General features: G+C 43.4%; 54 protein-coding genes and 2 tRNA genes (1 of these 56 running past the window's edge). 34 read left to right on the top strand and 22 right to left on the bottom strand.

The genetic code is table 11. The annotated features are described in order from the left end of the window. The 6 genes from nusG to dnaG all read left to right on the top strand — a co-directional run. A protein-coding gene (gene nusG / locus G500_RS0111620; protein WP_086047890.1) for a transcription termination/antitermination protein NusG crosses the window boundary here: on the top strand, nt 1–502 show its 3' portion. It extends 182 nt beyond the left edge of the window; the window shows 502 of its 684 coding nt (coding positions 183–684); its start codon lies off the left edge, out of view; the stop codon is at nt 500–502. Between the two features lie 238 nt (nt 503–740). Further along, complete coding sequence (gene rplK, locus G500_RS0111615; RefSeq protein WP_027002677.1) at nt 741–1,184, top strand: 50S ribosomal protein L11; 444 nt, start codon at nt 741–743, stop codon at nt 1,182–1,184. Between the two features lie 149 nt (nt 1,185–1,333). After that, complete coding sequence (gene rplA / locus G500_RS0111610) at nt 1,334–2,032, top strand: 50S ribosomal protein L1 (protein ID WP_027002676.1); 699 nt, start codon at nt 1,334–1,336, stop codon at nt 2,030–2,032. Between the two features lie 29 nt (nt 2,033–2,061). Continuing rightward, nucleotides 2,062–2,592, top strand: a complete 531-nt coding sequence (rplJ, locus tag G500_RS0111605) for a 50S ribosomal protein L10 (protein WP_027002675.1) — start codon at nt 2,062–2,064, stop codon at nt 2,590–2,592. 160 nt (nt 2,593–2,752) lie between these two features. Next, entirely contained in the window at nt 2,753–3,130 is a 378-nt protein-coding gene (gene rplL / locus G500_RS0111600; protein WP_027002674.1) for a 50S ribosomal protein L7/L12, read from the top strand. Nucleotides 3,131–3,262: 132 nt separating this feature from the next. Then, complete coding sequence (gene dnaG, locus G500_RS0111595; RefSeq protein WP_027002673.1) at nt 3,263–5,176, top strand: DNA primase; 1,914 nt, start codon at nt 3,263–3,265, stop codon at nt 5,174–5,176. A 42-nt stretch (nt 5,177–5,218) separates the two neighbouring features. On the opposite strand, the gene G500_RS23335 is transcribed toward dnaG, so the two are convergent. The 4 genes from G500_RS23335 to G500_RS0111570 all read right to left on the bottom strand — a co-directional run bounded on the left by G500_RS23335 (nt 5,219) and on the right by G500_RS0111570 (nt 10,430). Continuing rightward, nucleotides 5,219–5,788 (bottom strand): AP2 domain-containing protein, encoded by a 570-nt coding sequence (locus tag G500_RS23335; protein WP_051203494.1) that lies wholly within the window; start codon nt 5,786–5,788, stop codon nt 5,219–5,221. 132 nt (nt 5,789–5,920) lie between these two features. Continuing rightward, nucleotides 5,921–6,445 (bottom strand): rRNA maturation RNase YbeY, encoded by a 525-nt coding sequence (ybeY, locus tag G500_RS0111585; protein ID WP_051203492.1) that lies wholly within the window; start codon nt 6,443–6,445, stop codon nt 5,921–5,923. A 9-nt stretch (nt 6,446–6,454) separates the two neighbouring features. Next, entirely contained in the window at nt 6,455–6,868 is a 414-nt protein-coding gene (locus G500_RS0111580; protein ID WP_027002671.1) for an ATP-binding protein, read from the bottom strand. Nucleotides 6,869–7,004: 136 nt separating this feature from the next. Further along, nucleotides 7,005–10,430 carry a DUF4175 family protein gene (locus tag G500_RS0111570; RefSeq protein WP_027002670.1) on the bottom strand — a complete coding sequence of 1,142 codons (3,426 nt, stop codon included), beginning with the start codon at nt 10,428–10,430 and terminating at the stop codon, nt 7,005–7,007. A gap of 251 nt (nt 10,431–10,681) precedes the next feature. Between G500_RS0111570 and G500_RS23330 the strand changes: the two genes are divergently transcribed. After that, nucleotides 10,682–11,518, top strand: coding sequence for an alpha/beta hydrolase (locus G500_RS23330; protein WP_035757181.1), 837 nt, complete (start codon nt 10,682–10,684; stop codon nt 11,516–11,518). 73 nt (nt 11,519–11,591) lie between these two features. Here the strand turns inward: G500_RS23330 and G500_RS0111555 are convergent, their stop codons facing one another. Further along, the gene (locus G500_RS0111555; protein WP_154657132.1) at nt 11,592–12,149 is read right to left on the bottom strand and encodes a SiaB family protein kinase; all 558 of its coding nucleotides are present in this window, start codon (nt 12,147–12,149) and stop codon (nt 11,592–11,594) included. A gap of 194 nt (nt 12,150–12,343) precedes the next feature. On the opposite strand from G500_RS0111555, the gene G500_RS0111550 reads away from it, so the two are divergent. After that, complete coding sequence (locus tag G500_RS0111550) at nt 12,344–14,407, top strand: M3 family metallopeptidase (RefSeq protein WP_027002668.1); 2,064 nt, start codon at nt 12,344–12,346, stop codon at nt 14,405–14,407. Between the two features lie 88 nt (nt 14,408–14,495). Here the strand turns inward: G500_RS0111550 and G500_RS0111545 are convergent, their stop codons facing one another. Further along, complete coding sequence (locus G500_RS0111545) at nt 14,496–15,911, bottom strand: inorganic phosphate transporter (protein WP_051203542.1); 1,416 nt, start codon at nt 15,909–15,911, stop codon at nt 14,496–14,498. Nucleotides 15,912–16,543: 632 nt separating this feature from the next. On the opposite strand from G500_RS0111545, the gene G500_RS0111530 reads away from it, so the two are divergent. Further along, nucleotides 16,544–16,945 (top strand): HIT family protein, encoded by a 402-nt coding sequence (locus G500_RS0111530; protein ID WP_027002665.1) that lies wholly within the window; start codon nt 16,544–16,546, stop codon nt 16,943–16,945. Between the two features lie 58 nt (nt 16,946–17,003). Then, nucleotides 17,004–17,987 carry a zinc-binding dehydrogenase gene (locus G500_RS0111525; RefSeq protein WP_027002664.1) on the top strand — a complete coding sequence of 328 codons (984 nt, stop codon included), beginning with the start codon at nt 17,004–17,006 and terminating at the stop codon, nt 17,985–17,987. A gap of 162 nt (nt 17,988–18,149) precedes the next feature. On the opposite strand, the gene G500_RS0111515 is transcribed toward G500_RS0111525, so the two are convergent. The 5 genes from G500_RS0111515 to G500_RS0111485 all read right to left on the bottom strand — a co-directional run bounded on the left by G500_RS0111515 (nt 18,150) and on the right by G500_RS0111485 (nt 24,161). After that, nucleotides 18,150–18,223 (bottom strand) — tRNA-Ile (locus G500_RS0111515). Between the two features lie 438 nt (nt 18,224–18,661). Further along, nucleotides 18,662–19,249 carry a hypothetical protein gene (locus G500_RS0111505; protein WP_027002663.1) on the bottom strand — a complete coding sequence of 196 codons (588 nt, stop codon included), beginning with the start codon at nt 19,247–19,249 and terminating at the stop codon, nt 18,662–18,664. 36 nt (nt 19,250–19,285) lie between these two features. Continuing rightward, nucleotides 19,286–19,936: a hypothetical protein gene (locus tag G500_RS25085; RefSeq protein WP_051203490.1), complete on the bottom strand. Its 651-nt coding sequence runs from the start codon at nt 19,934–19,936 to the stop codon at nt 19,286–19,288. 224 nt (nt 19,937–20,160) lie between these two features. Then, a complete protein-coding gene (locus G500_RS0111495) occupies nt 20,161–21,135 on the bottom strand; it encodes an SH3 domain-containing protein (RefSeq protein ID WP_035757179.1) in 975 nt (324 codons plus the stop codon). Nucleotides 21,136–21,626: 491 nt separating this feature from the next. Continuing rightward, the gene (locus tag G500_RS0111485; protein ID WP_027002660.1) at nt 21,627–24,161 is read right to left on the bottom strand and encodes a YfhO family protein; all 2,535 of its coding nucleotides are present in this window, start codon (nt 24,159–24,161) and stop codon (nt 21,627–21,629) included. 192 nt (nt 24,162–24,353) lie between these two features. On the opposite strand from G500_RS0111485, the gene G500_RS25080 reads away from it, so the two are divergent. Further along, nucleotides 24,354–25,394, top strand: coding sequence for an oxygenase MpaB family protein (locus tag G500_RS25080; RefSeq protein ID WP_051203488.1), 1,041 nt, complete (start codon nt 24,354–24,356; stop codon nt 25,392–25,394). A gap of 47 nt (nt 25,395–25,441) precedes the next feature. Here G500_RS25080 and G500_RS0111475 read toward each other — a convergent pair whose 3' ends face one another. Beyond that, the gene (locus tag G500_RS0111475; RefSeq protein WP_245574483.1) at nt 25,442–26,083 is read right to left on the bottom strand and encodes a NeuD/PglB/VioB family sugar acetyltransferase; all 642 of its coding nucleotides are present in this window, start codon (nt 26,081–26,083) and stop codon (nt 25,442–25,444) included. Nucleotides 26,084–26,392: 309 nt separating this feature from the next. Between G500_RS0111475 and G500_RS0111465 the strand changes: the two genes are divergently transcribed. The 7 genes from G500_RS0111465 to G500_RS0111430 all read left to right on the top strand — a co-directional run bounded on the left by G500_RS0111465 (nt 26,393) and on the right by G500_RS0111430 (nt 32,315). Further along, the gene (locus tag G500_RS0111465) at nt 26,393–26,977 is read left to right on the top strand and encodes a hypothetical protein (protein ID WP_027002658.1); all 585 of its coding nucleotides are present in this window, start codon (nt 26,393–26,395) and stop codon (nt 26,975–26,977) included. Nucleotides 26,978–27,017: 40 nt separating this feature from the next. Further along, nucleotides 27,018–28,289, top strand: coding sequence for a hypothetical protein (locus tag G500_RS0111460; protein WP_027002657.1), 1,272 nt, complete (start codon nt 27,018–27,020; stop codon nt 28,287–28,289). Nucleotides 28,290–28,424: 135 nt separating this feature from the next. Beyond that, nucleotides 28,425–29,276, top strand: coding sequence for a flavin reductase family protein (locus G500_RS0111450; protein ID WP_027002656.1), 852 nt, complete (start codon nt 28,425–28,427; stop codon nt 29,274–29,276). A gap of 50 nt (nt 29,277–29,326) precedes the next feature. Continuing rightward, on the top strand, nt 29,327–30,430 hold the full coding sequence (locus tag G500_RS0111445) for a lysylphosphatidylglycerol synthase transmembrane domain-containing protein (protein ID WP_027002655.1): 1,104 nt from the start codon (nt 29,327–29,329) through the stop codon (nt 30,428–30,430). Nucleotides 30,431–30,490: 60 nt separating this feature from the next. Next, nucleotides 30,491–30,781 carry a TIGR03643 family protein gene (locus G500_RS0111440; RefSeq protein WP_027002654.1) on the top strand — a complete coding sequence of 97 codons (291 nt, stop codon included), beginning with the start codon at nt 30,491–30,493 and terminating at the stop codon, nt 30,779–30,781. A 68-nt stretch (nt 30,782–30,849) separates the two neighbouring features. Beyond that, entirely contained in the window at nt 30,850–31,551 is a 702-nt protein-coding gene (locus tag G500_RS23315; RefSeq protein ID WP_051203485.1) for a peptidoglycan DD-metalloendopeptidase family protein, read from the top strand. An 11-nt stretch (nt 31,552–31,562) separates the two neighbouring features. Beyond that, nucleotides 31,563–32,315, top strand: coding sequence for a hypothetical protein (locus G500_RS0111430; RefSeq protein ID WP_027002653.1), 753 nt, complete (start codon nt 31,563–31,565; stop codon nt 32,313–32,315). Between the two features lie 206 nt (nt 32,316–32,521). Here the strand turns inward: G500_RS0111430 and G500_RS0111420 are convergent. Further along, nucleotides 32,522–32,605, bottom strand: a tRNA-Leu gene (locus tag G500_RS0111420). A gap of 106 nt (nt 32,606–32,711) precedes the next feature. Further along, nucleotides 32,712–33,386 carry a phosphatase PAP2 family protein gene (locus G500_RS23310; protein WP_051203483.1) on the bottom strand — a complete coding sequence of 225 codons (675 nt, stop codon included), beginning with the start codon at nt 33,384–33,386 and terminating at the stop codon, nt 32,712–32,714. A gap of 238 nt (nt 33,387–33,624) precedes the next feature. Here G500_RS23310 and G500_RS23305 point away from each other — a divergent pair, with 238 nt between their 5' ends. Together G500_RS23305 and G500_RS0111405 are read left to right on the top strand one after the other, a co-directional pair. Beyond that, a complete protein-coding gene (locus G500_RS23305; protein ID WP_051203538.1) occupies nt 33,625–34,644 on the top strand; it encodes a M20/M25/M40 family metallo-hydrolase in 1,020 nt (339 codons plus the stop codon). 35 nt (nt 34,645–34,679) lie between these two features. Further along, nucleotides 34,680–35,258, top strand: a complete 579-nt coding sequence (locus G500_RS0111405) for a MiaE family protein (protein ID WP_027002652.1) — start codon at nt 34,680–34,682, stop codon at nt 35,256–35,258. Nucleotides 35,259–35,482: 224 nt separating this feature from the next. On the opposite strand, the gene G500_RS23300 is transcribed toward G500_RS0111405, so the two are convergent. Then, nucleotides 35,483–36,376 (bottom strand): ion transporter, encoded by an 894-nt coding sequence (locus G500_RS23300; RefSeq protein WP_086047889.1) that lies wholly within the window; start codon nt 36,374–36,376, stop codon nt 35,483–35,485. Nucleotides 36,377–36,787: 411 nt separating this feature from the next. Between G500_RS23300 and G500_RS0111395 the strand changes: the two genes are divergently transcribed. Together G500_RS0111395 and G500_RS0111390 are read left to right on the top strand one after the other, a co-directional pair. Next, the gene (locus G500_RS0111395; protein ID WP_027002651.1) at nt 36,788–37,114 is read left to right on the top strand and encodes a hypothetical protein; all 327 of its coding nucleotides are present in this window, start codon (nt 36,788–36,790) and stop codon (nt 37,112–37,114) included. A 185-nt stretch (nt 37,115–37,299) separates the two neighbouring features. Beyond that, nucleotides 37,300–37,848 (top strand): hypothetical protein, encoded by a 549-nt coding sequence (locus G500_RS0111390; RefSeq protein ID WP_027002650.1) that lies wholly within the window; start codon nt 37,300–37,302, stop codon nt 37,846–37,848. A gap of 13 nt (nt 37,849–37,861) precedes the next feature. Here G500_RS0111390 and G500_RS0111385 read toward each other — a convergent pair whose 3' ends face one another. Then, nucleotides 37,862–38,467: a DUF1684 domain-containing protein gene (locus tag G500_RS0111385; RefSeq protein WP_154657131.1), complete on the bottom strand. Its 606-nt coding sequence runs from the start codon at nt 38,465–38,467 to the stop codon at nt 37,862–37,864. 308 nt (nt 38,468–38,775) lie between these two features. Between G500_RS0111385 and cutA the strand changes: the two genes are divergently transcribed. After that, complete coding sequence (gene cutA, locus G500_RS0111380; RefSeq protein ID WP_027002648.1) at nt 38,776–39,099, top strand: divalent-cation tolerance protein CutA; 324 nt, start codon at nt 38,776–38,778, stop codon at nt 39,097–39,099. A gap of 20 nt (nt 39,100–39,119) precedes the next feature. On the opposite strand, the gene G500_RS0111375 is transcribed toward cutA, so the two are convergent. Beyond that, nucleotides 39,120–39,584, bottom strand: coding sequence for a DinB family protein (locus G500_RS0111375; RefSeq protein WP_027002647.1), 465 nt, complete (start codon nt 39,582–39,584; stop codon nt 39,120–39,122). A 168-nt stretch (nt 39,585–39,752) separates the two neighbouring features. Beyond that, nucleotides 39,753–40,727 (bottom strand): acetyl-CoA carboxylase carboxyltransferase subunit alpha, encoded by a 975-nt coding sequence (locus tag G500_RS0111370; protein ID WP_027002646.1) that lies wholly within the window; start codon nt 40,725–40,727, stop codon nt 39,753–39,755. A gap of 315 nt (nt 40,728–41,042) precedes the next feature. Here G500_RS0111370 and G500_RS0111360 point away from each other — a divergent pair, with 315 nt between their 5' ends. The 4 genes from G500_RS0111360 (at nt 41,043) to G500_RS0111345 (ending at nt 43,602) form a co-directional block, all read left to right on the top strand. Further along, complete coding sequence (locus G500_RS0111360; protein WP_027002644.1) at nt 41,043–42,137, top strand: Mrp/NBP35 family ATP-binding protein; 1,095 nt, start codon at nt 41,043–41,045, stop codon at nt 42,135–42,137. Between the two features lie 94 nt (nt 42,138–42,231). After that, nucleotides 42,232–42,516, top strand: coding sequence for a NifU family protein (locus G500_RS0111355; protein WP_035757169.1), 285 nt, complete (start codon nt 42,232–42,234; stop codon nt 42,514–42,516). Nucleotides 42,517–42,573: 57 nt separating this feature from the next. Next, complete coding sequence (locus G500_RS0111350; protein ID WP_027002642.1) at nt 42,574–43,086, top strand: hypothetical protein; 513 nt, start codon at nt 42,574–42,576, stop codon at nt 43,084–43,086. A gap of 54 nt (nt 43,087–43,140) precedes the next feature. Further along, nucleotides 43,141–43,602, top strand: coding sequence for a hypothetical protein (locus G500_RS0111345; RefSeq protein ID WP_027002641.1), 462 nt, complete (start codon nt 43,141–43,143; stop codon nt 43,600–43,602). 32 nt (nt 43,603–43,634) lie between these two features. On the opposite strand, the gene G500_RS0111340 is transcribed toward G500_RS0111345, so the two are convergent. The 3 genes from G500_RS0111340 to G500_RS0111330 form a co-directional block, all read right to left on the bottom strand. Continuing rightward, entirely contained in the window at nt 43,635–45,710 is a 2,076-nt protein-coding gene (locus G500_RS0111340) for a GAF domain-containing protein (protein WP_027002640.1), read from the bottom strand. Nucleotides 45,711–46,112: 402 nt separating this feature from the next. Further along, on the bottom strand, nt 46,113–47,024 hold the full coding sequence (locus G500_RS0111335) for a PfkB family carbohydrate kinase (protein ID WP_027002639.1): 912 nt from the start codon (nt 47,022–47,024) through the stop codon (nt 46,113–46,115). Between the two features lie 77 nt (nt 47,025–47,101). After that, entirely contained in the window at nt 47,102–48,376 is a 1,275-nt protein-coding gene (locus tag G500_RS0111330) for a dicarboxylate/amino acid:cation symporter (RefSeq protein ID WP_035757252.1), read from the bottom strand. A gap of 374 nt (nt 48,377–48,750) precedes the next feature. On the opposite strand from G500_RS0111330, the gene G500_RS0111320 reads away from it, so the two are divergent. Both G500_RS0111320 and G500_RS0111315 read left to right on the top strand, forming a co-directional pair. Beyond that, complete coding sequence (locus tag G500_RS0111320; RefSeq protein ID WP_027002637.1) at nt 48,751–49,785, top strand: FecR family protein; 1,035 nt, start codon at nt 48,751–48,753, stop codon at nt 49,783–49,785. 40 nt (nt 49,786–49,825) lie between these two features. Then, complete coding sequence (locus tag G500_RS0111315; protein ID WP_027002636.1) at nt 49,826–51,481, top strand: hypothetical protein; 1,656 nt, start codon at nt 49,826–49,828, stop codon at nt 51,479–51,481. A gap of 116 nt (nt 51,482–51,597) precedes the next feature. Here the strand turns inward: G500_RS0111315 and fbp are convergent, their stop codons facing one another. After that, complete coding sequence (gene fbp, locus G500_RS0111310; RefSeq protein WP_035757166.1) at nt 51,598–52,590, bottom strand: class 1 fructose-bisphosphatase; 993 nt, start codon at nt 52,588–52,590, stop codon at nt 51,598–51,600. A 200-nt stretch (nt 52,591–52,790) separates the two neighbouring features. Here fbp and G500_RS26465 point away from each other — a divergent pair, with 200 nt between their 5' ends. From G500_RS26465 to G500_RS23295, 5 genes are all read left to right on the top strand, one after another. After that, the gene (locus tag G500_RS26465) at nt 52,791–52,919 is read left to right on the top strand and encodes a hypothetical protein (protein WP_281169325.1); all 129 of its coding nucleotides are present in this window, start codon (nt 52,791–52,793) and stop codon (nt 52,917–52,919) included. A gap of 83 nt (nt 52,920–53,002) precedes the next feature. Further along, complete coding sequence (bcp, locus tag G500_RS0111300) at nt 53,003–53,476, top strand: thioredoxin-dependent thiol peroxidase (protein WP_035757163.1); 474 nt, start codon at nt 53,003–53,005, stop codon at nt 53,474–53,476. A gap of 98 nt (nt 53,477–53,574) precedes the next feature. Beyond that, on the top strand, nt 53,575–54,438 hold the full coding sequence (locus tag G500_RS0111295) for an alpha/beta hydrolase family protein (RefSeq protein WP_027002633.1): 864 nt from the start codon (nt 53,575–53,577) through the stop codon (nt 54,436–54,438). 83 nt (nt 54,439–54,521) lie between these two features. Next, the gene (locus G500_RS0111290) at nt 54,522–54,998 is read left to right on the top strand and encodes an amidohydrolase family protein (protein ID WP_027002632.1); all 477 of its coding nucleotides are present in this window, start codon (nt 54,522–54,524) and stop codon (nt 54,996–54,998) included. 366 nt (nt 54,999–55,364) lie between these two features. After that, a complete protein-coding gene (locus G500_RS23295) occupies nt 55,365–56,300 on the top strand; it encodes a hypothetical protein (RefSeq protein WP_051203536.1) in 936 nt (311 codons plus the stop codon). The last annotated feature ends 173 nt before the right edge of the window (nt 56,301–56,473 follow it).

Raw genomic sequence — 56,473 nt, 5'->3', positions numbered from 1 at the left:
GCAGGTGGTAGCTCCTACTGAAAAGACTTTCCAACACCGTAGGCTCAAAGATGGCAAGGTAAAGAAAGTAGTCGTAGAAAAGAATACCCTCCCCGGATATGTCTTAGTTCAGACCAACTTAGGACTCTCTAATGCAGGTGAGCTTATTCACCTTATTACAAACGTACCCGGCGTTATCAATTTTTTGCGTGTAGATGGTGAAGCCATTACCGATATGCCCAAGCCTATGCGCGAAAGCGAAGTTAGGAAAATATTGGGCAGGTTAGAAGCCGCCGAAGAAACTACCGCTACCGCAGACGACCTTCACTTTGTCGTAGGGGAGTCGGTCAAGGTGATGGAAGGTCCTTTTGCCTCTATGAACGGCATTGTAGAAAAGGTCTATGAAGATAAAAAGAAACTCAAAGTGAGCTTCAAAATCTTCGGAAGCCGCCAGCAGCCTATCGAACTAGGCTATTTGCAGGTAGAAAAAGTGAAATTTACAGAAAGCGAAGATACAGAATAAATTTGCTTTTGCGCCCAAACCTTGTGAGATGTGAGGGCATAAAAGCAGCGCGGCTCCTTGATGCGTTCTATACTCTTTGAGCCACGTCGGAAAATTGAGCTATGTTGTGCTTCCCAACCTGATAGCTTCGATTTTGCCTTTTCCCAAGAACGCATTTTTGATACAATAAGACCCTCTTACTCGAATTGTATCGCCTCAAATACCTCTTATCGTTTCTTATACAGTCTTCTATACAGTCATGGCAAAAGAAATCAAAGCATACGTAAAAGTGCAGGCTAAAGGTGGTCAGGCAAACCCTTCGCCGCCGTTAGGTCCCGCACTCGGCTCGAAAGGTATCAACATCATGGAGTTCTGCAAGCAGTTCAACGCTCGCACGCAGGATAGAATGGGACAGCTTCTGCCTGTTATCATTACCCTTTATGCTGATAAATCTTTCGATTTTGTTATCAAAACGCCTCCCGCTCCAAACCTATTGATGGAAGCGGCAAAAATCAAAGGTGGCTCTGCCGTTCCAAATCGCGACAAAGTAGGAAGCGTAACTTGGGAACAAGTGCAGCAGATTGCCGAAATTAAAATGCCTGACTTGAACGCCTTTACCCTCGAATCGGCTATGAAAATGGTAGCAGGTACGGCGCGTAGTATGGGTATCAACGTTACGGGCAAAGCACCTTGGGAAAACTAAGCCTTTCCCTATCCTGAAAAAGTGTAGTTGCACTTTTTCGCTTCTCCATAAAGGCTATCTTGGGGCGTTTGTCTGATACAAAGGCGACCAATAATAGCGCGTAGGAGATTGATTTTCAATCGTTATTACTACAAATCTGAATCCGCATCATGGCAAGATTAACCAAAAAACGCAAAGAAGCGTTAGCAAAATACAACCCTCAACAGGAGTATAGCCTCGAACAGGCTGCCGAAATTGTAAAACAAATCAGCCTGACAAAGTTCGATGCCTCTGTTGATGTGGATGTGCGTTTAGGCGTAGACCCACGCAAAGCCGACCAGATGGTGCGCGGCGTTGTAACCCTCCCACACGGAACAGGTAAGCAAGTGCGCGTATTAGCCCTCGTTACGCCTGATAAAGAAGCAGAGGCGAAAGCAGCAGGCGCAGACCATGTAGGTTTAGACGATTATATCCAAAAAATCGAAGGCGGCTGGACGGATATCGATGTCATCATCACGATGCCTACCGTAATGGCAAAAGTAGGTAAGTTGGGACGTGTCTTAGGTCCGCGCGGCTTGATGCCAAACCCTAAGGCAGGTACAGTAACGATGGACGTAGCCAAAGCCGTTACAGAAGTAAAGGCAGGTAAAATCGACTTCCGCGTTGATAAGACGGGTATCGTACACACCTCCATCGGTAAGTCTTCTTTCAGCCCTGCACAGTTGAAAGAAAACGTAGAGGAGCTATTGCAAACTTTGGTTCGCTTGAAGCCTTCTTCTGCAAAAGGTACTTACTTCAAAAGCATTCACCTTACTACTACCATGAGTCCGTCTGTGAAAGTAGACAAAAACTCTATCAAGGGTCTTTAATTCGCCAAACGCTCTAATCCTCTGAAATCATGACTAAAGAAGAAAAAATACAACTCGTTGATGAGCTGACCGAAAAACTTTCGGGTACTACCTACTTTTATATCACAGACACTGCGGGCTTGAGTGTTGCACAAATCAATGCCTTCCGCCGTCTTTGCTTTGAAAAAGGCATTAGCTATCAGGTAGTAAAAAACTCCCTCATCAAAAAAGCCTTAGAACGCTTAGACGTAGATTACGCACCCGTCTATGACCACTTGAAAGGCTCATCTGGTATCATGTTTGGCTCGGAAGTGGGCAAAGCACCTGCCGAAGTCATCAAGGAGTTCCGCAAGAAATTCAACTCTGAAAAGCCCCTCTTTAAAGCGGCTTCCATCGATTCTTCACTCTTTATCGGAGAGAAGAACTTGGAAACCTTGGCTACCCTCAAATCTCGCGAAGAGCTTATCGGCGAAGTGGTTATGCTTATCCAATCGCCTGCACGTCGCGTAGTGGGAGCTATCAAAAGTGGTGGCGGCAGAGTGGCGGCTATGGTTAAGGGTATTGCTGAAAAAGCAAGCTAAACCGCGCCTTTCCTATTCGTATGCTTTAATGATGGCACTCATTTAAAGCCCACGCCTTCTTTTGCTTCCAATCTGTGCCGCCCCTCCGCTTCGGCTCTGTTACAAGCCAAGCACTTTCTTTTCAAACTCATTTCACGAACTCTCTAAATTTCATATCATAATGGCTGACTTGAATGCTATCGCTGAACAACTTGTAAATCTTACCGTTAAAGAAGCTAACGAACTTGCTGACATCTTGAAAGAACAATACGGCATCGAGCCTGCGGGTGGTGGTGCTATCATGATGGCGGGTCCTGCTGCGGGTGGCGAGGCTGCTGCTGCTGAACAGACCGAGTTCGACGTTATCTTGAAGTCAGGTGGTGCTGCTAAATTGGCAGTTGTAAAACTTGTAAAAGACCTTACTGGTTTGAGCCTCACTGACGCTAAGAAATTAGTTGACGAAGCTCCTAAGCCTATCAAAGAAAAAGTAAGCAAAGCCGAAGCTGAAGACTTAGCGGCTAAGTTGAAAGAAGCTGGTGCAGAAGTAGAAGTGAAGTAATTTTCACCCCATTCTGGCAAAACTTTGCTTGTAAAAAAGCACCTTATTTTTCAAATAGGGTGCTTTTTTTGTACCTTGCCCCAAGATGCTATCGCATTACATTATCATTTACCCTTTCCATCTACACGCCTTATGCGCATCTCCTCCCAAACAGTAGAGCAAATCCGAACCGCCCTCCAAATCGAGGACGTTGTGGGCGATTTTCTGACCCTCAAAAGAAAGGGGCAAAACCTATGGGCGTGCTGTCCTTTCCATCACGAAAAGACTCCTTCTTTTTCTGTTACGCCGCTAAAAGGCATTTTCAAATGTTTTGGTTGTGGAAAAGCAGGTGATGCCATTACTTTTTTGATGGAACTGGAAAATATTAGCTATACTGATGCGCTTGTTTATTTAGCTAAAAAATATAATATTGAAATCATAGAGCGCAAGGTTTCGCAAACAGAAGAGGAACAATTGGCTTTTCAGGAACAGGAAAGTTTGCTTATTGTCATGAATTTTGCAACCCAACATTATCATTCCCTTCTGACAAAAAGTCAGGAAGGGAAAGCCATCGGACTTTCCTATTTCAAAGAACGCGGTTTTAATTTACAAACTATTGAAAAATATCAATTAGGTTATAGTCCGGATAGTTGGGATAATCTGTTGCAAGAGGCTATTAAACAGGGATTTAGCGAGGCGAAGTTGGAAAAAGCAGGGCTATTGGTCATAAAGGAGGAGCAAAAAAAATACGACCGTTTTCGAGGCAGGGTCATGTTTCCTATTCAAAATTTGGTAGGCAAAACCATTGCCTTTGGTGCGCGTACCCTCAAAAAAGATGACAAACCCAAGTATCTCAATTCGCCCGAAACCGAGATTTATCATAAAAGCGAAATTTTATATGGTATTTTTCAAGCAAAAAGTGAAATTAGAAAAAAACAAAACTGTTATTTAGTAGAAGGTTATACCGATGTCCTTTCTTTGGCGCAGGCAGGGATTCAAAATGTAGTCGCCTCCTCTGGCACTTCCCTAACCGAAGGGCAAATCCGTTTGCTCAAAAGGCTCACCTCACAAATTACGGTCTTGTATGATGGCGACGCTGCTGGTATTCGCGCCGCTCTTCGCGGTATAGACCTCATTTTGAGCGAGGGCATGGACGTAAAAGTGGTCTTGCTTCCCGACGGCGAAGACCCCGATAGCTATGTGCGAAAACAAGGCGGACTGGCTTTGGAAAATTTTATAGATAAAAATTCAAAAGATTTTATCCGTTTTAAAACAGAATTTTTCTTGCAAGAAACTGCCCAAGACCCACTAAAAAAGGCGCAGGTTATTACCGAAATCGTAGGTAGTATTGCTAAAATTCCTGATGCAATAAAAAGACAGGTCTTTTATCAAACATGCAGCAATATTTTGGGAATAGAAGAAGAAATTTTAAGACAAGAGGGCAGTAAAATCACACAAAAAGAACAGAATAAACAAAAAATAGATAATTTTCAGCATAAAAAAAATGAACCTTTAAGCCCCACTACCCAAGAAGCGGAATCGAAAAAAGCGCATACGCCTGATAAAAATATTTTAAGACAAGAAGAAATTGTGCGGCTTTTGGTGCGATATGGGCAGATGGAATTGGGCAACTTGCGCGTTTGTGAGTATTTGCTCGAAGAAATGGACGGCATAGATTTTTCAAAGCCTGCCTTTCGTCAGATTGTAGAGGCTTTCAAACACAACACCAAAACAGACGCAGACTTGCTCTTGCAATCGCAAGACCCCGAAGTGCGCTATATCGTGAGCGATTTTTTGATGGAAAAGCATGAATTAAGCCCGAATTGGGAAAAAAAGGCAGATGTTTTTGTCCCCAACGAAGTGGATTTATTGGGCGAGGTCTTGCTCAAAAAAGTTCTCTATGTGAAATTACAAATACTAAGAAATCTTTTTCATCAAAATTTAAACAAAATAAAAGAAACTGAAAGCATAGAAGCACAGATGGAACTTCTTGCAATCCAACAAAAAATAAAAGAAGATGAAATGCAGATTGCCAAATATTTGGGAAATGTAATCGCTAAGATATAACTTCAAAAAACAGTCTTAAAAAACAATCTTGAAATGTTTATGTCAATTTTCTAATAAACTTTTGGCTACTGCCAAGATTGTAAGCGGATTTGGGGCTGCTTCGGTGGGCGTATTTTGGATATGATTCAAACTATTGGTGATGCCAAAACGCCGCAACGACTCTAAATTATAGGCTTGCGCTGCCGCTTCGGGCGTATCGTAGAGTCCTAAGTAAATGCGTTTGCCTTTATCGTATAAAACGGCGCGAAAACGGCTGCCATCTTTGGAAACGCCGCGATAAGTGGTTGTGTTTTGGGTCTGATGCACGTTTTGGTGGCGGCGCAGGTCGGACATGGTCGCCCATTCTAAGTTTTCTATCCTACAATCGAGCTTATTGGAATTGAGCATGCGCACGAAAAGGCGTTGGCTGACAGGGGGCTTTTTTACAAACTCTTTGGCTAAAATTTTATGTAAGTATAAAGTTTCTACTTTGCTATTTTTTACAAATTGCAAGACCGCATAGCCTGCCGAATGTAGTCGCCAGCCTTCAGTAAGTGCCTTTGTTTTAAGAAATAAAAAACCTTCTCTACAAATCTTTACTTTTTGAGTTGAATTAGTGAGGGGCAGGTGCATCGAGGGTTCAGATTTAGAGCGAAATTATACAAAATGGGTAAGGGCGGCGGTTTTATTTTTCGCACCTAAAAATACGTTTTTTTGCTCTATTTCGTTTGGGCAAAAGAAGCGATTTTATTACATACGACAATTTTATTGCCATAAAGAAAGGCAGAAGTCTTCTTCCGCACGCATTTCCGCTTCTTCTTCCTCGCTATGGTCGTCATAGCCTAAAAGGTGCAACAAGCCATGCGCCATGACACGCCGAAGTTCGGTTTCGAAAGATACCCCAAAATCAGCCGCATTTTCGCGCACACGCTCTACACTCACAAAAATATCGCCCTCGATGGCGGCAAAATCGTCTTGCTCAATTTTAACCTTATTGATGTCAATAAGTTCAGTAGTATTAACTATTTCAGTTGCCTCTTTTTCGCTGTTATCAAAGGTAATGATGTCGGTAAGGGTATCGTGTCCCAAATATTGCAGGTTCATTTCATAGAGATATTCGTCGCTGCAAAAGATGTAATTGAGCGTCTTGATGGTGGCACGATAAGAAGCGGCGATTTTAGAAAGCCAGACGCGCGTTTGCATAGGACTTTCTATTTCAAAGTTTGTTTGTTCTTGGAAAAAATCTATTTCACCAACAAAAGAGAGGCTATCAGAGGCAGCATTGGGCATATCAGGCTATTAGTTTTTATCGTGCAGATGAAAGATAAGTTCTATTTTAGTACCTTCGTCGTGAAAATATACTTCGTCGGCTAAATTTTTAATGATGTAGATGCCACGTCCGCCGGGGTTGTAGAGATTTTCGGGAGCTGTGGGGTCGGGCAAATTATCGGGGTTGAAGCCTTTTCCTTGGTCTTTGACGATAAAGCGCAGTTTTTTTTCACCAACGAGTTCCAAAGAAAGCTCCACTAATTTATTCTTGTCGCTTTTATTTCCATGTATAATTGCATTATTGACCAATTCGGTAACTGCTACCAACACATTGGCAAAAATATTTTCATTGATACCATACGCATCACGTGCATTTTCGATATAGCTTTCCACCACGCGCACGTTTTCAGTCAGAGAGGGGATTTTTAATGTAAAAGGCTTCATTTTACCAAAATTTACAAGAGAAAGACTTGGATAAGATTAGGATTGCGCTTAGACGCTCGCAAAGATACGCAAATAAAACAAAACAAAAGCAAGCCATTTGGAAAGCCGCCCTTTCGAGGGCAGGCTTCCCAAACGATTAGAGTTTTTTGAAATACTGATTGACATACTGCTTGTAGTAGGGGTGCAGGGCTGGCGGAATGGTTTTGAGCAACTCTATTTGCTTTTCTTTTTCTTTGAGATAGTCGGAAAAATTGTCGTTGGGCGGCACGCGCTTTTTGGTTTTGGCTTGTTCGGCTTCGCGCTCTTTATCGAGTTCGCGCTCTTTTTGTGCCTTTTCCGATTCCAAAAGGCGCGTCATGATTTCTTTCTGCCTTTCGATAAGCTCTTGTGTGATGCGCTTATTGACCAAATCTTCTTCGGTTTTTTCCATCTGTTCGAGAAGCTCACCCATTGTACCATTGCCTTTTGAGCCACCTTCTTTGTCGTCATTTTCTTCGCCCTCTTCGCCGTCGGGGTTATTGGGGTCGCCTTGATTGCCTTTTTGCTTTCCTCCTGCCTTCATCTGCTCCTGTACGGCGCGTCTGATGGCTTCCTGTTCGGCGGCTAATTTGGAAAGTTCTTCGGAAAGGGCGCGTCCTGATTTGCCACTTTTTTGCAACTGCTGAATCCGCTGGTTGAGCGATTGTTGCATCTGCCCCAAACTGGGCTTATTGCCCGGCATGCTACACATCTGCTGCCCCGGCATGCCCATCGACATCATTTGCTGCATCTGCTCTAATACGTCGGATAGCATCAGGGCTAAGTTGTTGATAGAGGTCATGGTGCGCTGTTGCTTTCCTGCGGCGATGTCTGCTCGGCGGTCTTGTATCGATTTTAAGGACTGCTCGATGTAGTCGTTCATGTCGGTAAGTTCGCGCATCACGAAACTTTCTATTTGGAAAGATTTTTTCGCTAAGGCACGCAAACTGTCTTCTACAATTTTGGCATCATCTACCAATTTGAGCTGCTTTTGGCTCAAAACATTAAATTGGGGGTCGCTGGGCGAAAGGTTGCGGAAGCCTTCCATGATGGCTTCTTGGTCAAAAGAGAGTTTGAGCAAATTTTCTAAGATGGCGCGTAAGTCGCCGTAATCTTGCTGCATGGCTTGCATTTCCATAGATTGTGCCATCTGCTGCATCTCTTGTGCCATTTTTTTCATCTCTTGGGCAGCATTTTTTTGCGATTGGGCGGCTTTCTGCTTGTTTTGTTTGCCCAATTCTTGACTGCTTTTCTGCTGCTCCTGCTCAATTTGCTCCTGATTTTGGTCTAAATCGTCCAAATCGCGCTCATTTTGCAGTTCCTCGTTCATTTCTTTTAGCTCCTCCATTTCCTTTTCGAGTTGCTCAAATTCTTGATTGAGGTTGTCTTGTTTTTCTTTTTGCTCTTGGAAGGCTTGATTTTGCTTGTCTTCCTGTTTGGGGTCGGATTTAGCCGCTTGTTTTTCGTCCAATTTTTTGGTTTCTTCGGCAAGCTGCTCTTGTTTTTGTGCCAAATCTTCCAACTGTTGGGCGATGTCTTCCATCTTTTTATCCATCTGCAACTGCTTGAACATTTCTAAGGCGCGGTCGAGTTCTTTTTCTACATTGAGTTGTTTTTTCTCAATTTGCTCTAAAAGCTCCTTCAAATCTTCCGATTTGGCATTTTCCTGCAAAAGTTCGTTGAGCTTTTCATAGAGTTTTTTGGTTTCCTCGTCCAGCATTTCGTCCATGAGCTTTTGGAGTTGCTCGGCTTTTTCGGCTACGCGCTCATTTTTTTTCTGCCCTGCGCGTTCTTCTTTTTCGTTGAGAAGGTCGTTTTCTTGACTCATTTTGTCAATTTTTTTAGAAAGTTCCTCGTGCTTTTTGAGGAGTTCTTCTAAGGCTTTTTTGTCCTGCCAAGAGAGTTCTTTTTTGCCTTTTAATCTATCTTGCATTTCTTTGAGTTTTTCCTGCAAAATTTCGGCTTCTTTAAGGGCTTCATTCATCTGTGCCTCTGCCTGTGAAGCGGCTTGCTCTGCCTCTTGTTTTAGTTCGCGGCTTGAAGGGAGGGCAAAGCGGAAAGTTGCACTGCGGCTGCTTTTGCTACCTCTGATGCCGTCATTGTCCCAGACTTCGGTGAAATATTCTATCTGCTGCCCTGCTTTGAGTCCTAATTTTTGCAATTCAAGCTGATAGAAATACTGCTGACTAATTGCATTTTTATTGTGTGCAATGGGCAAGGTCTGAAATTTCGCCTGCTGATTGGGTGCGTTGGGGTCGCTGATGCGGTAGTGTAGCGCAATTTTAGAAATGCCATAGTCGTCGGAAACCGCTCCGCCAAGTGCGATATAGTCGTACATGAGGGTATCTTCAAATTCGGTAAGCGAAATTTGTGGATACTCGTCGGGAATAACGTTTAGGAAATATTTAATTTCCTCCTTATTTTGGCTATACTGATTTTTGAGTTTGATGTGATAGGCGGTAGAAGTAAGGGCTTTTTTATCATACTCAAAGACAGCTTCGCCTACCTCTTTTGCTGCTTGTGGCAGCGAATCGCTTTCGAAGACAAACGTAATTTGCTCGGTTTCTTTGGTTTGGAAAAGCCACTTAACGCGCGTGCCTGCGGGTATGAGGGCATTTCCTGTGTTTTCTACTCGCTCGTTTTTCTTACCAATATAGGCAGGATATTCTAAAAGCATCTGAAACTGACTGATATGCGGACGCTCGCGCAATAGAATGGTATAGTTTTTAGAAAGATAGCCTTCGCCTTCTAAGGCAAAGTCTATTTGTTTCTGAATTTTATTAAAAGTATAGGTATAAAGCCCGTCAGCCTGCTTTTCCATCTTGATTTTCCTACCCGAAGGCAAATAGATAAAGACATCTTTGGGCAGTGCCTTGCCTTTTAGGTGCGCTTCAAGCGTAAAATCTTCATTTCGAAAAGCCTCTAAGGTCTGATTTTTTAGCTCAAAAGAAAAGGGAGCTTGGGGAGCGTAGCTTTCATTGTAATTGATAAGCCGCTCGGTGCTAACTTTAAAAAGGTCGATGTCTATTAGCAAAAGCGCACCAACGATAAAAAGAGGAAAGATAAGAAAGCGCACATACTTTCTATTTTTTTTGTAATCTATCGCCCTTGTAAAGGGAATGGGCGCAATTTGAGCGGCTTTCTGATTGACGCTGGCTTGCCAAAGGGCATTTCTATCAAAATCTGCCGACTGCCCATGCAGTTGCAAGACATTGAGCAAGCGGTCGTCTATTTCGGGAAAGTGTGAGCCAATATTTTTGGCTGCTTCTACGTCGCTTAGTTGGCGACGCAAGTCGATGAGCCTATAAATCGGAATCAAGACCCAATAAAGCAGCGAGGTAAGGCTAAGGGCAAGGAAGCCATAAAAAAGGCTGGCGCGTAGGGTAGTAGAAAAATTGCCAAAATATTCCAACATGTTCACCACTGCAAACGCCGTTATCAGGGCGCAGACAGCTAAGATGCTTCCCTTGATGAGCATATTTTTGTAGTATTTCCGCTTGTAGGCTTGCAGATTCGCAAATACATTTTCAATGGGCGTAGGCATAGGAAAAATAGAATAGGCGTGTGTTGAAACAAGAAAGGCAAACAAGGCATAAAGGCTTGCTATCTTAAAAACCAAAAGAGGGACTTAGGGTTTTAGATACGTAAAGATAAAAAGATTTGTTGGTTTTTGCACGTTGCGCCCCCAAAAGAAAGACTTAAAAATTGTTATTGCGCTTTCAAAAAAAATCGCCTACCTTACAAGCGCATTTTCTACTAACAGTTTTTCTTTATTTAAAAAAATAAAAATAATAAATGAAAAAAATACGCCATTCCCTCCTATTTTGGGCAATGACCCTCTGGGCAGGGGCATTTTCCTTGTCGGCACAAAAAGTTACAGAGCCGCTGATTTTGGGGCAGACTTTTCGCCTCGAATCTGAAATATTGCAGCAAGAGCGCGGCATCAATCTCTACCTGCCGCCCGAATATAACGAAAATGATACCTTGCGCTATCCTGTTCTCTATCTTTTAGATGGTTCTTTCAACGAGGACTTTGTGCATGTAGTGGGTTTGGTTCAGTTTCTCAATATGTACCAACTTTTGCCTCCAATGATTGTGGTCGGCATTGCCAATACAGACCGCAAACGCGATTTTACCTATCCTACCACGATTGAAAAGGACAAAAAAGATTTCCCTACCACAGGCGGCTCGGCAGCCTTTATCGCCTTTATAGAAAAAGAATTACAACCCCATATTGCGGCGCAGTATCGCACCAACGGCATCAAGGCACTTGCAGGTCAGTCTTTGGGAGGCTTAGTGGCTACCGAAATTTTATTGAAAAAAACGCAGCTTTTTCAGCATTATTTTATTGTTAGTCCAAGTCTTTGGTGGGATAATCAATCTTTACTCAATTATCTAAACCAAAAAAACAAACCTTCCGATTTTACAACTGTGAAAAGCGTCTTTGTAGCGGTAGGAAAAGAAGGGCGCGTGATGGAGGCTGATGCTAAGAAATTGTATCAAAGTTTGCAAAAAATGAAAATCGCGTCACTCGATTTTGCTTTTCTGCCCCAAGAGAATCACGCCACAGTGCTACATCAAGCCCTGTATCGCGGACTAAGAATTTGGGGTAGTAAGCAGGCAAAAAAATAGGAAACCTGTGAGAAAAAAGATAAAAAACACAAAAAAAGCGTGAAAAGACAGTGCGTGAAAAGATAGAAAAAATCTAATGCGCTCGGTTTTTCTCTAAGGTTACTTCTATGTGGCAATAAAATAAATCAGCCTCTTGGGTAGGAAAGGTCTTGACTTCAAGGGGCTGACTGGCTTTGCGTGCCATTTCGATAAGCCCAATATTGCCGCCCTTTTTACCGTCGGTACGCGGAACTTTTCGCTGCTGACGGTAGTAGCGGCGCAGGTCGTTGGGAGAAAGGGAGCTAATGTGCGCACAACGCTGCAAGATGGTGCTGATGTGTTCTAAGTCGGATAAGTTGTTGGCGTGAATGTGGTATGCCTGCTCGGTTTCGACGATAGCAATTAGCCCAAAGCCGATATTTTTGCGCTCCAAAACCGAAAAGCGTTGGTCTTTGGAATATTTGCTAATGTTTTGCGCCAATTCTATCACTACGGCAAAAAGGCGGTTGCCCAACATAATATCAGTTTCGCAGGCTTGGATTTGAGCCGCAATAAAAGAAAGCATTTCTTGCGACATCACGCCATGGAAAGACATAAGGACGTGCTGTTGTAGTAAGTGAGCGTGCAAATGGTCTAAGGGCGCAACTTTCATGTGGGAAAAACGGTGTAGAAGGTGAAAAATGGGGACGCTAAGGTGTCTTTTTCAAAGATAAAGAATAAGTTTGATTTTTGCAAACTATCCTTATCTTTGTTTGAAGATGCGCGGAAAAGCTACAAAATGCCCTTGCTTTTCCAAATCCTGACTTACTAAAAATTCCGACCTACTGAAAAAATAGATAGCCCAATATGCAAAATCCCATTTTCTACTCGAACAAGGCAGATATTGCCTTTGCGAAAATAGAAGCAAGCCATTTAGTTGCCGCCACCGAACAAATCATTGCCACTACAAAGGCAGGTATAGAGGGGCTTTATAGGCAAACAGATACGACTGCCCAAATTGACACTACTACCCTCGATAAAACTTTTGACAACACCTTTGCTGCCTACGACCGCCTTTTGGCTGCCTTTTCCGATGTCTATGGCATCATCTACCTTTTGGCAAATGTTTCGCCCGAACCTTCGGTCTATCAGCAGGCGAATGAAGCCATCTTGAAATTGGAGGCTTTTGCCAATCAGCTTTCCTTAGATGAAAATTTGTATCAGGCTCTAAAAATGTATAGCCAACTGCCCCAACTGCAAAATTTGGAAGCCCCTCAAAAGAAATTTGTAGAGGATACCATCAAAGATTTCGAGCGAAACGGCTTTGCCTTAGATGCCGCCAAAAGAGAGCAATTAGGAATTTTGAAAAATAAGCATGCTGAAATTTCTAATGCTTTTTTAAAAAATATTGCACAAAGCAAAGGTGAACTTATCATAACAGAAGCCCAAACCGCAGGACTGCCCCAAGATTACAAGGCACGTTATCGCAACCAAGACGGCACTTACACCATCACGCTCGACTATCCTGCCTATCAGCCCTTTATGAAGTATGCGCAAGACGACGATTTACGCAAGCAACTCTATTTCAAATACTTGAATCGTGCTTCCGACCAAAATCCCGCTCTTTTGCAAGAAATGCTTACACTCAAAAAGCAAATTGCGCAACTTTTAGGCTATGAAAACTACGCCGACTACCGTCTGGAAAATAGCATGGCGAAAAAAGCCGCTCTTGTTTGGGAGTTTGAAAATGAGTTAGCACAAACAGTGCGTCAGATTGCAGAAAAAGAATTTGAAAAATTAAATCAAATAAAATTAGCGCATTACGAAAAAAATAACCCCCTTTCCGAAGCCGAAAAGAAGGAGGCACAACAGCCTGTAAAGGCGTGGCAATCGTCTTTCTTCACTGAAAAGTTGCTACAAAGCGAGTATCAAGTCGAATCGCAGCAGGTAAAGCAATATTTCGAGCTTCAAAATGTCATCTATGGCATTTTTTCTATCATAGAACGCCTTTTCGAGGTGCGTTTCGTGGCGCAGCAAAATCCTCACGCCATTTGGCACGAAGACGTACAACTCTTTCACCTGCACACTTGGGCAGGAAGCAAAATCGGCACTTTGTACCTCGATTTGTATCCGCGTCCGAATAAATATAGCCATGCCGCTTGTTTTGGAGTGGTAAAAGGTTATGAAAAGGCAAATGGCGAGCGACACCTGCCTATCACCGCTTTGGTCTGCAATTTCCCCAAACCTACTCAAAATCAGCCCTCTCTACTTTCTCACGACTTGGTAGAAACGCTCTTTCACGAATTTGGACATGGCTTGCACCAGCTTCTTTCTCAAACGCCTTTGCATGCGCAGGCAGGCACAAGCGTGGTGCGCGATTTTGTAGAAGTGCCTTCCCAACTTTTCGAAAATTGGGCGTGGGATTACCAAACCCTTTCGCTTTTTGCCAAACACTACCAAACAGGCGAAGTGCTGCCTTTGTCTTTATTCGAAAAAATGAAAAAAGCCAAAAACGTCAATATCGGTTTGCATACCTTACAGCAAATTTTGTATGGTACGTATGATATGACGCTGCACCATCAATACAATCCCGAAGAAGGAAATGCGACACAATTAGGTGAAATTTTCAAAAAACTACAAGCGCGTATTACCTTTTATCAGCCCCTCGAAGGGACACATTTTGAGGCTGCCTTTGGGCATCTTACCAACTATGCAGCGGCTTATTATGGCTATCTTTGGTCTTTGGTCTTTGCAGACGATGTCTTTTCGGTCTTCGAAAAAGAGGGATTGCTCAATCCCCAAATAGGCAAAAAGTACCAACAGACGCTCCTTTCAAGAGGTGGAAGCCAAGAGGCGGAACTTTTATTAGAAAACTTTTTAGGACGCAAGCCCAACAAAGAGGCGTTTTTAAAGACCCTAAAAAGTTTGTAGCGATTAAAAGAGAACAGACTAAATTTTCTATCAGGTTGCTCTACATAAGAAAATTTAGTCTGTTTAAACTCTGTATAAATGCTATTTTTTAGACCATAATTTTATACAAAATCACAAAAACAGCTGCTGCCAATCCTACTGTTACGGGCAGGGTAAGTATCCAAGCCAAAAGGATATTGCGGATAGTGCCGCGTTGTAGGTTTTGCAAGCCATTTGAAGCGACCATACTACCTGCAATGCCCGAAGAAAGTACGTGTGTGGTACTTACGGGCAGCCCTAAGCCTGTACTTAATCCGATAGTAGTGGCGGCGGTAATCTCTGCGGCTGCGCCTTGTGCATAGGTGAGGTGCGTCTTGCCAATTTTTTCGCCAATGGTAAGCACAATTCTTTTCCAACCAATCATTGTTCCGATACCCAAAGAGAGGGAAATGAGCAGCACTACCCAAAAAGGAGCAAAGTCGGTGAAAGGAGTAAGGTCGGCAAGGGCAGTTTTGAGGGTCTTGCGGTCTTGCTCGTCGCTGATAAGGGTTGCATCTTTTACATATTCGCCTACTTCTTTTTTACGTAAATCCTGCAAACGCTTCCTAACAGAAAACTTCATCTTTTGGTCGGCTGTGGCAATGTTCACTAAGTCAGATTTTATACCTTCTATCTTGGCGACGCTGGCGTTCAAATCAGCAGCTTTGAGGCTATTTTTTTCTGCCTGACGTGTGAGAACCTCTTGGATAGTGGTCAGATTTTGACTTACCTGCGTTGGATTTATTTCAGTATTGATTGCATATTGCATAGGTGCGAAGGTGAGCAAGATAACCATTAGCAAGCCCACGCCTTTCTGTCCGTCGTTTGAGCCGTGTGAATAACTAACGGCGGTGCAGGTTAGGATAAGAATACCTCGAATCCAAACAGGAGGCGGGCTATCGCCTTCGGGTTCTTTAAAAATTTTGATGTCTTTGATAAGAATACGCATCAAAAACATCAATAAAATCACCATAGAAAAGCCAAAGGCAGGCGAAAGAAGCAGCGAAAGTCCGATGTCGCTGGCTTTGCTCCAATTTACCCCTGTGCCGCCATGAATGTATTGAAAGCCTAAGCCGCCGCCGATAAGCGAACCGATAAGCGTATGCGAACTCGAACAAGGTATGCCATAGTACCAAGTGAGCAAGTTCCAAAAAATGGCGGTAAAGAGCATGGCGATAATAATGGCGATATTTTCATAAAGCGGTTTATCCATCAAACCATCTAAGGGCAGCAAATTGATAATGCTCATTGCTACGGCAATTCCGCCTGTGAGAACGCCCAAAAAATTCCAAACGCCCGACCAAACTACGGCAGGCACAGGTTTGAGCGATTTGGTGTAAATGACCGTCGCTACGGCGTTAGCAGTGTCGTGAAAGCCATTGACAAACTCGAAGGCTGCCACTGCCACGATACAAACGATAAAGAGGACGAGTGCCGTCGTGCTAAGGTCTGCCGTAGGCAAGATGTCGGAAAGGAAAGCAAGCATAGAAAAGATTTGATTTTGAAGGTGCAAAAAAAGCCCTTTTCGGCAATTTTTATAGCTTTGGCGGTTAAAAAACTGTTAAGTTATTTCATTTCCTACTTTCGCCCTTGCTGCTAACCCAAATTTTACTCGCTATTTTCTAAAAAAAGCCTATTATTTTTGGCTTTCCTGCTTTTCAATAAAGGAATAGCCCTTAAAAATCCAATTTTTCCAAATGCTGCTGCAAGCCCCTTTTCTGATTGGGTTTTTCTGATTTTTTGCGTATCATTGCCTTACTTATAGCGTTGTTACAACGGTCAGAAGCTCAAAAAACGGATTTTTATGCTTCGCGCAGACCTGCTGAACCCCCACCCTGCCCCAGTAATGTTAAGTTCTGTAAAAAATCTTGTTTTGTCAAATTTGACACGAAATAAAATTTGGGACAAACCTTTTTTTAGGTCTGAAAACCCTTTTTATTTCAATCTCACTTCGGACAAGGCAATGCCTTGTCCCTACATTTGAATCTGATTTTTAGAATTTAACATCACTGGGGTTTGGGGTGGGGTGCATTTAAGGCTTTTATCGTTGTAACAACGCCTTACTTATCGTATCATAACCTCCTCAAATTCTCTTTATTTACCTTTTTTCCAAAGCCCATGACCATCTTTTCTAAAATCATCAAGGGTGAAATTCCCTGCCATAAAATTGCCGAAGATGCGCATTATTTTGCCTTTTTAGACATTCGCCCTTTGCAGCGCGGACACGTTTTGGTTGTGCCAAAGGCAGAGATAGATTATTTATTTGATTTAGATACAACACTTTTATCGGGTATTCTGCCTTTTGCACAAAAAATAGCGAAGGCGATAGAAAAAGTTGTGCCTTGCAAGCGTGTGGGAGTAGCGGTTGTCGGTTTGGAAGTGCCTCATGCGCATGTGCATTTAGTGCCGCTTAATCAAATTTCAGACTTAGACTTTACGGCTTCGCGCCCTACTTTCACCCCCCAAGAGTTTGAGGAAACGGCGCAGGCTATTCGCCAAGCCCTTGCAGATTTGGGCTAAATCTTGTGCTAAATTTTGGATTAAAAATTTTGTCAAAATATTTTAAAATTAAACCTAAATGAAAAGTCTGTATTTAAAAGCCATCGGCGAAGTTGCGCTTGTAGAACGCCCTTTGCCTACCTTGCAGCCCCAACAGGTCTTGGTGCGCCTGCAAGCGGCAGCCTACAATAGGCGCGACCAGTGGATACGTGATGGCATGTATCCTGCCATCGAGCCTGCCATTTTGGGTTCAGATGGTTGTGGTGTAGTAGAAGCCGTAGGAGAAAGTGCAAATGCTTATTGGATAGGAAAAGAAGTTATTATCAATCCTAATAATAATTGGGGTTCAAATCCTTTGCACCAATCCGACGCTTATCACATCTTAGGTATGCCCACTGATGGCACTTTTGCCGAGTATATTGCGGTAAATGAAGACCGTCTTGCGCCTAAGCCTGCCCATTTGAGCGCGGAAGAGGCGGCGGCGTTGCCTTTGGCAGGGCTAACTGCCTATCGTGCCGCCTTTATGCAGGGCGGAATTAGTGCCGAGAGCAAAGTGCTTATTTCGGGTGTAGGCGGCGGAGTGGCACAGTTTGCCTTTCTTTTTGCGCAAAGCGTAGGCGCGGAAGTATGGGTTACGACAGGTAGCGACGAAAAATTAGCCAAAATGAAAGACTTAGGGGCAGCAGGCGGTGTCAATTATCGCGATGAAAATTGGCTCAAAACGCTGCAAAAGTCGGGCAGAGCCTTCGATGTCGTCATCGACAGTGCAGGAGGCGAAACGATGGCTTCGCTTATCAAAATTCTGGGGCGTTCGGGGCGGCTTGTTTTTTATGGTGCTACTTTGGGCTTGCCGCCAAAAATAGACCTCTATCGCATGTTTTTCAATCAAATTCGCTTGCAGGGTAGTACCATGGGCAACGACCAAGAGTTTGCCGATATGGTAGAATTGGTGAGTCAGAAAAAAATTGTGCCGCTTGTAGATGAAATTCTGCCTTTCGAAAATGTCGTAGAAGGGCTTGATAAAATTGCGACTGCTTTTGGAAAGGTTGTGGTCAGATTTTAAAAAACAAAGCCGCCCTTAAAAAGGCGAAAAAGATTGAAAAGGTAAAAAATGAAAACGTTTCGAAACAAAAAAAGCAAGCCCTGAAAAGGGTTGCTTTTTTATTTTATTAAGATAAACCTATTTTGTTTATCAAATCTCAAAGTTCTCAAATTTCAAAAGGAGTGGGCTCACAAGGAATCGAACCTTGGACCCTCTGATTATGAGTCAGATGCTCTAACCGTCTGAGCTATGAGCCCCTTTTAAAACTATGCTGCAAAGGTAGGTCTTTTTTTTGAATCTACCAAATATTTGGCTCTATTTTTTTAATTTTTTATACGCGCCTTATCAAGACCCCATAAAAAAAACAGCCTCCAATGGGGCTGCCCTTTTTCTTCAAGATTTAAATATATCCACCTATAACCTAAGCAACACAAAATAACAGCGAAGGCTGCAACTTTGCGATACTTTGTTATTTCGGTTAAGAAAAGTCAAACAAGATGCCGTTTTTGTAAGTGCTTGATTATGAGCGTTTTGTAAAATTTGGTATTGTGAAAAGTGTCCGCTTTCGTTACACTTGGAAGCCAAAAACGAACAACCCTAAACGAATTGAATCGCTTAGGGTTGTTCAGAATTCTATACAGAACTGTATAAAGTTAGGCAATATTAGACAAAACCACGCTTATTTCTTGTGCGGCTTATTTCTTGCGCGTTTCGCTGACACGCACGTCGCCCAACATTACGTCCCAAAATCCGATAAGATTGCCTGCAATTTGAGTTTGCTTGCGCTCTACATAAACGGTGATGTCCTTTTTGGTTACATCTTGATACACAATTTGGTTATCTTTGTTGCGGGCTTCAAATTTTTGGTAAATGGTAATTACCCCTACATAACGTCCGTCTGGTTGTTTTTCCAAATCAGAGATGTATTCGATGTTATACCATTCAATCGTAACCTTGTCGTAGTTCAAAGCCATCAGGCGTTGGAAGTATTTGCGGACATCATAGTAGCGCACCGCTTTGCTATTGACAGAGGAAACCCCCATTTGCGCACCTTCGGCGAAAAGCTCGACGGCACGGTCTATCACGCGCGTAGCTTCTGAAAAGGGCGTTGCTTTATCGCCCACAATGCTGACATACTTGCTCAAATCGCGCACCTTTTCGAGTGCCAAAGAGTCGATGGCACGCTTACGCGCAGGGCTGATGTTGTCATTGGTCTGTGCAAAGGCAGCAAAACTCACCGCCCAGAGGCATAGGAGAAAGCCTATATTTTTTAAGATTTTCATATTGCAAAGTTTGGATAAGAAATAAAAGAATAGAACTTATTTGCGTAGCTCTAAAAGTTTGATTTTGCCATTGCCGTCCATGCCGATATTGACTACTTTAAGGGCATTTTTCTTTTGGTCTTTGATGTATTCGAGATACTTACGTGCCGTCGTCGGCTCGTCGTAATCTTTTTCACCCCCTTCTTCGGCAATGATAATCAAGACAGGCGCAGCCTCAGAGGTAAAGAGTTTGAGTGCTTCCTCAATTTCTTTGTTGGCAGCGTCAGGCGTAGAAGCGGCAGCAATCGCGTTGAAGTAGTCGTGAATAGACTTGGTCTTGGTTTCGGCTTTTTTACGCTCTTCTTCTTCCCTACGGCGTTCTTCCTCGCGAATACGCTCCAATTCTTTTTTCTGTTTGATGCGCTCCTCTACTTTGGCAATGAGGTCATTGACGGCAGGGTCGTTGAGGTTCATGCCCTTGATGGCATTGAGCTTCTTTTCCATTTCCTCGATGGACATATTGTCGTTGTCGAGCATGGCTTGGAGGTCTTTTTTTGCCATCTCAATTTTCTTGGCTTTTTCGGCGGCAGCTTGTTCGGCAGCAATTTTTTTCTTGCTCTTACAGCCTGTTGTCGTTGTGCCTAAGGCGAAGACCATAGTTCCCATAAGGGCGATATATGCCCAGCGGCGCATGGTTTTGTGTAGCATATTTTTTAAGGATATGAAGGTGAATAAAAAAAGGAAGCCCCTACGGTTTGGCGTTTGACTTCAAAAGCCAAAACCGAGTAGCAGGGTATCTAATAAAAAGGGCAACGAACCGAAGTTCATTGCCCAAAGATAACACTTTTTCTGAAAGTAGGCAAAAGTACGTGCTTTTTTTGCCTTTTATTTAAAACATTTAAGACTTTTTCAAGATAAAACAGGATAAAATCTTACTTTACAAAAGAAGCGCGAATAGACTTGATAAGGGCTTCAATCGTAGTAGCGTCTGCCTCTGAAATGTCATAGGTTACGACATCGCCCGAAGTAACAACGGGACCCGCATCTGTCATTTCGGTCTTGCTTTCGCCTTTGGTCGTGGTTTCTTTCACGTTGCGATACACTTTTTGTACTTCTTTGAGCTGGGCAAGCAAACCTGAAAACTTAGGCTGTGCCTTGTGCGCTTCTAAGGCTTGGAGGAGGCGTTCTAAGACCAATTTCTGCTCTGCTAAACGCTCTTTGAGTTTCGGATTTTTGGTGCGCTTGTAGATTTGAGCCGTCAGATAGGTAGATTCTATCCAACCTCCCGTAACGAAAAGAACGCTCAAATGCTCGCGCTTTTCTTCCTGCAATTTTTCATTGATTTCTTGCAAGTTTTGTGTAGAAACGCGAATGAGTTTTTCCAAATCGTTGCTATTGGTGAGTTCTTTTAGCGTTTCGGCATCAAAAAACTGCCCAATGTTCAGACCATTTGCCAATTCTTTTACGGCAGTGAGGTAGTCTAAAACATCTTGGTTTTTGTTGTAGATGCTGGCGTAGCCTAAATCGGCACTGTAAAGCCCTAAATTGAGGGCGCGGTCGTAGCTATCGGTGTACTTGCTAAAAGCATTGGGATTGCCTAATTCGTCTTTGCGGTATTCCGCGCCCGTGTCCTTGATAAGTGTTGTGAGTTCGAGCGGATTAGGAATCGATTCGATGATGGCTTTGATAAAGTCATCTTGCGGTTTGAGGAGTGCGTGAGCTTTTGGCGTAGGGGCAGTTGTGTGGGCATAAACAGGCTTGCCTACCATGACCAAAAAGAGTGCAACAACAGTTAAATAGGCTTTTATCATAAATTTGAGAGCGTTTAAAAGGCGTGAATGAAAAGATTTAGTTTCTAAGGTATAGTAGAAAGTGAAAGCCAGCGTGTTTCGAGTATAAAACTCCATTTCGAGGCTTTTTATTGCATTTTTTTAGGGACAAAGATAACAAAACAAAGAAAAATAAAGCTTCGGCAGAGCCACGTGGCATTGCTTCTTGGTCGTATCTTTGGTATGTCCGTCGGGATAGGCTTTTGCAGAGCCGTCTGCTTTGGAAAACTCAACCATTTGTGGCTTCCAAGTTGGTACTTGCAGTTGGTCTTGACAAATTTGGGGTTGCTTGCAGGGCTAAAATCATATTTTTTTGGAAAGCGACAAGATACGAAATTATCTTGATTGATAAGACCTACTGTCCCATATTTTTTTAGCCTTCTTTTCTGCTTGCCTCAAAGATTTTCAAAAATATTGCCAATATTTTCGTGAGCCTCGCTTTTTTAAAAATACATCATACCCAACGCCTTCACACAACGATTTAGGAGGGCTATTTTGGGTAGGGACAAAGGTTTCTTTTGTCCCTACTTAGTCAAATTGTTGTGAGGTTTTCAAAGGCAATGCTTTTTTTAGGCAGCTTCTTTTCTAAAAAATTGTACTGCCAAAATTCCGATACTCGATACAAAAAGCGCGAAAACAAGCCAAGAGGAAAGGCGTGTAACCATTTCGCCCTGCTCATACATCTGTGGTTGGAAACGAAACTCTATCGTATTTTTACCCTTAGGCAGTGCTACACCGCGCAATAGGTAGTTGGTTGCTACAATGGGCAACTCCTTTTCGCCTATTTTGGCTACCCAGCCGTGTGGATAGTAAATTTCCGAGAAAACGGCAAAGGCTTCTGCCTGCGTCTGATATTCGTACTTCAAATAATTGGGTTTGTATTCGACAAGACGAATAAAATCGCTGCTATCTTTTTGGAAAGTGGTGGCGGTTATTTTTTCAGTTTGGTCTTCCCTAACGAGGGCTACTTTATCGAGGGGAAATTTGCCCAACGCTTCCATTTCGGCATCTGCCGTCGGGAGGGTTTCTATTTTTTCTACAAGCCAAGCCGCACCAAAAGCCTTCGGATTGCGAATGGCACCATCTTTCGAGGGGTTGATTTGAATGTACTTGGCATTGAGCATATTGAGCGTTGGCGTTTGGGAAAAGTCGGGTAGCTTGCCGCCGCGTAGTTGGTCTTGAATAAATTGGTCTTCGCCATACAAACGCCGCTCGATAAGGTCTTGATAACGGCGCATTTTGGCGGCAAAATAGCCCCCTACGGAACGGTGGTGGTAAAGGGTGCGCGATTCCTGTGCGAAAGAAGCCAAAGGCAGGACGCGAAAGCCAAGTTCGGTGTCGGCTAAAAGCACCTCATCTACGGGGCGTTTGGCGTTGTAGTCTGTTTGCGCTTTTGCAGGTTTGAAGGTATCATAGTTTAGATATTGAAAGCCAATTTGCCAAACATCAAAAACCATCAGCACAAAAACCACTGCCAAAGCAAGGCGAGTCGGTATTTTTCTAAATGCTACCGCTACCAAAGCCGCCGCCGAAAGGAAAATGAAAAAGAAAGAACGCCAAGCACTGCCTTTCATCATTGCCAAACGGTCTTCTTTGAGAAAATCGGCTAACTGTCCGATACGCGCGTCGTTGGGCGAGGCTACCGAAACGAGCGAACTGCCCATAAGGGCAACGGCTAAGGCTATGCCTGCTGTTAGGAAAAAGGCAATCAAAAACTTTTGTTGCAGGGCTTTGTCCCATAAAAGGCTTTCTTTGGTAGGATTGGTTTCTTCTTTTTGGTCTAAATATTTCAAAAAACTTTCTACTCCCAAAACCGCCATCAAGACCATCAGAAGCACCGTTAGGCTAAGTGCCATCGAAACGGAACGAAACTTATTGAAGGCAGGAAAATTATCGAAAAGAAAATAATTGAAGGCTTCAAAATTTTTGCCCCAAGCGAAAAAGACCATCAAGACTGCACCTGCCAAAATCCAATAACGGTAGCGTTTTTCTACCAATAAAAACCCTAAGACGGCTAAAAAACAGACGATTGCGCCTGCATAAATGGGGGCAGCCGTAAAGGGTTGGTCGCCATGATAAAGCGGAAGTGGCAATTCTTCTACCTGCTTGCGGGTGTAGCCTGCCTGTGTGGTCAGGACTTTGAAGGTAGCCGACTTTTCGTCCAAAATTTCATTTGAAGAGCCACCATAAAGCATCGGAATCAGCAGGGTAAAAGTTTCGCCCTTGCCCTGACTCCAATCGAAGGCGTATTTTTTACTCAACCCTTCTGCACCTTGTTTGTCGGCATTGCCTTCGAGCGGACTAAGTTCGGAAATGCCGCGCGTGGAATATTGCGCATATTCGGCTGTGGTGAGCAATTTGCCTGCATTGACGGCAACCCCAAGCCCAACGGCGAGCAGCAAAAGTGCGCCATTGATAAATACCGTTTTGAGTCTGCCTTCGCGAAAGCCGAAATAAAGTTCGCTAAGTCCGTAGAAAAGGCAGACAAAACCCCAGTAGTAGGTAATTTGTACGTGTGCCGCCTTCAATTCCAATGCCATGCCCAGAGCCGTAAGTGCAAATCCGAATAGGCGTTTCTGCCAAGTTTGGCTATCAAAAACTACCTTCATACCTGCCAAAACCAAGCAGCTATACGCAATCGCCCACAATTTGGTAATGTGTCCGACTTCTATCAGAATTAGATTGTAGGTAGTGGCTGCAAAAGCCAATGCCCCTGCCGCCCCTATCAGCGGACGCACCCCAAAAGCCAACATCAGACCATAAAAACAGAGTGCCGTAACGAAAAAAAGGTGCGCTCCGCTCGAAGAAGAAAAGAAGCCAAAGGTTGCCTTTTCAAGCCACTCGATGCCTCCGTAGGAAAAAATAGGGTAGATTTGATAGGCAGGCATGCCGCCGAACATGCGGCTGTTCCACATCGAAACCTCGCCTGTGGCTTTGCGAAACGCTGAATTTTCGGCTACCATTGCCTTGTAATGCTCCATATCGCTCTGAATGAGCGTCTTATCGTCTATAAGTTCGGGTTTGAAGTATAGAAAGGTTGCGACATAAAACAGAAGCACGCCAAGCAAGTGCCAGCCAAATTGAGCCAAAATAGAATTTTTCATGGGTTTGGGTAGAAAATATCAAGAAAAAGAAACAGCCGATTGGTTCTTGCCGCTGCATACGCCTTGCGAATGAACGCGACAAAAATAGAAAAATTATTTGAATGTAAAGCCTAACAGAACCCTATTTCAGGCGGTTGTAAGAAGAAACCCAACAAAAGTCCTAATAAAAACCTCGACCTAAAAATTGCTGCTATGTTTGCACCAAACCTCGACCTTTATAGACAAAAACAAGACCCTTTGGCAGACCAGACCGTCCGTAAGATGCTCGAAGCAGGGCAGGGGCAGCTTTTGCGCCACTTTGTAGCGATAGAACCCCAAGCCAAACAAGGCTCAAATGCCGCCTTTAAAGGGCTGTCGCCACATTTAGACCTCTACATGGCACAACTTTCTACCCTTCCTGCGTGGGTCTGTGCCAAGCGCGTGCAGGCGGGAGCGGCTTTTTTTGCCAAATATGCCTTAGAAATTATGCCGCTTTTGGGGGCTGCCTCTCTGCCCTACTGTTATGCTGCCGCAGACGGGGCGCGAGTTTTGCTTTTTTCGGAACGCCTGCAAAAAGATGCCCAACAAAGGCTTTTAGAAACAGGGCGTTTTGTCTTTGAAGTGATGCAAAAGGGCGCGTTTCAAAATCCTGATAGTCAGGGTTTTATGATGGTACAAAAGGTCAGACTCCTGCACGCGCTCATTAGGCATGGAATTGGAAAGGCGGCGGAAAAAAATCCGCAGTTATGGCAGCCAGCGTGGGGCATGCCTATCAACCAAGAAGATTTGGCAGGTACGAATTTGGCTTTTTCTTACCTCATTGTCAGGGGATTGCGAAAGATGGGTTATCACATCGAACCCCAACAGGCAGATGATTATCTGTACTTATGGGCAGTGGTAAGCCACCTTTTGGGCATAGAAGCCGAACTTTTAGTGCCTAATATGGCGAAAGCACGCCTTTTGGCGCAGGCAATAGAGCGTCGGCAGTTCCGCAGTTCGCCGCAGGGCAGGCAGCTTACCAGCGTCTTAGTGGCGCATTTTCACCAAAACTTACCTCCTTTCCTACCCAAAGGCTACATCGAAACCCTGATGCGCCACCTTTTAGGCGACAAAGTGGCAGATATGATAGCATTGCCCCAAGCAAACTGGACGGCTTTTTTGGTAGAAAAATTAGTAGGCTTCAATGCCCTAAGACAGTTTTTTTTGGCAGAGGATAATTATGAACAAGCCGAAAAGTTGGTCTTTGTCAAATAAAAGCCAAAGGCTCTACTTTGCCTTGTTTTGCTCGCAAAAAAAACATACTAAACTTTTTTGGCAGGGTTTCCGAAAAAAGTTTCACCTTCGCCTACATTTGAAATCACGACGCTACCTGCACCAATTTGGGCGTTTTTTCCAATCTTGATGCCCGCCACTAAGGTCGCTCCTGTGCCGATAAAAGCATTTTCGCCGATACTCACCCCTGCGGCAATCTTAGCCCCTATCCCGATTTGAACAAAATCGCCGATTTGCACCTGATAATCGATAAGGCTACCTGCTTGGATAAGGCTGTGTTTGCCTATTTGCGTTTGCGCTCCCACTATCACGCCTGCATCAAGGAAAGTGCCTGTGCCGATAGTGGCACTTTGCGCAATTTGGCTTTTTGGGTGCGCCAATACAAACAAATTCTGTTTGTATTTTTTGCTAATCAGTTGCGCCAACTTTTTGCGATGCGTGTTATTTTCGATGGCGATAAAGGCTTCGCACTTTTCGCCCAAAAGTTTTAAAAACGACTCGTCTTCGGTATCGCCCAAAACCGCAATGTTTTCTATTTCTTTGCCTTGCAGCTCGGTGTCGTCATCTAAAAGGCAGTAAATCAGGCGATTGTCTGCATGCAGAGCTTCAAGGGCAGCAAGGGCAATCCCCTTTGCACCCAAAACGATAACAGGCGTTTTTTCAATTTGCATAAACCAGAAAAGAAGAATAAAGTGAGAGAAAGTGCAAAACTACAACTTTTTGCGCTAAATTTGCCACCGCACTCTGTTCCAACTGCGGACAAGGCAAAGCCTTTTCCCTACAACGCATTTTAGAACTGACGGCTTTAGCTTTGATTTGGTAAAAAAATAAAACCCAAACCTCGCTGACGGCTTTAGCTTTGATTTGGTAAAAAAATAAAACCCAAACCTCGCTGACGGCTTTAGCTTTGATTTGGTAAAAAAATAAAACCCAAACCTCGCTGACGGCTTTAGCCTCAGCGACGGTTAAAACCTTTAAATATGGAAAAGAAAACCTATCAAAAACTGTATATTGGCTTGGCTTCGGCTGCTGCCCTTACGCTGCTCGTCTTGGGCATACTTTTTCAGATGAATAAAATTGTACCAGACTTGGAATTGGTATCAGAAAGCTATGATTATCAGGTTTTTGGTACGTTGTATGAGGGCAAGTCGCGTTTGGAGTTGGATAAAATCATACAAAAACACCTTCAACTTTTGAAAGAGGAGAAAGCCAAAGGAAAACTTTTTATCTATTACTACCACAATCCTGATACGGCGGCAAGTGCTAAAGTCTTTTCGGGCATTTGGTTAGAAGATGGATTTTACAAGCAAATGGATACGGCTGCTTTCAAGAAGGCTTTACCAGAAAGTTTCCAACCATTTGAATTTCAGACATTTAGCCTGCAAAAAAGGATACGCGCTACGGTAAAGGGGAAGTCTATTTTTCGCCCTTCGCCCCAAACGGTTAGTGAGCATATCCAAGATTTTGCACAAAAAAATAATTTGAAATTAGCTTCTGCCTACCTCGATATTGCCGCTGCCGACCACACAACACAGACCGAACATCTTTTGCAGCAGGAAAAATAAAGTAGGTCTGAAGTCTTTTTATGCTCTAATTCTACGCTTTATGTTTGGTATAAAATATGTATTGAAAGAAAAATCTTGTTTTTTATCTGCCTTTCTGTTTTTTTTAGCATTTCCCCTTTCTACGTATCCACTTTGGGGGCAGGTAGAAAATCATTTTTTTTATGATATTTCCGAATTTGATACGAAAAAAATACAAGATAGCAGTTTGAATACCAAACTACCTGCGGGTATGGATTGGGAATTAGATTATTTAGGGTATAATAGAAATAAAGAATATTTTGAAGCGATTGCAGAAGGTTATACGCTTTTTGGGCATCAAATTTTGATGAAAGTAGGTTTAGAGCCAGCTCGCTTTTCGCCTCAAAATCAGCATTTTCAGAAAAATTCTGACGATAGTCTTGCTTTTGAAAGAGGTAGGGTCAGATGGGAGGGAGGTATTTTTTTCAACCAAGATTTTGGCAATCCTACCCTTAATCAGGTGCAGCCTTTTATTCGTTTTTTATACCAAAAAAAATATTTTAAGTTTATCTTCGGAAATTTGGAAGGGCAGACGGCGCACCGCCTTTTAGAACCCCTGCAAACCTATGAACGCCTGCAAAGTAGGCGGCTCGAAACGGGCTTTCAAGCAAAGTGGGACAACCCCAAGCGCGGACTTTTTGCCGATTTTTGGGTAGATTGGGTCAGAATGATGGTGCGTTTCGATAACAAACAAGAACGCATACAAGGGGGAGCAGTTTTGGAACAGCGTTTTTTTCAAAAAGAGCTTGCTACTTCAAAGTATAGCCTTTCGGCAAGTTTTCAATTTACAGGGCAGCACAGGGGCGGACAAATCGATACCATTCCCGACCCCATCAGCAATCTTTTCAATACCGCTTCGGGTTTGCAATTTTTATACGAAAAAAAGGAAATGCGACATGAGATTTTAAAAAAAGCCTATTTTTCAGCTCATTTTCTGACCTTTATCGACTACTCGCCCCAAAAGCAGTTGGCTTTTACGCAGGGGCAGGGTTGGTATCTAAACGCAGGCGCAAAGACGAAATGGGGCGAACTCATGCTTTCAAATTGGCGTGGTGACGGTTTTTTCGCGCCTATGGGAGATGAACTTTTTAGTTCGATTTCTCAATTAGTTACGGTACAAAATCCCACAGAAAAGAACCGTCATATTTTGATTATTCGTATTTTAAACGATTTTCTATTGTATAAAAAAACATATCTTGTTTTGCGAACCGAACCCTACTATAATTTCAATACAGGGCGTTGGAATTTTAGCACAGGTCTGTATGTGCGCTTCAAAGTGGGCAGTAAGCCCTAAGTGCGTCTTTTCAAAATTGTAGCCTTACTTGTACAGACAAAAAATCTGACAAAAAAATGCTATCTTTGTCGCAGAGCAAAATGCACGTCGCTTGTGCTTTCTCTTGTTTTTTCATTTTACCGTTTGCTAACACGCATGAAGACCTTTATCCCAGAAAACTTGCCTGTTCCCGTACTGCACGGACACCTTCTTTCGGCGATTGCGCCCCGCCCTATTGCTTTTGCCAGCACCGTAGATAAGCAGGGCAATGTAAATTTAAGTCCTTTTAGTTTTTTTAATGTTTTTGGTGCAAATCCGCCTCTTTTGATTTTTTCGCCTGCCCGTCGTGTGCGCGATAATACGCTCAAACACACCTTAGAAAATGTAAAAGAAGTTCCCGAAGTGGTTATCAATGTGGTTAATTATGCGATAGTGGAGCAGATGTCGCTTGCCAGCACCGAATACGAAAAGGGGGTTAATGAGTTTGTCAAGGCAGGTTTTACGCCTTTGGCTTCGGAGGCAGTACGTCCGCCGCGTGTCAAGGAGTCGCCTGTGCAGTTGGAATGTAAAGTAGAACAGATAATAGAAACGGGTACAGAAGGAGGCGCAGGCAATCTTATCATTTGCAGGGTAGTACGCCTGCATATTGCGCCTGAAGTTTTGAATGAGGCGGGCAGAATAGACCCCCATAAAATAGACTTAGTAGCACGCATGGGAGGCGATTTTTACTGTCGTGCCAGCGGTGCAGCCCTTTTTGAAGTAGAAAAACCCTTAGCGAAAAAAGGCATTGGCATCGATGCGCTGCCGCTCGAAATTCGTCAGAGTAGCGTCCTGACGGGAAATAGCCTTGCCAAACTTGCCAACATAGAAACGCTACCTGCGCTTTCTACCCTAACCCCTACCGCCGAAAATCCTACCGCTCTCACAAAGGAGGAACGCCATGCCCTTGCCCAACAATATTTAGAGAAAGGCGATACGATGGCAGCTTGGTATGTATTGCTTGCCTAATAAATGGCTTGTTTTGCTCTGAATGATTCAAAAAAGATTTTACCCCTGCTATGGCTTCAAAATATAATTCTGACCTCGAAACAACTGCCGCCCCCGACGAAAAAAAGGTGCGCAAGACCCTTAATCCCAATAGCATCTACCTGCCTATTTTGTTTGGCTTGGGCGTGAGTTTGTGGCTTTTTATAGACAAAGTAAGTTTGCCCGATTTCCTTCAAAAACTGCAAGAGGCAAATTGGATTTGGTTTTTTGTGGCTTTCCTCGTGCTTTTGATACGCGACGGCGGCTACATCTACCGTATCCGCGCTATCAGCGATGGAGAGCTTAATTGGAAATCAAGTACATTTATCATTCTTTTATGGGAATTTGCTTCCGCCGTAACCCCTTCGGCAGTAGGAGGAACGGCAGTTGCTATTTTCATTATCAGCAGAGAGGGCATCAAATTTGGGAAGTCGCTCGCCTATGTGATGCTAACGGCACTTTTAGACAACCTCTTTTTTGTCATTTTTGCGCCGATTGCGATTCTGACCGCCAACTTTTACGGCTTTCAGGTCTTCCCCAATGTAGAATTAGAATTTTTAGGCAATTTTTTACAACAATACGGACTCAAAACGATTTTCTATATCAGTTACGGACTTATTGCCTTCTACGCACTCTTTTTCGCTTACGGCTTGTTTATCAATCCGCGTGGCTTTAAATGGTTTTTAATGCGCCTAACAGGTTTGCGCTGGCTGCGACGCTTCCGAAAAAGTGCCAATCAGACAGGCGACGAAATGATTTTGGCAGGAAAATCTATGCGTGGCAAGCCGCTCAACTATTGGCTCAAAGCCTCTTTTTCTACCATCTTCATCTGGTTTGCGCGTTATTTGATGCTCAATGCGCTAATTCAAGCCTTTAATCAATTAGGTAGTTTAGACCACCTCTTTGTCCTTTCGCGCCAAATTGTGATGTGGATAGTGATGCTTGTTTCGCCAACGCCTGGGTCGAGTGGGGCTGCCGAAGGGGTCTTTTGTACCTTCTATGGCGAATATCTGGGCGACTCTTTTTGCACCGCCGTAGGTATCATTTGGCGATTGTATTACTATTATCCTTACCTCATTATCGGTGCTTTGATTCTGCCTTACTGGTTGAAACGCTCGGCTAAGGCGAAACCCTAAATTGGCTACTTGCTTTGCTACTACTAAATCTTTCCTTATTTTTTAATAAAAAATAACAAGATGAAAAACAATTCTGACCTTTCTCCCGAATCTATTGACCGAATTATAGAAATGGCTTGGGAAGACCGCACTCCCTTTGATGCCATTGAAGCGCAGTTTGGGCTGCCCGAAAAGGAAGTCATTGCGCTTATGCGGCGTGAAATTTCGCCTCAATCTTGGCGTAGGTGGCGCAAGCGCGTGCAAGGGCGTGCCACTAAGCACCGTCAGAAGCAGCAGTTTGAGATAGAGGAGGCGCGTTTTAGGTGCAGCAGGCAGCGTGGTATCTCGAACAATAAAATTAGCAAGCGTTAGGATTTGCAGGTTTTTGCAAGCCTTCTTTTTGTTTTCAATGCCTTTATCTTCTTTATTTTCTTCAAAAAGTGAAAACACATCTTGATACTTTATCCGATATTTTAGTTAGAAATAAAAAGGCTTTTCAGTCTTTATTGCCCCAAAACTATGCGCAGGGAAAAGCCTTTTTATTAGATTTATCTATTCACAATCCTATTTTAGTAAATCTTTTAGCGCAAAAAGCCAACTTAGCACAGATGGAAGCGCACATTTGGGCGCAAATTAAAGCAGCAGACGCAGATTTCGGAATAGGCGGCTACAACGAAGAGCGCAGCGTTTATCAACAAAGTGCCGTTTTTGATACCCAAGAAGGTTCGCGCTCCATTCATTTGGGGATTGACATTTGGCTGCCTGCCCAAACGCCTATTTTCGCGCCCTTGTCGGGGAAAGTGCATAGTTTTGCCAACAATGCCGCACAAGGCGATTATGGAGGTACAATTATTTTAGAACACGAATTAGAAAATACCACTTTTTATACTTTATACGGACATCTAAGTTTGGCTTCTCTACAAAATCTGTATGAAGGAAAGCCTTTTGAAAAGGGCGAACTTTTGTGTCGTCTGGGCGAACCTGCCGAAAATGGCGGCTGGGTTGCGCATTTGCATTTTCAAATCATAGCGGATATGTTGGGCAAAAAGGGCGATTTTATCGGCGTAGCACCCAAATCGGAGCGCGATTATTATTTGGCACTTTGTCCGAATCCGATGCTTGTTTTTGATTTTGCACGCTAAAAAACGACCGTATGCTCACCACGCACGAGGCAGCACGCTTGCTCCTCAAATCTTTGGTTTCAAATCTTTCGCCTACCGAAAGGCAACTTTTGAGAAATTATGAGGCACAAGAGCCTGATAATCAATCCTTTATTGAAAATTTAGAAGAAAAGTGGTATGCACAATTAGACCTGCCACTGCCTACTTTTTTAGATGCCCTACCCGAAAAGGAAGATATTTGGGAAGATTTCAAACAATTTAAAGCACAAAAAGAAAAACAAAAATATCAGATAGAAAACAAAGAACGCTTTGTAGAGCCTATCGAGGACGCGCCGCGCCCGAAAAAAAGTTGGAATTTTCAGAGTTTTCGCTTTGTTGTGGCGGCACTTGTTTTGGCGTTGTTTGTGGGTTTCGGCGTGCTGCATTTACAACCCAAGACCACTTTTTTTGAAAACAAGCACCCCAAAGTGCAACATTTTCAGACTGCCGACTTTGCCTTTTCCCTTGCCCCACAAAGCAGTTTGGAGGAAGGTTTGAAGGGCGAGTATTTTTTGAAAGGTACGATACAAAACTTTTATTTTACAGGAAAAAAAACAACTTTGATATTATTTTGTGGTGATATAAAACTTTATTTAGACCAAGCAGCAGGCGATTTTTCTTATCTGCCCCAAAAAAATAGGCTTATTCTGACGCTTAAAAAAGGGCAAATCAGGGTAGAAGACCGAAGGAAGCCCAAAGAGGCGCAAATTTTGAAAGCACCCAAGCAGTGGGAGCAGGATTTTTAGTTTCTGCATTTTCAAATTTGACACGAAATAAAATTTGGCTTAACTTTTTTAGTTCAATCTAATTTCGGACAAGGCAGTGCCTTTTCCCTACCAATTCAGCGCAAATTTTCAACCTTTTTTTACAAAACAAAAAAAACCTACAAGAATACTTGCAGGTTTTCGCATTTTTTTTTAACTTAAAACTTTTCTTTATATGAAAAAGTCAGTACCCAGAGCCGGGGTCGAACCGGCACCGCCTTGCGGCGATTGGTGTTTGAGACCAACGCGTCTACCAATTCCGCCATCTGGGCTTTTTATCACAAACGCTTTCAAATCGTTTTCAAAATTGTTCGTGCGAAATGGTGATGCAAAGGTACAAAGATTTTCCGAACCTGCAAGCGTTTGGGCGAAAAAAAATCAATTTTTTTTCAACTTTTGCCTACTTTGTTGAAAATCAAGCCAATAGCTTGTGGCTTTTTGGTACAAAAGATAAATGAGATAGGCAGATAGCAGCCCTACGATTGCGCCGCCTAAGATGTCGGCGGGGTAATGCACGCCTAAATAAATGCGCGTGTATGAAAAAATAGCCGCCCAAAGCAGAAAAAGAGAACCCAACCAAAGATTGGTGTAAGATTTGGAAAGGGCAATGAGCCTATCTGTCGGATTTTTGAAAAGCAAAAAGATAAAGAAAGCAGTACCAAAAGAAGTGGAAGCGTGCGAAGACACAAAGCCATATTTGCCACCTTTGTAGCCTTGATAAAAATAGACAAGTCCCTCTAAATCAGGACTATGACTGGGGCGCAGCCGCTCGAAAAAGGGCTTAAAGAGGCTTGAAGCAATTTGGTCGGCAAGGGCAATGCTTAGGGCAATGCCTATCAGCGGCAGCCAAAATTGGCTTCGATAGCGCAGCCAAAGCATCAGAAGGGAAAGGGCAAAAAGCGGTGTCCAAATTTTGCGGTGCGTCATTTCCCATATCAGCCCTTCGAGGAGGGGCAGCCGCTGGTGGTGTAGCCATAGAAAGAGGTCTTTATCCAAGCGGTCGAGGGTAGGGAATAGCGAAGTGGATAGTTCGAGAAGCAGGTCGTAGGTCATGGAAAGCGGAAATAAAGGACAAAGGGAAAAGATACAAGAGCAAGTTACGAAAAAAAAGTTTTGGCAGTCGCTAAGATTTTTTATCTTTGCGTTTCACTCTTTCTCATACAGAAGCGGTAGGGCGGAGAAAAACGCGCTTAGTGGGATAAAGCGAGGCTTCGCTTCCCATTTGGCGGCTTTATTTTCCCACTTCATTACTTATCCTTTCCCAATCTACTATCACCTTTCCACGTTGCTCATGAGTCAAGTTGCATCGAACCCCTCTTCTTATCCAGACTTCACCCAAGCCGATTCCGACCTTCTCAAAACCCTTTGTGGTGTTTTTGCACCCGCAGGCAATGAGGGCAAGTTGCGCGATTTTATGTTGGCATATATCGAGGCAAATCAGTCAAAATGGAAGGTCAAGCCGCAGGTGTTTTCGGGTTCGGAATTTCAAGATTGTATTGTGATGGTCTTTGGCACGCCTCGCACTGCCGTTTTTGCGCACCTCGATTCTATCGGCTTTATGGTCAGATACGGCAATGAACTTATCAAAGTTGGCTCGCCTCGCGCCAAAAATGGCTATCAGTTGGTAGGGAAAGATTCACAGGGCGATATTTTGTGTCAAATTGTATTGGAAAAAAGTCTAAAAAAATCGCGTAAAGCCAAAAAGAAAATCGCCCAAAATCCGCATGGGCAGAATCGCCTTTACTATAAATTTGAGCGCGAAATAGAGCGCGGCACCGAACTTGTCTTTGCGCAGGATTATCGCGAAACGGCAGAGTATGTACAGTCTTGTTATTTAGACGACCGTTTGGGCTGTTGGAATGTATTAAAATTAGCCGAAAGTTTGGAAAATGGCATTTTGGTTTTTTCTTGTTATGAAGAAGTAAAAGGCGGAACTGTACCTTTCCTTATCAAGTGGATTTATGAAAATTACAAGATTTCGCAGGCTCTCATTTCGGATATTACTTGGGTAACCGAAGGGGTAAAACATGGAAAGGGCGTTGCTATTTCGATGCGCGATAGCACAATTCCGCGCCGCTCTTTTGTAGAAAAAATCATCAAGATTGCCAAAGAAACCGATATTGCTTTTCAGTTGGAGGTAGAAGAAAGTGGCGGCAGTGATGCCAAAGAGTTGCAAAGTTCGCCCTATCCCATTGATTGGTGTTTTGTAGGCGCACCCGAATCGGGCGTGCATAGCCCCGATGAAAAGGTGCATAAGGCGGATATTCAAGCCATGCTCGACTTGTATCGCGTCTTGATGGATAAATTGTAGTTTTTGCGGAGTTTTGACCTGTTTGTTTTTTTATTATGTTACATCTCAAACTTCCTACTGACCCTCGTTGGGTCGATGTCGCCACGATTAGCATTGCCGACATTCTGACTGACCATGCCTATTGTGAGCAGAAGGCGGCTTCTTCCTGCATTTCTTTGATTGTAGAATATGCCCATTTGGAAGACCTTGTCGATACCCTTACGCCTGTGGTTTCAGAAGAATGGTCGCATTTTGAAATGGTCTTGGAGCAACTTCGCAAGCGCAATCTGCCTTTGGGCAAACAGCGCAGAGATGAGTATGTAGTGGCTTTGCAAAAGCAGGTGCGAAAAGGCGATGTCAAGCACAAACTTACCGACCAACTGTTGGTTTGCGCCCTGATAGAGGCGCGTAGTTGTGAGCGGTTCAAATTGCTTTCCCAAGGGGTAGAAGACCAAGAATTGAAAAAGTTTTATTACGATTTGATGGTTTCGGAAGCGCGTCATTATACCAATTTTATCTCTTTGGCGCGAAAGTACCAAGCGCGTGAGATAGTAGATGCCCGTTGGCAGGAATTTTTAAAAATGGAAGCCGAAATTATAAGTCAGCTAACCTACCGCCCCAATCGGATTCATTAGACCTAACGCATTTTTTAGGCGGGCAGGTGTTGTTACAGCGATAAAAGCCTCAAATGCGTCCCAAACCTAATCAGGTCAAGTTCTAAAAGTTAGATGTTATGGTAGGGACAAGATGCTGCCTTGTCCCTACATTTGAATCTGTTTTTTAGAATTTAACATTACTGCCCTTTGGGGGAGGGTAGGATTCGGAAAGTTGTTTCGAAACACAAAATGCCGCTTTTGCGCTAATTCACCGAAAAAGGCTCGATGTTATTGCCTTCTTGGGGCGAAACGAAGGTCTTTTTGTTTTTCTGTGCTTCGGCTTCATCTTTGAGGCGTTGCGTCTTTTGCTCGTCCATGATGATTTGGTAGTTGTTTAGGATAGCCCCTACCAAAAGATTGAGCAAGAGAAAGGCTGCCAAAATAAACCAGGTAACGTGATAAAAGGTAATGACCGTCGGGCTGCTGTGGATAAGCCCTATTTCGTTTGCCTTGATGAGGTTGTAGCGAAGGTCTGTCCAGTCTTCGCCTGTAAGGGCGCGAAAGAGCGTAAAAAACGTTTCGTCTAATGCTCCGTAGGGGTCGGGTGCAATCGTAGGCGCGTTAGGTGCAAGTTGGTAATATTGCGCTAATTGGGCTTTTTGCTCGGCGGTGGCAGTTTCGGGGGTAGGGAGGCGAAAGAGCGTTACGCCTACAATCGCATAGAGGTACATAAAAATTAGGAAAAACGCCGCATTGTAGGTCAAGGCACTAAAAGAGCGCACCAAAACCGCTACAATTAGCTTTATTTCGGGGGCAGTACGGAAAAGGCGCAACACACGAAAAACGCGCAACACGCGAATCCCCGTTACAAGGGCGGCATCTGCAAACAAACTTTCAGGAATCAGACTAATAATAACAATAAACAAATCAAAGATATTCCAACCATCTTGAAAAAAAGACTTGACACTGCTTCGGGCAAACCAGCGTAGCACAATTTCTAAGGTGAAAATTATTACGGCTATTTGTTGAATCCAGCCAATGAGCGTGTTGGTGAAGTAAGTTTCTACACCAATAAGCGTACAATTTACTAAAATAACAAAAATGATAAAGGCTTCAAAGGTCTGTGAATTAGTCAGACGGCGTGCTTGTTCCTGCATACGACAAAAAGAAAATAGAAGTGAGGAATGGGTTAGAAATTGAAGGGGAATGAAATAAAAGACAGAGGGAAATGTTTTGAAAGAGCAGGCAACCTTTTTTTAAAAACAATCTTTTTTTTAAGCAAAATGTGTAGTATGTCGAATTGCTATGCGAAATTACGAAACATCTTTGTTCGTTGGTGCGCAAAGCCTAAAAAAATTTTAAAAAGCCTATGAACGTTTTTTTTCTCTGGCAGCCTTGCGGCTAAAAAGGTAGATTTTAGAAAGATTAACAACTTTTTTTTACGCCAAGATGAACTTTTTGTGAATAAAGTCCGTTATATCTATCCGAAGTAAACGCAGATGAAACCTTTTTGCAATGCTTTGTTCATATTTCGTTCATATTAAATCAAACAAACCCTTTTTACCCACATGAAAAAAACATTTGTATTCGGTGCTACTTTTGGCAAAAAAATCGCCCTTTCAGCCGCCTTTATCGCCCTTGTGTCGTTTTCAAATTTGGCAGAAGCAAGTCAGCCAAAACAGACCAAAGGTTATTGGGTAGTCGAAAGCAATTTGAATCAGAAAGACAAAACAATTATTCGTTTTTACAACCAAGATAATGAGTTTTTACAGGAGCAAATCTTGGAGGGCAAGCACCTCGAACTCGATGCCAACACTGTCAAAATCCTTAATCAATCGTTGGAATTGTATCTAAAAAGCCAAGCCAAGCTCAAAAACTTGTCTGAAAAAGCCTAAAGGCGCGGATTATCTGACCAAACCCCAATTTTATGCAATCCTTACCAAAACCGCCTATTCTGGGCTGCTCATCAAAAGATGGGCAGTCTTTTTTTGTTTTTTTTAACAAAAATCGCTCATCTTAGTTATCGCTTCAAAAGCTATCATTTCAACCCTTTCATTTCAAACCTCTTAATCAAATTGTTATGGCGCAATACATTCCTTTCGATTCAAAAGTGGAAGTTTTAGGCGAGGCGGTTCTCTCTTTTATCAACGGCATGGGGACTTATGCTGATTTGATGCGCAAAATTTTAGCAGAAGAGGGCATTGCCGAGGTTCGCTCACAGAGTTGGTATCCGCAGGCGGCTTGGCTTTCGGCTTTTCATAGGATAGGCGAAAAATTTGGCTCTAATACACTTTTTGCTATCGGAAAAGCCATTCCCGAAAGTGCCATTTTCCCCAAAGAAATCAACGACCTCGAATCGGCACTACATTCTATTGGTATTGCCTATCAGATGAACCATCGAAATGGTGAAATCGGCTACTACAAACTCGCTGCCTACAATGCCGACCTAAAAATTGCGATTATGGAGTGCAAAAACCCCTACCCAAGTGAATTTGATAGGGGCATTATTACAAGCATGGCACGCCGCTTCAAACCCGAAGGCGCGTTTTTGATGAAAGTGGAATTAGACCCCAACTTGCCCTCGCGCTTGCATGGTGCGGAATCCTGCACGTATCGCATTAGTTGGTAGCAATCAAAATGATTTATTTAAACTTCTTTTCGCCTGCCAAAATTTCTATCGGCAGATGATTTTCTTGGGGCGGAATGGGGCAGTCGTAGGTGTCGTTGTAGGCACAATATGGATTGTATGCAAAATTAAAATCAATCACTACTTTTGTGCCTTTCAAAACAGGTTCTAAATAACGCCCTACTTCATAGGTGGTCTTGCCGTTGGTGGGGTCGGTAAAAGGTAAAAAAAGATAATCTTCTTTGGTTTTTTCCTCTACGCCTTTGTATAAAGTAAGCCTACATTTTTGCCCTTTGAGCGTAAAATCGGCGTAGGCGTAGGTGAGAAGTTTGCGCTTTTTGCCTGTGCTGGTAGGCAGTTCTATTACTTGCTCGTCGGCAGGGGCTAAGGTCAGATTCGCCTCTACACGATAACTGCTATCAGGTGCAAAGTAGGCAAGTCCTTGAAAGTTTTTCTTGTCTTCGCTTTTCAAAGGCGAACCGCTGCCCTTCATAAAGCTATCTTGTTCCTGCCTGTGTTTATTGAGTTCTAACTCTGTTTTGGGTACGCAAGAAGCCGCCATGAGCAAGAGCCAAAGCGGAAGCGCGTAACAAGCCATCAAGTAAGGATTTTTTGTTTTCATTTTGTCGCGATAAAATTGTATTAAAGTTTGATAACAAAAATATATTTTCAATTTTTGCTTTCTACCCTTCAAAGAGATAAACGCCTAAGTGCAGAAAAAGTCTTTGAAGGGCATATTTTTTTCGCAAGGTAGCGCGAAAATCGGGACAAAGTTAGCGCAAATTTTAGGATAAAAGTCGTAAAAAGCCTATTTTTGACCCCTCAAAAATGTAGCGCGAAATTCAACGCCACTGTTTGTGTCCCTACAAACTACACAATTTTATTTTTTCTTTTGTTTCACATATTTTTTTATACCACAAAAACTGACCTATGAAATTCTCTTTCATTCTTTTTTATGTCCCTTTTCCCGACTTGCTTTCGGCAGAAAAAGCCATCAGTGCGCTACTAAACTTGCGCCTCATTGCTTGCGCCAACGTCTATCAGGCGCAAAGTTTTTACCATTGGCAGGGCGCAATAGCCAACGAGGGCGAGCAGGTAGCCTATTTAAAGACCCTCCCCGAAAAAGCAGCAGAGGTAGCCACTGTTTTAGAGAAATTGCACCCCTATCAAGTTCCTTGCATTGCACAAACGGAAATGATTTGCAACGAAAGTTATTTTAAATGGCTTTCTAAGCAGGTGAGAAGTGAGATTTAGAAAAAGCCAACATCAAACTTTCAAACCAACGATTTGCGCAAAGCAAGCGCGTAGCCGTAATGTAGTCCCTCGTGTGTATTATTGAAAGTGATAGCCCCCTCGATGCTGCCCAACACAAAACCGAAACTGGTTGTGTAGGTTTGAAAATTCTCAAAGATGCCATTTTGGTAGTCTTGCTCAAAAAGCGCGATGAGCGAAAGGGCTTTTTCCTTTAAAAATGTCACTTCTTCTGCTGTAATGGGAACTTCAGGTTTTGTCCCTTTTCGGAATTTTTCTATCCAAATGGGGTCTAAATGGGGTTTGTTGCCCGTTAGGGAGTAGCAAAGTAGCTGTTGTGTAACGACAAGATGCCCAAAGTTCCAGATAAGGTTATTAGAAAAACCAGCAGGAATTTGGTTTAATTCCTCAATTGTGTGCTTTTCCATTAAAGCCATGAAATTTTGGCGCGTCGTTTTTAAAACAGAAAGAGCAAGTGTGAGATTCATACTTGTTTTTTTAGAAAAATAAAAAAAATGGAACGTTTTGAAAAAACACTTTGAGGGCGGAGATTATAGGCAGAAATTAGGGGTAGGAATCGGGAAGGAATAATCAGACTTTCTACCCCAAAGACAGCCTTTCTCTTGTATGTAAGAAAAAAGAGAAACTAAGGCAATTTAGGAGGGATTTGCCACACGTTCATACACGCCCATCTTACTAAACTTTTCGATGCGTCGGTGCTTCAAAAGTATGGGTTCGAGCTTTTGTAGGGCTTCGGTTTCGGTTAGGATAAAATCCTTTACTTTTTGGATAATTGCCTGCGAATTACGGTGTGCGCCCCCAAGTGGCTCTTCGATGATACCATCAATAAGCCCTGCGGCGAGCATGTCTTGTGCCGTCAGTTTGAGTGCGTCGGCGGCTTGCTCTTTGTAGTCCCAACTGCGCCAAAGGATAGAGGAGCAGGATTCGGGCGAAATAACCGAGTACCAAGTATTTTCCAACATCATCACCTTATCGCCGATAGCAATGCCCAACGCGCCACCACTTGCCCCCTCGCCAATGATAATGCAAATAATAGGCACAGAGAGGCGAAACATCTCTTTGAGGTTGCGTGCAATGGCTTCACCCTGTCCGCGCTCTTCGGCTTCTATTCCGGGAAAGGCACCGGGAGTGTCGATAAAACAGACAATAGGCACGCCAAACTTATCTGCCATCTGCATCAGGCGCAGTGCCTTGCGATAGCCTTCGGGATTGGGCATGCCAAAGTTGCGGAATTGGCGTTCTTTGGTATTCCTGCCCTTTTGATGCCCTAAAAGTAAGAACGATTTGCCCTCGATGCGTGCCAAACCACCGACTAAGGCTTTGTCATCTCTGACTCCTCTATCGCCATGTAGCTCGATAAAATCTTGCGCCATGCCTGCAATGTAGTCAAGCGTGTAAGGGCGTTCGGGGTGGCGTGAAAGCTGGACACGCTGCCAACGCGTTAGGTTTTGAAAGGTCTCTCTTTTGAGGTTATCGATGCGCTCCTCTAAGGCTTGTGCCGCCGAGCTTACATCAATCTGATTTTCAGCAGCCAAGCGTTTCATTTCTGCCAACTTGCTTTCTAATTCGGCGATGGGTTTTTCAAAATCGAGCATGAATTTGGGTAGCATCTAAGGTAGGAAAGGCTTTTTCTAAATGTTTAGACCAAAGAAAAAAAAGCATATTAAGGCTGCAAAGATGCAACTTTTATACACAAACGACAAATCTATGCTTCCTTTTTTGCGAAAAAGCCCCACCGCATTTTGCTTATCTCAAAGGCAGGGACTATCTCAAAAGCAATTTTGTAGGATACTTTTCGTAACTTTGTAAAGCCAAAAGAGTTAGAAAAAAAAGCGTTTGGCTGTATAAGAAGTTGGCTTAATCGCTTGTTCCCTTCAAAAAATAGCCCCAATCGCACTTTCTTTATCTTCATCCACTTCCTTCTGATGCAATTTACAAAAGACGATATACTCAAAGCCCTTTCTACGGTAGAAGACCCCGACTTGAAAAAAGACTTGGTAACGCTCGGTATGATACAGGGTTTGGAAATAGAACCCGACGTAGTGCGCTTCTCCGTAGTCCTGACCACGCCCGCCTGCCCTTTGAAAGAACTTATCCGCAATAATTGTGAAGAGGCGGTTCGCAAGGTCATTGGCGATATGATGCGCCTCGAAATCAAGATGACTTCCAGCGTAACTTCGGTGCGTACAGGTGCGATTCTGCCCAAGGTGAAAAATGTAATTGCCATTGCCTCTGGAAAAGGAGGGGTCGGCAAATCTACCGTCGCTTCAAATTTAGCCGTAACCTTAGCCGAAATGGGCGCGAAAGTTGGGCTTATTGATGCCGACATTTATGGTCCGTCTGTCCCTACTATGTTCAACTGCGAAACGGCGCGTCCGGGCGTAAGGCAGGAAGGCGAAAAATATATCCTCATTCCTTACGAACGCTATGGCGTAAAACTGCTCTCTATTGGCTTTATGGCTCCGCCCGATGAGGCTGTCGTTTGGCGGGGACCTATGGCAAGTTCGGCTTTGCGCCAATTTTTAGCTGATGCCGATTGGGGCGAATTGGACTATTTATTGATAGATTTACCTCCGGGAACGTCCGACATTCACCTTACTTTGGTACAAACCGTACCCGTTACGGGGGCTGTTGTCGTTACGACTCCACAAAAAGTAGCCTTAGCCGATGCCCAGAAAGGACTTATGATGTTCACGCGCAAGCCTATCAATGTTCCAATTTTGGGCATTATAGAAAATATGTCGTACTTTACCCCTGCCGAATTGCCCGAAAACAAATATTATCTTTTCGGCAAAGATGGCGGCAAGGTCTTGGCACAGCGCAACGAAGTTCCCTTTTTGGGCGAAATTCCCTTAGTGCAGCAGATTCGCGAAGGCGGCGATGCGGGAATCCCTGTCGCAATGGAAGAAAGCTCTATTGTATCGGAAGCCTTTAAAAATTTGGCAGAAAAATTGGCACAAAATATCGCCATTCGAAACGCCGAAATTGCGGCGACCAAACGTGTGGAAATTGTAGAATAGTGGCTTCTACAAATCGAAACCCAAAGGGGCTTCAAGACCCTTTGGGTTTGCAATCTTTTCTCTTTACAATTCCTAACCTCAACTTTTAGACAAGATGAACCCACTCGAACAAGGATTTGATGCGGCTCTTTTGCAGCGCATAGAAACCGCCCTCGATACCGTCCGCCCTTATCTTTTGGCAGATGGTGGCAATGTGCAGGTATTGGAACTTACGCCCGAAGGCACTTTACGGCTCGAAATGATAGGGGCTTGTGGCTCTTGCCCTGCCTCTCCCATGACTTTGAAGGCAGGCATCGAGCAGGCTATTTTCAGTGCCGTACCCGAAGTAAAGAAGGTAGAAGCGGTCAATGTGTCCTTCGACCAACTCCTTCAACGTTAGGTTTCTTTTTAAGACTTTATTTTAAATTTTACTAAAATTATTTCGCTTTTGTATAATATGAAAACTATTTTTTATTTTGCTTGCTTAACCTTTGGTCTGGTCTTTTTGTTGTCTTCTTTTGCCAAACCGACGCAGCCCCAAGATGGCGGCAGTTATCGCCTTTCCTTGCAAGATTTGATGCAAATTCATAAAAGCCGCAATCCGCAAAACATAGACGCTCAAATTACGGATAGGAAATGGATTTATATTAGTTCTGAAAAAGAAGGAAAAAATCAGATAGATATGTGGTCGTATGAGGTGTATTATCACCAAGTTCGCGCCATGTTGCTGAATATTTTTAGCTCCGAAAGTGGAATACAAAATAATCAGACCCAACTGCACCTATTCCACAAAGAAGATAGCGAGCAACTTATTTCGGAATTAGAAGGAGCGCAATTCAAGAAAGTGCGCGAAAAAATAGAAAATAATCAAACTTATTTGCGCTATCAAAACGAGGAATTTGTTGTGTTTATTCTGATAGATGCAAGCCAAACGCTCCCTTATCGCTTTACTTTGGCAAGCCTAAAATAGACGTGGCTATTCATTTCTGTTTTCCTATTTTTGTGTCGTTTCAACTCTTTTTCTATGCACGAAGACTTACAATTCTTTTGGCAACGCCTTTTGGAAGACCGCCAATTAGCTTTTTATATGGGCGGACTTACGCTCTGCCTAATTTTGTTATTGGTTTTGTTTGTAAAGGTCTTACTCACCCCTTCGCCCCAAACGCGCAGCGAAAACCTCACCCAAAACTTTTTAGCCACTACTTTAAGTGACGACTTTTTGCGCAACTTAGAAAAAATAACGCATCAGGCACGTACTGCCCTGCAAGATTTGGAAGAAAAAGCCAACGAGCAAAACCAGCTCATAGAAGCACAAACGGAAAAGTTGGAACAACTCCAAGCGGCACTTTTGGCAGAGGGCGCAAGCGAAGCGCAGGTATTGGAAGCGAAAAAGCCTTTCCGCTTTCCTTGGCTTGTCTTTGTTGGCGGAATCGTCTTAGGGGCAGGCTTGGGCGTGGGTGGGGTTCTTTTCTACTTTTATTGGTAAAATTTTATTGGTAAAAAATCGTCCTTCGCTTTTTAGATTTGAGGTGGAATTTGCGCCTTCAAGCGGTTCATCTCCTCTCTGTGTCTTTCTACCAAACGCTCCATCGTGAGTTTTTGCGCCCTAACAAGCTCCTCGGTACGTGTGCGCTGCTCAATTAGCTCTTTGCTTTGCGTAACAAGCATCTCTTCCTGCATTTTATTGAGCGAAATATCAACCATTACAAAGATGTAGCCTTTTAGATTATCGTTCATATCATAAGTAGCCATACCAAAGAGATTGACCCAAATTTCTATCGCGCCCTTTCCTAAAATGGTAGTGGAAGCGTTCCAAAGTTTGCGGTTTTCCATCAAAGCTAACCCTTCCTGCCACTCGATTTCGTTGCTGAAAAGCGGCAGAACAGAACGGTCTAAAAGTTCGCTACTTTCATAGTCTAATTGGGTAAGCAGTAGGGTATTGACAAAGGTGATGCGTTTTTGGTGGTTTGCCTCTAAAATAAAAAATGCCGTTTCGAAGAGTTGATTGCGAAGCTGCAATTCGCGCTGAATACGCATGACCTCCTCTTGGGTAGCGGTAAGCTCTTCCATGTTTTGGCGCATCTCCTCCTCTTGTGCTGTCATTTGTTGCGCCAATTCTTGCGACTCGCGTAGCAACTTTTCGTTTATTTCGTTGTTGCGAATGATGGAAAGCATAGAGGCGATATTTTCACCTGCATTTTGTACAAATTCAATTTCGTAGTCTTCTAACTCTTTGAAAGAAGCAAGTTCAATCATACCATAAGTAACGCCATTGAGTTGCATGGGCATAATCAAGACGGCTCGCGGCAGAGCTTTTCCCAAGCCAGAGGTAATGCGAATGTAGTCTTCGGGTACTTCTTTGAGGTACAAAAAGCCCCCTTCTTTCCATGTCTGCCCCGTAAGACCTTCGCCTTTTTGTAGTTTTTGGGAAATAAATTTCTTTTTTCCCCAAGCATAACAGGCGATAAGTTCTAAAAAATGGTCGTCTTCGGTTGTCATAAAAAGTGCGCCCTGATTGGCGTTCAGATAAGTAACCAGCGTTTGGATAAGCCGCTCTGCCATCTGTGCCAGTGAAAGGTTGTTTTGTTTGAGGATGTCGGCAATGAGAGTTGCACCCTCATTTTTCCAGCTTCGCTCGGCTTCTTTGTGGGCGGCTTCTTGTAGGTTGTGGCGCATTTGCAAAAGGGAATTTCCCAACACATCTTGTTCGCCCAAAGGCTCGAAGTCTATTTCATAGCTGCCCTTTCCGATACTTTCGGCAAAAGTCGAGGTGCGTCTGATGCCCTTTACTAACCGTTGCAAAGCCTCTTCCATTTCCGAAATTTCGTCTTGGTAGTCTATTTTACGCATTTCGGTAAGCAAAATTCCCCTGCTCAAACGCTTGATGTCCTCGCTGATGTATGCCAAACGTTCTGTAATAGATTTTGCCAAAAAGAAAGCCAAAATAAAACCTACTACCAAGCCCACAAGCATCACCAAGACCGATTGATTGCGCAGTTGTGTAACACTTTGCAGGCTCTGTTTCTGAAAGATAAGAAAGGTTTGTGAATTGTTTTCTATCAGAAAATAAAGATTTTTTTCTAAATCGTCGTATAAAACTTGTATCTGACTGATTTGCTGCTGAAATTCGTCTGTTTGGGCATACAAAAGCCGCTCTTGCGCATTGCGCCCCCGCAGGCGTAGCAATAGCGTTTTTTGCAATTCGATAAACCTATCGAAGCGTGCAAAGGCAGAATCGAGCTGGACACTGCCCTGCTCATCACGCCATTCCCATTGGGCGGCTAAGGTTTCGAGATTGGCACGCTGTTGCGGATAATCGCTGCTGTATAGCTCTTGCAGGGTTTGGTAAGATTCCTTGCTAATTTTTTCGTTTTTAAAATAACTATGCTCCAAAGTTAGGCGCAAAGTACGCCCTGCCAATACGCGAAACTCTTTCAGAGCCTCGATGCTGGGTTGGAGAACGTCCTGATTGACCTCCGTAGTAGCCAAATTTTTGTTTAATTGTACCACTACCATAATCCCACTAATGAGGATAAGCAAAATCAAGAGTGCGAAACCGCCGAAAATGCGCTGCCAAATGCCAAGTTTGAGCATATCAAGAGTAATTCTGTATGAAGAAGTGTGTAAGGCGCACCATAGCCCTATCAGGGCTGCCTTTTTGCAAGATTACCGAAAATTTCTCTAAAATAGGTATTTCAGATGATAAACACAAAAAATAAGTCGAGAAATCAGACCAAAAGCCCAATAAAAAAGCCGAGTAGGGACAAATTTGCGCCTGACTCCAAAGGTGAACATTTCTGACCTTCTTCCCATTTTACAAAGTTGCTTGTAAGATTTGGGCAAGGGTGCTACAAAGGGTCTAATAAAACAAGGTGTCTAATAAAAACAAGTTGTCTAACAAAAGGGCTTCGAAACCCTATTAGTGCGCATAAGTTCCTAATAGGGTCAGAAAAGGGGACTTTTCAGAAGCCCAACTTCTCTAAAAAGAGGCTTTTTTTAGTAGGCTTGCACCAATTTTTTAAACTCCCCTTCGCGAGCCGCAATATCTTGGGCTGAAAGATTGATGAGCCTTTCTGTGCCAAATTTTTCTACACAAAAAGAAGCCATTGCCGAACCTTTCAATACTGCCTGCGACATCGTAACAAAATCTACCTTGTCTTGCTGTGCCAAATAGCCAATGAAGCCGCCTGCAAAGGTATCGCCTGCACCTGTGGGGTCAAATACCTCTTCCAAAGGCAGGGCGGGTGCGAAAAAGATTTGCCCTTCGCCGAAAAGCAAAGCCCCATGTTCGCCTTTTTTGATGATAAGATAGCGCGGTCCCATGGCTTGAATCTTACGCGCTGCCTTCACCAAAGAGTATTCGCCTGAAAGCTGTCGCGCCTCTTCGTCGTTGATGGAAAGGACATCTACTAAGGCTAAGGTTTCTTTGAGCGCGTCTAATGCCGTATCCATCCAAAAATTCATCGTATCCATCACGATAAGTTTGGGACGTTTTTTGAGCCGTTCGATGACGGTCTTTTGTACCTGTGGAGCTAAATTTCCCAACATCAAATAGTCGCAGGTTTGGTAGGATTCGGGTAGGATAGGGTCGAAAGAACCCAAAACGTTTAGCTCTGTGATGAGCGTATCGCGGCTATTCATATCATTGTGGTAGCGTCCCTTCCAAAAGAAAGACTTTTCGTCCGCCTTGATTTGTAAGCCTTCGGTATCTACGCCATGCTTGCGCAAAAGCTCGATGTCGGCTTGTGGAAAATCATAACCTACTACTGCCACTAATTGAATGGGCTTGACAAAGTAGGAAGCCGAAAGGCTGATGAAAGTAGCTGCGCCCCCAATGATTTTGTCGGTACTGCCGAAAGGTGTTTCGATAGCATCAAAGGCTACCGACCCTACTACTAATAAACTCATAGAGATGGATTGGTGAATAGTTTTTAAATCGCGAAATTACAAAATTCTATCGACATTTTAGCGACATTTTACTCGTCTTAGCCCTCTTCTGTTTTCTGAATCACTACCGACACGCTGGCATCACCTGTTACATTGACAACGGTACGGCACATATCCAAAATCCTATCTATGGCAAAGATAAGATAAATCCCTTCGGAGGGAATCCCTGCCTGCTCTAAAACGACGATAAGCATTAAAATTCCTGCCCCCGGTACTGCCGCCGCCCCTACCGAAGCAAGTGTGGCTGTGAGTAAGATGCTCAACTGCTGGGCAAGGCTCAAATCCATGTTATAGACCTGTGCAATAAAAATGGCGGCTACGCCCTGATACAAACTTGTGCCGTCCATGTTGATGGTTGCACCCATAGGCAGGACAAAACTGCTCACTTCTTTTGAAACGCCTAAATTCTTATGCACACACTCCATCGTTACGGGCAGCGTAGCAGCACTCGAACTGGTAGAAAATGCCAACATCTGGGCAGGCAAAATGCCTTTGAGCAATATCATAGGCGATTTGCCTGCTAAAAAGAAAACCATCAGCGGATACACTATCACGACCATCATCAGCAAGCCGCCCACTACCACTAAGGCATACGTGCCTACACCCTTCATAATCTCTACGGCTTTTTGCGGCTCGTCCCCTGCAAAATCTACAATCAGATACGCCATCAGCGCAAAAACCCCATAAGGCGCACCGCGCATAATGACTTCCACCATTTTTATCACCACATCATTGAGGGCATCAAAAAGGGCTTTCACAGGGGCTGCCTTTTGGCTGTCAATCATCAGGAGCGCAACGCCAAAAAGAGCGGCAAAAAAGATGACTTGCAACATGTTCCTATTTTCTGTCGCCGCCTTGATGATATTTTCAGGTACGATATCTACCAAAGGCTGCAAGGGGCTACTTTTCTGTGTTTCCTTAGCGGCATCTTGGCGTTTGGCGGTTTCTTGTGCAAATTGGGCGGCAAATTGGGCGCGTCTTTCTTCGGGAAAAGCCTTTCCTGGTTGAAAGACATTTGCCAAGACAAGCCCTATCGAAATGGCGATAACTGTCGTGGCAATATAAAGCCCCAAGGTTTTGAGTCCCATAGAGGAGAGTTTGGCAATGTCGCTAAGGCTGCTAATACCTTGTACCAAAGAGATAAAGACCAGCGGAACGGCGACCACTTTGAGCAAATTGATAAAGACCGTACCGAAAGGTTTTATCCAATCCAAAGCCCAAGCACTAAGGCTTGCATAACTCAAAGATAAACCTACAATCACGCCCAAGACCATGCCTATAATAATTTGCCAATGCATCGGGATTCTGTTCATAATGCGTTTTGTGTTGTGGGTAGAATAAAGAAAAAAACGGCTTTTTAAAGGCTTTTCAAAAGGCAGCAAGAGAGCCAAATCTATGTAAAGTAGCTACTCGAAAAGCACAAAAAAAGATTGAAAAGACTGCAAATTACGAAAAAAAAGCCAGACCCGACCAAAATTTGTCGCTTTTAAAGGCAGCAATTTTTCGTATCCAAAAGGCTAAGCGGCTTCAAACGGCTTAGGCTTTGAAGTCTGTTTTTTAAGTTAGGCTTCGAATTTGAAAATTAGAAAAAAAGACACTTCTTTTGTGGGTAGAATAGGGGAAGCGAAAGGCTTTTGCGTCTTACAACAAAGGCACGTTCAAATCCACCCCTTTATGAAGAAACAATATGCAAGAAGAATTACTATTAGCCCTTTTAGTGCGCTATTTTAAAAATGAAACTACCGAAGCCGAAACCGCCCAACTCTTGGCGTGGCTTGCCGAATCGCCTGACAACGAGCGACTTTTCAAAGCCTATCAAGAAGTTTGGGGGCAGACGGGCAAGCTCTACAATAGTTACACGCCCGACGTAGTACGCGCTTGGCGCAGATTTGAAAATCGAATCGCGCAGCAAGAAGCAGAAGCGCAGGTAGCGCGTCAGAAAACGGTACGCCTTTGGAAACAAATCGCAACTTGGGCGGCAGCCTTATTTATCGGAATAGCCCTCGGACACCTAAGCACACGCCTTTCGCACTCTGATACGCCCCTTGCGCAAGCCGAAATGCAGGTGGTACAAAGTGCAGACAAAGCCCTGATTTTATTGGCTGACGGCACAAAGGTTTGGCTCAATAAAAATTCCAAACTTACCTATCTTTCTGATTTTCAGCATGATAGGAAAGTAACCTTAGAAGGGGAGGCTTTCTTTGAAGTCCAACGCGACGAAAATAGCCCTTTCAGAATCCAGAGTGGCGAGGCACTGACTACCGTTTTGGGAACGTCTTTCAACATTCGCGCCTATCCACAAGAAAAGGAAGTGCGCGTAACGGTAGCCGAAGGCAAGGTAGAGGTCAGAAAAGCGCGTGGTTTTGATACCCAAACGAAGCCACAGACGCTAACGGCAAATCAAGTCGCGATTGTTTCGCCAAGTGCAGACGCGCCAGTGGTACAATTAGAAAACAAAAACCTCAATTATCTTTCGTGGAAGCATAAAAAATTAGTGTTCGAAAATCGCCCTGTGGGTGAAATCATAGACTTGCTTTCCGAAATTTATCAGATACAAGTAATGGTGAGCAATCCCGAAATTCGCAACTGCCAATTTACAGGCACTTTTGAAGAAAGCCAACCTTATGAAATGTTGGAAGTCATTGCTTATTCTTTGAATTTAGACCTCAAAGAAAAAGGTAAAAAATATTGGATTACGGGCAGCGGCTGTCCTGCCCTCTAAGTCTTTTAAAAAAACTGAAACTTTAATCAAAAACAAAACTATGAAGCTATCAAAAATAGCCCTGCTACTCCTATGCCTTTATGCAAGCCTTTTTAGCCCTTTGGCGGCGCAGCAAAGCGATTTGCTAAATCAAACCCTGACCCTGCCTTTTGCCGAAGCAAGTTTGAAAGATTTTTTACAATTTTTGCAAAAAGAGCATCAAGTCAAGATTTCTTATAGCGATTCTTATTTGCCTTTGCAGGCTAAAATTCGCTTCGAACCCCAAAAAGCCACCCTCGAAAACTTCTTCGAGCAAATCAGCACCCAAACGGGCATCGAGTATAAATGGCTCAATAAACAAATCGTTTTGAAGACAACCCCCGAAAGCCGAAAAAGGCAGCAAGATTTGGAGCAAAAAAAGCAATCCGACCAAAAGCCAACGCTACAAGAATCAAAAGCAAAGGCGAAAAATAGGTCTGAAACGGCTTCTGCAAGCCAAAAAATAGAAATGGAGGCTGCACTTGAAAAGGAGCAAAGAGCCGATAATCAAGCTGATACAGAAGCTAATACGCAGGTGCAGCCTTTGGATACGCTTACTGCAACAACAGAAAATAAGCAGCAAGAAAGCGAAAGCAACGCTTTGGATACTTTGCAAGAGGCAGCAAATCAAAACGCGCTCGATTCGCTTCCCACAACTGCACAAACTTCTGCAAAAGAACGCCCTTTTCAGTTTTCTTTTTTCTATCCTTTGGCTACCAATGGCGTAGAAAGTCCGCAATACACCAATCGCTTTTCTTTGAATTTGCTCTATGGCAGAAATGGGGGCGTAAAAGGTTTCGAGGCAGGTGCTTTCGTCAATACTTTGCGCGATAGCTTGCAGGGTTTTCAGGCTGCTAGCTTTACCAATGTCGTTTCAGGCAGCAGCAAGGCTTTTCAAGCGGCAGGCTTTCTAAATGTGGTAAAGGGTTCGCAAAATGGTTTCCAAGCGGCAGGTTTTGCCAATATCGTAGGTCAGAATGTCAAGGGACTGCAAGCGGCAGGTTTTCTAAATATAGCTGGCGGCGATAGTTTGCAAGGTTTTCAGGCGGCAGGTTTTATGAACAAAGCCAAATATGTGCGTGGCGTGCAGGCTTCGGGTTTTATCAATATCGCCAAAAAGGTAAAGGGTAGTCAAATTGGTTTTATCAATATTGCCGATAGCGTTTCGGGCGTAGCGATAGGTTTTATCAACATCATCAAAAATGGCTACACGCGCTTTGAGGTTTCTACGGGCGACATTTGGCACACCCAAATTTCATACAAGGCAGGTGTGCGAAAATTCTACACCTTCGCGACGGCAGCGATTCGCTTCGACGACCAAATCAGTTGGGCAGTAGGGGCAGGCTTGGGTTCGCAGGCGCGTCTGATGCCCCATCTTTATTTAGGGGGCGAACTTTTGGCAATGCAGGTAAATGAAAGACGCGCGTGGTCGGACGGTTTGAATACTTGGCTACAATTTCGCCCTTCGCTGACCTATGAATTTGGGAAACGTTTTAGTGTTTTTGCAGCCCCTACCCTGAATTTGATGCTTTCTAACCGTTATGACAACGAAACGGGCAAATATGGTTCTTCGCTGCCCAAAAATCCATTTTTTGAGAAAAATTATGAAATAGATAGTTGGTATGAAGAACTCAATATGAAGGCTTGGGTAGGATTTTCTGTGGGTATTTTGTTGTAGTTTTTTGTAAAATGTCTTACATTTAATCCGTTTCAAACAGTCAAATCCGTAAAATCTGTGTTCTAAAACTATTCGGGCGCGGATTTTACGGATTTAACGAATGTTCGCGGATTTTTTTATTTACTTTGTAGCAAATCCATTACATTTCTAACCATATTAGGAGAACCAATATAATAAGGCGTGCGCTGGTGCAAAGCTATGGGCTGAATGTCTAAGATGCGATTTTTGCCGTCGGTAGCCAAGCCGCCCGCTTGTTCGGCAATAAAAGCTAAGGGATTACATTCGTACAAAAGACGCAATTTGCCTTGTGGCGATTTGGGAGTGGCAGGATATAAAAAGATGCCGCCTTTGAGTAGGTTTCTATGAAAATCAGCAACCAAAGAACCGATATAACGTCCCTTAAATTGCTGCGTTTTGCAGTGATTGAGGTAGTTTTTTACACCCTCTTCGAAATCGTGGTAGCTACCTTCATTACAAGAGAAAATCTTGCCCTCTGCTTTGGTCTGAATAAGGGGATTGGAAAGTAGAAATTCGTCAGCTTTGAGGTCGTAAGTAAAGGCTTGTACGCCTTCGCCTGTGGTAAGGACAAGGAGCGTGGAAGTGCCATACAAAACATAGCCCCCTGCTACTTGCTCTGTCCCTGCCTGCAATAAATCGGACAAAGTAGGGGTCTGATTGGTAGGCGTTTTGCGCCTATAAATAGAAAAAATTGTACCGATAGACACATTGACATCAATATTCGACGAGCCATCGAGCGGGTCCATTGCCACCACATACTCTGCACCATCATTGCCTGTCAGGATAATGCCTTCGTTTTCTTCCGAACCAATAAGGGCAATCAGTCCGCTTTTGGTAAAAGCCTCGATAAAGCGATTGTTCGCAATGACATCTAACTTTTGTTGCTCTTCACCTTGCACATTTTCTGTACCAATAGCTCCTAAGATGCCTGCTAATTCTGCCCTATTGACATCCACATGCACGAGCTTGGCAGCCTGCGTGAGCGCATCAAGGATAAGTGAGAGGTCGGAAGCCTGCGGTTGTGTTTTTTTGTAGAAAAATTCACCCACCGAAAGGGGCGAGGAAGCCGTAATAAGCATAATATTTTGCATTTGAAGGTAAAATGGACATCGTCAAAGCACGTACTCCGAAAGGAAAACTTCTGTTCGAGGCGAAGCGAACAGGCTTTTGTGTAATACTTACAAAAACTTTGCAAAGTTACGTCTTTTGCCGCATTTCTATCCTCATTTTCAGAAAGAAGTTGTCGCTTTTCATTTTTGTAGCATAGAATAGGTGAAACAAAACAATAGATTTGACCAAAAACAAAGAAAGGGCAACGCAGTTTTTGATGGTAGGAATGAATGGCGAATTTGGGAAACAAGATAAAATTGGGTATGTTTGGAGAGGTGAAATGCGTTTTGCAAATTTTATCTCAAAATAAGACAGTTATTTATTTTCAGAGTTCAATCTTATTGACTCAAATTTCCGATTATATCGTTCTTTTAAAATTCAAAATCTAAAACAATGCCCGCTATTACTTCACTTACGGCACAAACGCCTGCCCCCGATTTTGAGGGCAAAGACCAAAATGGCAATTTGATTAAATTAGCCGACTACAAAGGGAAAAAAGTGGTGCTCTACTTCTATCCCAAAGATGACACTTCGGGCTGCACTGCCCAAGCCTGCGATTTGCGCGATAATTTTGAAGCCTTTGTTGAAGCAGGCTATCAAATTATTGGGGTAAGCCCTGATGATGAAAAATCTCATCAAAAGTTTATTCAAAAATACAACTTACCTTTTCCGCTTATCGCTGATACGGATAAGACCATTCACAATCTCTACGACGTTTGGCACGAGAAAAGTATGTATGGGAGGAAATACATGGGAACGGCACGCACTACTTTTGTGATAGACGAAAAGGGCGTGATTGAAGAGGTCATTACCAAAGTCAATACAAAGGCGCATGCTGCCCAAATTTTACCCAAGACAAAGTCTTAACATTGTGCCTGCAAATCTCTTTTACGGTCTTATGCCCTAAAAGAGATTTGCTTTTTTATTATTTTTCAAATATTATCTTTTCAAAATCAAAGCTGAAAATGATACAAAAAAAAGAATTTATCCTAACAAACAAAACAAGCCAACGCCCTTTTGCCTTCGACCTGACCTTTTCGGATTCGCTTTCTACACAACCCTTGCTTATCTTTTTACATGGCTTCAAGGGCTTTAAAGATTGGGGCGATTTTTCGCTTTTGAGCGATTTATGGGCGCAGGCTGGCTTTTTTACGCTCAAAATCAATTTTTCTCATAATGGCACTACCCCCGAAACGCCTCTTGATTTCACCGATTTAGAAGCCTTCCGAAAGAATACATTTGCCAAAGAAATTGAAGATATAAAAACGGTTTTAGATTTTATTTTAGAAAAAAAAGCATATCAAAATTACATCAATCCCGACCAAATTGCGCTTGTAGGGCATAGTCGCGGCGGTAGTACGGCTCTTTTGTATGCTTTGCAAGATGAGCGCATTTCAAAAGTTGTTACTTGGGCAGCCGTAGGCGATTTAGTGGGGCGTTATTTCAATTCGGCTGCACCCGATTTTGAGGCTTGGCAAAAAGAAGGGGTGAAATTTGTCCTCAACGGGCGCACAGGGCAGAAACTACCCGTAGGTTTTGATTTGTATCAAGATTATTTGTACCAAAAAGAAAAAGGAAATATTAACTATGATTTGAAAAAATCTATTGCAGATTTAAAAATTCCCATCTTGCTTTTGCATGGCGACACCGACGATTCAGTTCCCCTTACCGAAGCCCAAAATCTGCAACTTGCGCAGCCTGCCGCCGAACTTTGTATCATAACACAAGCCTCTCACACTTTTGGCATGCAGCACCCTTCTGAAAATGAGAGCCTCCCTGCTGCCGCCTTGCTTGCAGCCCAAAAAACGGCGATTTTTCTAAAAAAATAAAGAAGGTGCAAGATTCGAAACCAAGTAAAAGCGGCATAGGATTTGAGTAAGATTAAGCCTAACGCTAACCTTTCTTTATCAGAATGACCTTAAAACACTTCTTTTCTTTCGCGCTTTTAGTCGCGATTTTTTCTTTTTCTTTCCAAAGTGCGAAGGCACAAACGACTTACACTTGGGAAGATTATAGTTTAGAATTTACTGTGCCTGCGGGCTTTCAAGAAACTGCCAATAGTGGCGAAAAATTTGAAGGCAAGAGCGATAGAGCGGGTATCTTTCTTTTCGGACTTTATCCTTTGAGTGATGCCTCTATCACAAGCGATAATTTGGCTGATATGTTGGTAGAATTAGCCGCCGAAACGGGCATGGAAGTGGGCGAGGCAGAAGCCATCTCTTTCAACGGTTTTGAAGGTTATTATGCCGAAGGCGAAATAGAGGGCGTGCCTACCTTTTTTGCCTGCATGCTCGACCCCGAAGGCGAAACAAACTTCATTATCTCAATCCTACACAACAACGCTACCGATACAGCCGTCAAGATTGTAACAAGTATTCACAAATTGTAAGCGTTTTTGGTAAAAATGAAATGCGATTATAGGGCTAACCGTTTGCAAAAACGAGTAGCCCTATTTTTTTGTCGAAATGCGTGAAATTAGGAGTGGTGAAAAGTTGCACAGAGGCTGCTTTTGCCGCGTTTTAAAAATTTTTTAGCGTTTTTTTTGGATTTTTCCGTCTATGTGAAACTTTTATAGCTGCCCCTACGTTAGGATAGTGTAGAAAAAACACTTTGAAGTTTGCCTACCATTGGCTTACGCTTGGATTCGTTTTTTTCTCAAACTTTTCTCAAACTGTTTTTCCAAATTGCTTTTTTCAAGTTGCCTTTGTTGCTGCTTTTTATTTTTATTTTCCAAAACCCTAACCCGTCATTTATTATGGGATATTCTAACTGGTCAGATGATGCCTACAGCCACCTCAAATCGAAACGCGCCAATGCGAGCCGCGACGATATTTTTGTGAATAATAAGAAGGGAGCTGCTTCGCCCCGCATGTCGCCGCTCAATCTCAAATTTAGAGAGAGTCGTGATTCGGAAGCGCACCCCGAATCCTTAGCCATTGGGGTATTTTTAGATGTTACAGGCAGTATGGGGCGTATTCCCGAAGTGCTGGTACGCGAAAAGTTGGGCAAACTCATGAACACGCTCATTACGCATGGCATTGCGCATCCGCAGCTATTGTTTGGTGCGATTGGCGACCACATTTCCGACCGTCATCCGCTACAAATTGGGCAGTTTGAGAGCGGCACAGACGAATTAGACCAATGGCTTACTGAAATTTACATCGAGGGCGGCGGCGGCGGACAGGTCATGGAATCTTACACCTTAGCTTGGCTTTTTGCGGCGCGTCATACCTCCATCGATTGTTTTGAAAAACGCCGTCAGAAAGGTTTTGTCTTTACCATTGGCGACGAAGCGGCTTGGGATACAATTTCTACCGACCACCTTAAAAGCCTGATGGGGTATGCACAAGCCGACAGCGTTACTGATAAAGAGCTATTGGCAGAGGCAGAGCGCACGTATCACGTTTTCCACATACACGTCAATGAGGCTTCCTATAAAAATGACCCGCGCGTGTTGGGTTATTGGAAAAATATCTTAGGCGAAAGGCTCATTATCCTCAACGACCATGCGGCTATTGCCGAAACCATTGCCACAACAGTAGCCGTTATCCATGGCATTGATGCCAAACAAGTATTAGCAGCTTTTGACAACAAAACCGCCAATACGGTGAGTGAAGCCTTAGTGAATATCAACAAAGGTGGGGCTTCTTCGAAGGCAGGTACAAATAAAAAGGGTATTTTCAAGTTTTAAATAAGTGTAAAATAAATCTCATTTTTTATACTTATTTTTCAAAAACGGCAGGCACTACCAAAGGCGTAGTCCTGCCGTTTTTTTGTGCAATCTTTGAGAAAAAAGCCTCAAAGAGGTGTTTCTGATGGTAGCCTACCCAAAAAACAGCGTAAAACTAACACTTTGCGTTAAAA

Source organism: Hugenholtzia roseola DSM 9546, assembly GCF_000422585.1.
Taxonomy (GTDB): Bacteria; Bacteroidota; Bacteroidia; order Cytophagales; family Bernardetiaceae; genus Hugenholtzia; species Hugenholtzia roseola.
The sequence above is the reverse complement of the archived record's forward strand: the minus strand, read 5'-3'. Positions and strand labels throughout refer to the sequence as shown.

Excerpts from the sequence above, each read along its gene's own strand:
- dnaG (WP_027002673.1), top strand. The coding sequence starts at position 3,263 with ATGCGCATCTCCTCCCAAACAGTAGAGCAAATCCGAACCGCCCTCCAA.
- G500_RS0111580 (WP_027002671.1), bottom strand. The coding sequence starts at position 6,868 with ATGAAGCCTTTTACATTAAAAATCCCCTCTCTGACTGAAAACGTGCGC.
- G500_RS23295 (WP_051203536.1), top strand. The coding sequence starts at position 55,365 with ATGGGATATTCTAACTGGTCAGATGATGCCTACAGCCACCTCAAATCG.
- rplJ (WP_027002675.1), top strand. The coding sequence starts at position 2,062 with ATGACTAAAGAAGAAAAAATACAACTCGTTGATGAGCTGACCGAAAAA.
- G500_RS0111495 (WP_035757179.1), bottom strand. The coding sequence starts at position 21,135 with ATGGAGTTTTATACTCGAAACACGCTGGCTTTCACTTTCTACTATACC.
- G500_RS0111485 (WP_027002660.1), bottom strand. The coding sequence starts at position 24,161 with ATGAAAAATTCTATTTTGGCTCAATTTGGCTGGCACTTGCTTGGCGTG.
- G500_RS0111445 (WP_027002655.1), top strand. The coding sequence starts at position 29,327 with ATGGCTTCAAAATATAATTCTGACCTCGAAACAACTGCCGCCCCCGAC.
- G500_RS0111355 (WP_035757169.1), top strand. The coding sequence starts at position 42,232 with ATGAACCCACTCGAACAAGGATTTGATGCGGCTCTTTTGCAGCGCATA.
- G500_RS23300 (WP_086047889.1), bottom strand. The coding sequence starts at position 36,376 with ATGCAGGAACAAGCACGCCGTCTGACTAATTCACAGACCTTTGAAGCC.
- G500_RS0111475 (WP_245574483.1), bottom strand. The coding sequence starts at position 26,083 with ATGCAAATTGAAAAAACGCCTGTTATCGTTTTGGGTGCAAAGGGGATT.
- G500_RS0111465 (WP_027002658.1), top strand. The coding sequence starts at position 26,393 with ATGGAAAAGAAAACCTATCAAAAACTGTATATTGGCTTGGCTTCGGCT.
- G500_RS0111405 (WP_027002652.1), top strand. The coding sequence starts at position 34,680 with ATGTTACATCTCAAACTTCCTACTGACCCTCGTTGGGTCGATGTCGCC.
- G500_RS0111350 (WP_027002642.1), top strand. The coding sequence starts at position 42,574 with ATGAAAACTATTTTTTATTTTGCTTGCTTAACCTTTGGTCTGGTCTTT.
- G500_RS0111440 (WP_027002654.1), top strand. The coding sequence starts at position 30,491 with ATGAAAAACAATTCTGACCTTTCTCCCGAATCTATTGACCGAATTATA.
- cutA (WP_027002648.1), top strand. The coding sequence starts at position 38,776 with ATGAAATTCTCTTTCATTCTTTTTTATGTCCCTTTTCCCGACTTGCTT.
- G500_RS0111390 (WP_027002650.1), top strand. The coding sequence starts at position 37,300 with ATGGCGCAATACATTCCTTTCGATTCAAAAGTGGAAGTTTTAGGCGAG.
- G500_RS0111315 (WP_027002636.1), top strand. The coding sequence starts at position 49,826 with ATGAAGCTATCAAAAATAGCCCTGCTACTCCTATGCCTTTATGCAAGC.
- ybeY (WP_051203492.1), bottom strand. The coding sequence starts at position 6,445 with ATGCCCAATGCTGCCTCTGATAGCCTCTCTTTTGTTGGTGAAATAGAT.
- G500_RS0111525 (WP_027002664.1), top strand. The coding sequence starts at position 17,004 with ATGAAAAGTCTGTATTTAAAAGCCATCGGCGAAGTTGCGCTTGTAGAA.
- rplA (WP_027002676.1), top strand. The coding sequence starts at position 1,334 with ATGGCAAGATTAACCAAAAAACGCAAAGAAGCGTTAGCAAAATACAAC.
- G500_RS0111395 (WP_027002651.1), top strand. The coding sequence starts at position 36,788 with ATGAAAAAAACATTTGTATTCGGTGCTACTTTTGGCAAAAAAATCGCC.
- G500_RS0111385 (WP_154657131.1), bottom strand. The coding sequence starts at position 38,467 with ATGAAAACAAAAAATCCTTACTTGATGGCTTGTTACGCGCTTCCGCTT.
- G500_RS23330 (WP_035757181.1), top strand. The coding sequence starts at position 10,682 with ATGAAAAAAATACGCCATTCCCTCCTATTTTGGGCAATGACCCTCTGG.
- G500_RS0111320 (WP_027002637.1), top strand. The coding sequence starts at position 48,751 with ATGCAAGAAGAATTACTATTAGCCCTTTTAGTGCGCTATTTTAAAAAT.
- G500_RS0111555 (WP_154657132.1), bottom strand. The coding sequence starts at position 12,149 with ATGAAAGTTGCGCCCTTAGACCATTTGCACGCTCACTTACTACAACAG.
- G500_RS0111295 (WP_027002633.1), top strand. The coding sequence starts at position 53,575 with ATGATACAAAAAAAAGAATTTATCCTAACAAACAAAACAAGCCAACGC.
- rplK (WP_027002677.1), top strand. The coding sequence starts at position 741 with ATGGCAAAAGAAATCAAAGCATACGTAAAAGTGCAGGCTAAAGGTGGT.
- G500_RS23305 (WP_051203538.1), top strand. The coding sequence starts at position 33,625 with ATGAGTCAAGTTGCATCGAACCCCTCTTCTTATCCAGACTTCACCCAA.
- G500_RS0111375 (WP_027002647.1), bottom strand. The coding sequence starts at position 39,584 with ATGAATCTCACACTTGCTCTTTCTGTTTTAAAAACGACGCGCCAAAAT.
- G500_RS0111335 (WP_027002639.1), bottom strand. The coding sequence starts at position 47,024 with ATGAGTTTATTAGTAGTAGGGTCGGTAGCCTTTGATGCTATCGAAACA.
- fbp (WP_035757166.1), bottom strand. The coding sequence starts at position 52,590 with ATGCAAAATATTATGCTTATTACGGCTTCCTCGCCCCTTTCGGTGGGT.
- G500_RS0111545 (WP_051203542.1), bottom strand. The coding sequence starts at position 15,911 with ATGCTTGCTTTCCTTTCCGACATCTTGCCTACGGCAGACCTTAGCACG.
- G500_RS0111570 (WP_027002670.1), bottom strand. The coding sequence starts at position 10,430 with ATGCCTACGCCCATTGAAAATGTATTTGCGAATCTGCAAGCCTACAAG.
- G500_RS0111340 (WP_027002640.1), bottom strand. The coding sequence starts at position 45,710 with ATGCTCAAACTTGGCATTTGGCAGCGCATTTTCGGCGGTTTCGCACTC.
- G500_RS0111460 (WP_027002657.1), top strand. The coding sequence starts at position 27,018 with ATGTTTGGTATAAAATATGTATTGAAAGAAAAATCTTGTTTTTTATCT.
- G500_RS0111345 (WP_027002641.1), top strand. The coding sequence starts at position 43,141 with ATGCACGAAGACTTACAATTCTTTTGGCAACGCCTTTTGGAAGACCGC.
- G500_RS0111530 (WP_027002665.1), top strand. The coding sequence starts at position 16,544 with ATGACCATCTTTTCTAAAATCATCAAGGGTGAAATTCCCTGCCATAAA.
- G500_RS23310 (WP_051203483.1), bottom strand. The coding sequence starts at position 33,386 with ATGACCTACGACCTGCTTCTCGAACTATCCACTTCGCTATTCCCTACC.
- G500_RS25085 (WP_051203490.1), bottom strand. The coding sequence starts at position 19,936 with ATGCTACACAAAACCATGCGCCGCTGGGCATATATCGCCCTTATGGGA.
- G500_RS0111430 (WP_027002653.1), top strand. The coding sequence starts at position 31,563 with ATGCTCACCACGCACGAGGCAGCACGCTTGCTCCTCAAATCTTTGGTT.
- G500_RS23335 (WP_051203494.1), bottom strand. The coding sequence starts at position 5,788 with ATGCACCTGCCCCTCACTAATTCAACTCAAAAAGTAAAGATTTGTAGA.
- G500_RS0111370 (WP_027002646.1), bottom strand. The coding sequence starts at position 40,727 with ATGCTACCCAAATTCATGCTCGATTTTGAAAAACCCATCGCCGAATTA.
- G500_RS0111505 (WP_027002663.1), bottom strand. The coding sequence starts at position 19,249 with ATGAAAATCTTAAAAAATATAGGCTTTCTCCTATGCCTCTGGGCGGTG.
- G500_RS0111330 (WP_035757252.1), bottom strand. The coding sequence starts at position 48,376 with ATGAACAGAATCCCGATGCATTGGCAAATTATTATAGGCATGGTCTTG.
- G500_RS25080 (WP_051203488.1), top strand. The coding sequence starts at position 24,354 with ATGTTTGCACCAAACCTCGACCTTTATAGACAAAAACAAGACCCTTTG.
- G500_RS0111290 (WP_027002632.1), top strand. The coding sequence starts at position 54,522 with ATGACCTTAAAACACTTCTTTTCTTTCGCGCTTTTAGTCGCGATTTTT.
- G500_RS0111550 (WP_027002668.1), top strand. The coding sequence starts at position 12,344 with ATGCAAAATCCCATTTTCTACTCGAACAAGGCAGATATTGCCTTTGCG.
- G500_RS0111450 (WP_027002656.1), top strand. The coding sequence starts at position 28,425 with ATGAAGACCTTTATCCCAGAAAACTTGCCTGTTCCCGTACTGCACGGA.
- rplL (WP_027002674.1), top strand. The coding sequence starts at position 2,753 with ATGGCTGACTTGAATGCTATCGCTGAACAACTTGTAAATCTTACCGTT.
- G500_RS0111360 (WP_027002644.1), top strand. The coding sequence starts at position 41,043 with ATGCAATTTACAAAAGACGATATACTCAAAGCCCTTTCTACGGTAGAA.
- bcp (WP_035757163.1), top strand. The coding sequence starts at position 53,003 with ATGCCCGCTATTACTTCACTTACGGCACAAACGCCTGCCCCCGATTTT.